Annotated in this window: 44 protein-coding genes and 4 pseudogenes; 23 read left to right on the top strand and 25 right to left on the bottom strand. The window is 73.1% G+C overall.

Annotation, left to right across the window (positions count from 1 at the left end; genetic code table 11):
* From BJF79_RS63910 to BJF79_RS39895, 6 genes and pseudogenes are all read right to left on the bottom strand, one after another.
* The coding region (locus BJF79_RS63910) for a CBS domain-containing protein (protein ID WP_262403267.1) at positions 1–715 on the bottom strand (715 nt) is incomplete at its 3' end.
* A gap of 59 nt (positions 716–774) precedes the next feature.
* Positions 775–1,683: a PAC2 family protein gene (locus BJF79_RS39910; protein WP_143220811.1), complete on the bottom strand. Its 909-nt coding sequence runs from the start codon at positions 1,681–1,683 to the stop codon at positions 775–777.
* A 177-nt stretch (positions 1,684–1,860) separates the two neighbouring features.
* Positions 1,861–1,980 (bottom strand): hypothetical protein, encoded by a 120-nt coding sequence (locus BJF79_RS63905; protein WP_262403271.1) that lies wholly within the window; start codon positions 1,978–1,980, stop codon positions 1,861–1,863.
* 215 nt (positions 1,981–2,195) lie between these two features.
* Positions 2,196–2,534 (bottom strand): annotated as a pseudogene (locus tag BJF79_RS63900) (AAA family ATPase); the annotation flags it as partial.
* A gap of 320 nt (positions 2,535–2,854) precedes the next feature.
* On the bottom strand, positions 2,855–3,283 hold the full coding sequence (locus BJF79_RS39900) for a ribulose bisphosphate carboxylase small subunit (protein WP_075905210.1): 429 nt from the start codon (positions 3,281–3,283) through the stop codon (positions 2,855–2,857).
* The gene (locus BJF79_RS39895) at positions 3,283–4,716 is read right to left on the bottom strand and encodes a form I ribulose bisphosphate carboxylase large subunit (protein ID WP_075905207.1); all 1,434 of its coding nucleotides are present in this window, start codon (positions 4,714–4,716) and stop codon (positions 3,283–3,285) included. The genes BJF79_RS39900 and BJF79_RS39895 overlap by 1 nt, the downstream gene beginning before the upstream one ends.
* A gap of 198 nt (positions 4,717–4,914) precedes the next feature.
* On the opposite strand from BJF79_RS39895, the gene BJF79_RS39890 reads away from it, so the two are divergent.
* Both BJF79_RS39890 and BJF79_RS39885 read left to right on the top strand, forming a co-directional pair.
* Positions 4,915–5,781, top strand: coding sequence for a LysR family transcriptional regulator (locus tag BJF79_RS39890; RefSeq protein WP_075905205.1), 867 nt, complete (start codon positions 4,915–4,917; stop codon positions 5,779–5,781).
* A 137-nt stretch (positions 5,782–5,918) separates the two neighbouring features.
* Positions 5,919–7,097, top strand: a complete 1,179-nt coding sequence (locus BJF79_RS39885) for a saccharopine dehydrogenase family protein (protein WP_075905203.1) — start codon at positions 5,919–5,921, stop codon at positions 7,095–7,097.
* Here the strand turns inward: BJF79_RS39885 and BJF79_RS39880 are convergent.
* On the bottom strand, positions 7,094–8,257 hold the full coding sequence (locus BJF79_RS39880; protein ID WP_075905201.1) for a sensor histidine kinase: 1,164 nt from the start codon (positions 8,255–8,257) through the stop codon (positions 7,094–7,096). The genes BJF79_RS39885 and BJF79_RS39880 overlap by 4 nt on opposite strands.
* Positions 8,254–8,910 carry a response regulator gene (locus BJF79_RS39875; protein WP_075905199.1) on the bottom strand — a complete coding sequence of 219 codons (657 nt, stop codon included), beginning with the start codon at positions 8,908–8,910 and terminating at the stop codon, positions 8,254–8,256. The genes BJF79_RS39880 and BJF79_RS39875 overlap by 4 nt, the downstream gene beginning before the upstream one ends.
* Before the next feature lie 148 nt (positions 8,911–9,058).
* Here BJF79_RS39875 and BJF79_RS39870 point away from each other — a divergent pair, with 148 nt between their 5' ends.
* The gene (locus BJF79_RS39870) at positions 9,059–10,027 is read left to right on the top strand and encodes a phosphoribulokinase (protein WP_075905197.1); all 969 of its coding nucleotides are present in this window, start codon (positions 9,059–9,061) and stop codon (positions 10,025–10,027) included.
* A 185-nt stretch (positions 10,028–10,212) separates the two neighbouring features.
* On the opposite strand, the gene BJF79_RS39865 is transcribed toward BJF79_RS39870, so the two are convergent.
* From BJF79_RS39865 to BJF79_RS39835, 6 genes are all read right to left on the bottom strand, one after another.
* On the bottom strand, positions 10,213–11,310 hold the full coding sequence (locus BJF79_RS39865; protein ID WP_083734586.1) for a potassium channel protein: 1,098 nt from the start codon (positions 11,308–11,310) through the stop codon (positions 10,213–10,215).
* 16 nt (positions 11,311–11,326) lie between these two features.
* Complete coding sequence (locus BJF79_RS39860; protein ID WP_262403266.1) at positions 11,327–11,587, bottom strand: hypothetical protein; 261 nt, start codon at positions 11,585–11,587, stop codon at positions 11,327–11,329.
* A 147-nt stretch (positions 11,588–11,734) separates the two neighbouring features.
* Positions 11,735–12,193, bottom strand: a complete 459-nt coding sequence (locus tag BJF79_RS39855; protein ID WP_075905191.1) for a peroxiredoxin — start codon at positions 12,191–12,193, stop codon at positions 11,735–11,737.
* 755 nt (positions 12,194–12,948) lie between these two features.
* Entirely contained in the window at positions 12,949–13,377 is a 429-nt protein-coding gene (locus tag BJF79_RS39845) for a DUF3052 domain-containing protein (protein WP_075905187.1), read from the bottom strand.
* A gap of 245 nt (positions 13,378–13,622) precedes the next feature.
* Complete coding sequence (locus BJF79_RS39840) at positions 13,623–14,030, bottom strand: secondary thiamine-phosphate synthase enzyme YjbQ (protein WP_075905185.1); 408 nt, start codon at positions 14,028–14,030, stop codon at positions 13,623–13,625.
* 66 nt (positions 14,031–14,096) lie between these two features.
* Positions 14,097–14,303 (bottom strand): DUF1918 domain-containing protein, encoded by a 207-nt coding sequence (locus tag BJF79_RS39835; RefSeq protein ID WP_075905183.1) that lies wholly within the window; start codon positions 14,301–14,303, stop codon positions 14,097–14,099.
* Positions 14,304–14,584: 281 nt separating this feature from the next.
* Between BJF79_RS39835 and aceE the strand changes: the two genes are divergently transcribed.
* Entirely contained in the window at positions 14,585–17,374 is a 2,790-nt protein-coding gene (gene aceE, locus BJF79_RS39830) for a pyruvate dehydrogenase (acetyl-transferring), homodimeric type (RefSeq protein ID WP_075905181.1), read from the top strand.
* Positions 17,375–17,414: 40 nt separating this feature from the next.
* Here aceE and BJF79_RS39825 read toward each other — a convergent pair whose 3' ends face one another.
* Both BJF79_RS39825 and BJF79_RS63895 read right to left on the bottom strand, forming a co-directional pair.
* Positions 17,415–17,807 carry a VOC family protein gene (locus BJF79_RS39825; protein WP_262403265.1) on the bottom strand — a complete coding sequence of 131 codons (393 nt, stop codon included), beginning with the start codon at positions 17,805–17,807 and terminating at the stop codon, positions 17,415–17,417.
* A 70-nt stretch (positions 17,808–17,877) separates the two neighbouring features.
* On the bottom strand, positions 17,878–18,261 hold the full coding sequence (locus tag BJF79_RS63895) for a helix-turn-helix transcriptional regulator (protein ID WP_262403264.1): 384 nt from the start codon (positions 18,259–18,261) through the stop codon (positions 17,878–17,880).
* A 4-nt stretch (positions 18,262–18,265) separates the two neighbouring features.
* On the opposite strand from BJF79_RS63895, the gene BJF79_RS63890 reads away from it, so the two are divergent.
* Entirely contained in the window at positions 18,266–18,433 is a 168-nt protein-coding gene (locus BJF79_RS63890) for a hypothetical protein (RefSeq protein WP_262403263.1), read from the top strand.
* A 29-nt stretch (positions 18,434–18,462) separates the two neighbouring features.
* Here the strand turns inward: BJF79_RS63890 and BJF79_RS67830 are convergent.
* Both BJF79_RS67830 and BJF79_RS39815 read right to left on the bottom strand, forming a co-directional pair.
* Positions 18,463–18,510 (bottom strand): annotated as a pseudogene (locus BJF79_RS67830) (hypothetical protein); the annotation flags it as partial.
* 155 nt (positions 18,511–18,665) lie between these two features.
* Positions 18,666–19,757, bottom strand: a complete 1,092-nt coding sequence (locus BJF79_RS39815) for an alpha/beta hydrolase (RefSeq protein ID WP_316043537.1) — start codon at positions 19,755–19,757, stop codon at positions 18,666–18,668.
* 100 nt (positions 19,758–19,857) lie between these two features.
* Between BJF79_RS39815 and BJF79_RS39810 the strand changes: the two genes are divergently transcribed.
* From BJF79_RS39810 to BJF79_RS63875, 3 genes are all read left to right on the top strand, one after another.
* On the top strand, positions 19,858–20,613 hold the full coding sequence (locus BJF79_RS39810; RefSeq protein ID WP_075905179.1) for a 3-hydroxybutyrate dehydrogenase: 756 nt from the start codon (positions 19,858–19,860) through the stop codon (positions 20,611–20,613).
* 11 nt (positions 20,614–20,624) lie between these two features.
* Positions 20,625–21,761, top strand: coding sequence for a GAF domain-containing protein (locus BJF79_RS63885; RefSeq protein WP_262403262.1), 1,137 nt, complete (start codon positions 20,625–20,627; stop codon positions 21,759–21,761).
* A 343-nt stretch (positions 21,762–22,104) separates the two neighbouring features.
* Positions 22,105–22,506, top strand: a complete 402-nt coding sequence (locus BJF79_RS63875; protein ID WP_410050203.1) for a PucR family transcriptional regulator — start codon at positions 22,105–22,107, stop codon at positions 22,504–22,506.
* Between the two features lie 195 nt (positions 22,507–22,701).
* Here the strand turns inward: BJF79_RS63875 and BJF79_RS39800 are convergent.
* The 5 genes and pseudogenes from BJF79_RS39800 to BJF79_RS39780 all read right to left on the bottom strand — a co-directional run.
* Positions 22,702–23,469 (bottom strand): annotated as a pseudogene (locus BJF79_RS39800) (branched-chain amino acid ABC transporter permease); the annotation flags it as partial.
* A gap of 92 nt (positions 23,470–23,561) precedes the next feature.
* The gene (locus BJF79_RS39795) at positions 23,562–24,425 is read right to left on the bottom strand and encodes a branched-chain amino acid ABC transporter permease (RefSeq protein WP_075905177.1); all 864 of its coding nucleotides are present in this window, start codon (positions 24,423–24,425) and stop codon (positions 23,562–23,564) included.
* A 10-nt stretch (positions 24,426–24,435) separates the two neighbouring features.
* Positions 24,436–25,677, bottom strand: a complete 1,242-nt coding sequence (locus BJF79_RS39790; RefSeq protein WP_075905175.1) for an ABC transporter substrate-binding protein — start codon at positions 25,675–25,677, stop codon at positions 24,436–24,438.
* A 10-nt stretch (positions 25,678–25,687) separates the two neighbouring features.
* Positions 25,688–26,389 carry an ABC transporter ATP-binding protein gene (locus tag BJF79_RS39785; RefSeq protein WP_075905173.1) on the bottom strand — a complete coding sequence of 234 codons (702 nt, stop codon included), beginning with the start codon at positions 26,387–26,389 and terminating at the stop codon, positions 25,688–25,690.
* Entirely contained in the window at positions 26,376–27,149 is a 774-nt protein-coding gene (locus BJF79_RS39780; protein ID WP_075905171.1) for an ABC transporter ATP-binding protein, read from the bottom strand. Before BJF79_RS39780 ends, BJF79_RS39785 begins: the two co-directional genes overlap by 14 nt.
* A 216-nt stretch (positions 27,150–27,365) precedes the next feature.
* Between BJF79_RS39780 and BJF79_RS39775 the strand changes: the two genes are divergently transcribed.
* The gene (locus BJF79_RS39775) at positions 27,366–28,715 is read left to right on the top strand and encodes a tannase/feruloyl esterase family alpha/beta hydrolase (RefSeq protein WP_262403261.1); all 1,350 of its coding nucleotides are present in this window, start codon (positions 27,366–27,368) and stop codon (positions 28,713–28,715) included.
* Here BJF79_RS39775 and BJF79_RS39770 read toward each other — a convergent pair whose 3' ends face one another.
* Positions 28,716–29,738 carry a PHP domain-containing protein gene (locus tag BJF79_RS39770; RefSeq protein ID WP_075905169.1) on the bottom strand — a complete coding sequence of 341 codons (1,023 nt, stop codon included), beginning with the start codon at positions 29,736–29,738 and terminating at the stop codon, positions 28,716–28,718.
* Positions 29,739–29,822: 84 nt separating this feature from the next.
* Between BJF79_RS39770 and BJF79_RS39765 the strand changes: the two genes are divergently transcribed.
* The 9 genes and pseudogenes from BJF79_RS39765 to BJF79_RS39725 all read left to right on the top strand — a co-directional run bounded on the left by BJF79_RS39765 (position 29,823) and on the right by BJF79_RS39725 (position 39,152).
* The gene (locus BJF79_RS39765; protein ID WP_075905167.1) at positions 29,823–31,115 is read left to right on the top strand and encodes a sensor histidine kinase; all 1,293 of its coding nucleotides are present in this window, start codon (positions 29,823–29,825) and stop codon (positions 31,113–31,115) included.
* A complete protein-coding gene (locus BJF79_RS39760) occupies positions 31,112–31,777 on the top strand; it encodes a response regulator (protein ID WP_075905165.1) in 666 nt (221 codons plus the stop codon). Before BJF79_RS39765 ends, BJF79_RS39760 begins: the two co-directional genes overlap by 4 nt.
* A 177-nt stretch (positions 31,778–31,954) precedes the next feature.
* Entirely contained in the window at positions 31,955–32,905 is a 951-nt protein-coding gene (locus BJF79_RS39755; protein ID WP_075905163.1) for an alpha/beta hydrolase, read from the top strand.
* A pseudogene (locus BJF79_RS63870) lies at positions 32,898–33,671 on the top strand (acyltransferase family protein); the annotation flags it as partial. The gene BJF79_RS39755 and the pseudogene BJF79_RS63870, both read left to right, overlap by 8 nt.
* Positions 33,672–34,340: 669 nt before the next feature.
* Complete coding sequence (locus BJF79_RS63865) at positions 34,341–35,462, top strand: PucR family transcriptional regulator (protein WP_262403268.1); 1,122 nt, start codon at positions 34,341–34,343, stop codon at positions 35,460–35,462.
* Positions 35,463–35,555: 93 nt separating this feature from the next.
* Entirely contained in the window at positions 35,556–36,488 is a 933-nt protein-coding gene (locus BJF79_RS39740; protein ID WP_075905161.1) for an ACP S-malonyltransferase, read from the top strand.
* Positions 36,482–37,453, top strand: coding sequence for a beta-ketoacyl-ACP synthase III (locus tag BJF79_RS39735; protein ID WP_143220812.1), 972 nt, complete (start codon positions 36,482–36,484; stop codon positions 37,451–37,453). The genes BJF79_RS39740 and BJF79_RS39735 overlap by 7 nt, the downstream gene beginning before the upstream one ends.
* A gap of 60 nt (positions 37,454–37,513) precedes the next feature.
* Complete coding sequence (locus BJF79_RS39730; protein WP_075905159.1) at positions 37,514–37,765, top strand: acyl carrier protein; 252 nt, start codon at positions 37,514–37,516, stop codon at positions 37,763–37,765.
* A 79-nt stretch (positions 37,766–37,844) separates the two neighbouring features.
* Positions 37,845–39,152 (top strand): beta-ketoacyl-[acyl-carrier-protein] synthase family protein, encoded by a 1,308-nt coding sequence (locus BJF79_RS39725; protein ID WP_075905157.1) that lies wholly within the window; start codon positions 37,845–37,847, stop codon positions 39,150–39,152.
* A 285-nt stretch (positions 39,153–39,437) separates the two neighbouring features.
* Here BJF79_RS39725 and BJF79_RS39720 read toward each other — a convergent pair whose 3' ends face one another.
* Positions 39,438–39,932: a DUF3145 domain-containing protein gene (locus BJF79_RS39720; protein WP_075905155.1), complete on the bottom strand. Its 495-nt coding sequence runs from the start codon at positions 39,930–39,932 to the stop codon at positions 39,438–39,440.
* A 609-nt stretch (positions 39,933–40,541) separates the two neighbouring features.
* On the opposite strand from BJF79_RS39720, the gene BJF79_RS39715 reads away from it, so the two are divergent.
* From BJF79_RS39715 to BJF79_RS39695, 5 genes are all read left to right on the top strand, one after another.
* Positions 40,542–41,357: a S8 family serine peptidase gene (locus tag BJF79_RS39715; protein WP_075905153.1), complete on the top strand. Its 816-nt coding sequence runs from the start codon at positions 40,542–40,544 to the stop codon at positions 41,355–41,357.
* A 93-nt stretch (positions 41,358–41,450) separates the two neighbouring features.
* Positions 41,451–42,026, top strand: coding sequence for an RNA polymerase sigma factor (locus BJF79_RS39710; RefSeq protein ID WP_075905151.1), 576 nt, complete (start codon positions 41,451–41,453; stop codon positions 42,024–42,026).
* Positions 42,023–42,469, top strand: a complete 447-nt coding sequence (locus tag BJF79_RS54585) for a hypothetical protein (protein WP_075905149.1) — start codon at positions 42,023–42,025, stop codon at positions 42,467–42,469. Before BJF79_RS39710 ends, BJF79_RS54585 begins: the two co-directional genes overlap by 4 nt.
* A 56-nt stretch (positions 42,470–42,525) precedes the next feature.
* Entirely contained in the window at positions 42,526–42,978 is a 453-nt protein-coding gene (locus tag BJF79_RS54580; protein WP_075905147.1) for a hypothetical protein, read from the top strand.
* The coding region (locus tag BJF79_RS39695; RefSeq protein ID WP_158079437.1) for a tetratricopeptide repeat protein at positions 42,882–43,697 on the top strand (816 nt) is incomplete at its 3' end. The genes BJF79_RS54580 and BJF79_RS39695, both read left to right, overlap by 97 nt.

Raw genomic sequence — 43,697 nt, 5'->3', positions numbered from 1 at the left:
TGTGCGGCGCTGCCTCCAGGCCCTCGGTGAGCCGGTCGATCGCGCCGAGCAGCAGGAGCGTCGGCGCTTCGATGCCGTCGCGCGCGTCCGCGGCCGCCCGCGCGTCCCCGGCCCGGAGGTCGAGCACGAGGGTGCCGAGACCGGCCGCGTGAGGCCGCGGGCGACCGTCCCGTCGTGGGGGCCGTCGCCGGTGCCCGCGAGGACCACGATGCCGGTCGGTTCGTCCGGGATGTCGAGGTCCGCGTCGAGGGGGGCGTCGGCGAGGTCGAGCCGGACGGTGCTCACGTGTTCGGCGGTTCGGCACTGATGTCGGCGAGGGCGGAACGCTCGTCGCGCTGGACCGCGAGATCGCCGATCGACACCATGCCGACGGGCCGGTCGCCGTCCACGACGGCAGCCGCCGGACGGCGTGCTCGCTCATCAGCCGGACGGCCGTGGCCGCGTCCTCCCCGACCGGCACGGTGATCACGTTCGTGCTGCAGATGTCGGCGACCGCGGTGGACGCCATGTCGCGCCCCAGGGCGACACCGCGGACGACGATGTCGCGGTCGGTCACCAACCCGCGGAGCCGTCCCTCGTGCACAACGAGGACGTCACCGATGCCGTGCTGGCGCATGAGCTCGCCCACCCGCGCCAGCGGCGTGTCCGGGGACACCGTCACCGGCACGGGCGTCATCACTTCGTTCACGTTCTGTGCCATGGCGTGCTGGGTCATGTCGCGCCTCCCCTCTCGGGGAATCGCCTACCCGTGGGCCCGGCGGGCATGCACGGACGTCACGAGGACGCGTCGGGCCCGTCCTGTTCGGCGAGGAACTGCTCGAACTGGGCGGCGAGCTCGTCGGCGGTCGGCATGTCCTGCGACTCGGCGAGCAGGCTGTCGCGCTCGGCGGCGCCGGCGAACGCGTCGTACTGCTGCTCCAGCGCCCGGACGACCTTCTCCACCTCGTCGTTGCCCTCGACCTGCTCGGCGATCTCGGCGTCGGTGGCGGCGGCGGCGCGGCGGACGGCGTCCACCGGCAGCGCCAGCCCGGTCGCGGCGATGATCGCCTCCAGCGCGGCCACGGCGGCCGCCGGGTACGCCGACTGCGACAGGTAGTGCGGGACGTGCACGGCCAGCCCGACCGCGTCGTGCCCGGCCTCGCCGAGCCGCAGCTCCAGCAGCCCGGCGGCGCTGCCGGGCACCTGCACCTTGTCGAACCAGGTGCCGCGGTCGATCAGCTCGGGCCGGGTGGCGTGCGAGGTGATCCCGACCGGACGGGTGTGCGGCACGCCCATCGGGATCCCGTGGAACCCGACGACCAGCCCCGCCCCGAGCCGCTCGACCAGGTGCAGCACCGACGAGGTGAAGCCCTCCCAGAGCCGGTCGGGTTCGGGGCCGGTGAGCAGCAGGAACGGCGTCCCGGCCTCGTCGTGGACGAGCCGGACGACCAGTTCGGGCGCCTCGTAGGCCGCCCAGTGGTCGCGGTCGAACGTCATCGGCGGCCGCCGCGCCCGGTAGTCGATCAGCGAGTCGACGTCGAAGCGGGCGATGACCCGGTGCTCCAGGGCGTCCAGAATGTGCTCGCGCACGAGCTGCCCGGTGGAACCGGCGTCCACGAAGCCGTCGAGGCTGTGCAGCAGCACCGGTCCGGACATCTCCGGCAGGTCGGTGTCCAGCTCGTACAGATCCTCAGGGTTCAGCAACTTCTCCCCCACATCATCATGTCGATGTTCCCAACACTAAGACATGGGGCGGTCATCCCTGCGGAGCGAGGTGATCACTTCTCGCCCCCGCCGCCCGGCTCCGGACGGGCGGGCGGGGACGTCCCCGGGCGGCCGGAGCGGGCTTTGCGGGCGGAGGCCGACCGTGGGCCTTCGCGGTCACCCGGACGTGCGGGGGACGGCGAAATCTTCGGGGCGCAGGGTGGTGAGGTCGGCGCGGCCGACCTCGCCCGGACGGTCGAGGAGGCGGCCGGCGTGCCGGAGGCGGGCGCGTTCGATGGCGTTGCGGACGGACCGGGCGTTCGCGAACCGGGGACGGGCGCGGCGCGGTCGAGATGGTCGCGGAAGACGGGTTCGGCTTCGGGGGCGAGGACGTAGCCTTCGCGCCGCATCATCAGGCGGCCGATGGCCTCCAGTTCGTCCGGTTCGTAGTCGGGGAAGCCGATGTGGTGGGCGATGCGGGAACTCATGCCGGGGTTGGACGCGAAGAAGGAGTCCATGCGGTCCTGGTAGCCGGCGAGGACGACGACGAGGTCGTCCCGCTGGTTCTCCATGACCTGCAGCAGGATCTCGATGGCCTCCTGGCCGTAGTCGCGCTCGTTCTCGGCCCGGTACAGGTAGTACGCCTCGTCGATGAACAGGACGCCGCCCATCGCCCGTTTGAGGACCTCCTTGGTCTTGGGCGCGGTGTGCCCGACGTACTGGCCGACGAGGTCGTCGCGGGTGACCGAGACCAGGTGGCCGCCGCGGACGTAGCCGAGGCGGTGCAGCAGCTCGGCGAGCCGCACGGCGACGGACGTCTTGCCGGTGCCGGGGCTGCCGGTGAAGCACATGTGCAGGTTCGGACGGCCGGAGTCGATGCCGAAGCGGGCGCGGACGCGGTCGACGAGCAGCAGTGCGGCGATCTCGCGGATGCGGGCCTTGACGGGCGCGAGGCCGACGAGTTCGGCGTCGAGGGCCGCCAGGACGTCGTCGACGCAGGAGTCGGCGCGTTCCTTCGCGAGGTCGACGCGGGCGTCCGGGGGGAGGAGCCCCCCGGCGGAGGGCGAGGGGTCCGCCGGGGAGCCGTCCGGTGCGCCCGGACCGCCCGGGCCGCCCGGGCCGTCCGGGCCGCTCCGGCCGTTCTGCCGCATGCCGAAGCCGGGCCGTCCGGTCAACGGTCCGCTCCGTACCGTTCGCCTTCGGGGCGGTCGGCCGCGTACGGGTGCAGCGTGTACCGGATCCGCCGGTCGGAGGTCTCCTGCCGGTCGAGGCGGAAGCCGGGTTCGGCGGGCGGGCGCTGCACGATGAACGACAGCGCGGTCGTCTGCCGTCCGTAGCGGGCGTCGTAGGCGTTCAGCCGGATGTAGTGGGACGGGTACGCCCTGCGGCACTCGTTGATCTCGTAGAGGACACCCGCGGGGTCGGCGAGGTCGAACATCGGGAGTCCCCACATGTCCCAGTACGCGTTGCGCGGGTGCGGGTCGTCGGTGAACTCGACGGAGCAGGGCCAGTTCTGCCCGAGGGCGTAGGCGATCTGGAGGGTGATCTCCTCGTCGGTGAGGTCGGGCAGGTACGAGAAGGTGCCTTGAGTGATCCGCATCAGATGCTCACCGGGGTTTCGACGACGTCGGGGGTGTCGGTGGACTCGTAGGTGAAGGTGATGTCGCCCCAGGTGGACAGGGCGATGTCGAGTTCGCGGCTGTTCTTGGCGGCGGCGCGCAGGACGTCGGGGCCCTCGGCCAGGTAGTCGCGGCCCTCGTTCCGCGCCTTGATCATCGCCTCCAGCGCGACGCGGTTGGCGGCGGCCCCGGCGGCGATGCCCATCGGGTGCCCGATCGTCCCGCCGCCGAACTGCAGGATCGAGTCCTCGCCGAGGTAGTGCAGGAGCTGGTGCATCTGGCCCGCGTGGATGCCGCCGGACGCGACGGGCATCGTGCCGGGCATCGACGCCCATTCCTGGTCGAAGTACAGGCCCTTGACCGGGTCGGCGGCGATCTTGTCGAGGCGGAGGGTGTCGTAGTAGCCGCGGACGCTGTTCGGGTCGCCCTCCAGCTTGCCGACGACGGTCCCGGCGTGGATGTGGTCGACGCCCGCGAGCCGCATCCACTTGGCGATCACCCGGAAGTTGACGCCGTGGGTCTTCTGCCGCGTGTAGGTGGAGTGCCCGGCGCGGTGCAGGTGCAGCAGGACGCCGTTCTTGCGCGCCCAGTTGGCCATCGACTGGATCGCCGTGTAGCCGATGGTCAGGTCGATCATGACGACGACGCTGCCGAGTTCCTTGGCGAACTCGGCGCGCTCGTACATGTCCTCCATGGTCGCGGCGGTGACGTTGAGGTAGTGACCTTTCACCTCACCGGTCGTGGCCTGCGCCCGGTTCACGCCCTCCATGCAGTAAAGGAACCGGTCGCGCCATCGCATGAACGGCTGCGAGTTGATGTTCTCGTCGTCCTTGGTGAAGTCCAGGCCGCCGCGGAGCGCTTCGTAAACGACACGGCCGTAGTTGCGGGCGGAGAGGCCGAGCTTGGGTTTCACGGTGGCGCCCAGGAGGGGACGGCCGAACTTGCCCAGGTACTCGCGCTCCATGATGATCCCGTGGGCCGGGCCCTGGAACGTCTTCACGTAGTGGGTCGGGATCCGCATGTCCTCCAGGCGCAGCGCCTTGAGGGCCTTGAACCCGAAGACGTTCCCGATGATGGACGACGTCAGGTTCGCGATCGAGCCCTCCTCGAACAGGTCGAGGTCGTAGGCGATGTGGGCGATGAACTGGTCGTCCTGCCCCGGTACCGCGTCCACCCGGTAGCACTTGGCCTGGTACTGCTCGTACGCGGTGAGCCGGTCGGTCCACACGACCGTCCAGGTCGCGGTGGACGACTCCCCCGCGACGGCCGCGCCCGCCTCCTCCGGCGGGACGCCCGGCTGCGGGGTGATCCGGAACGCGGCGAGGACGTCGCTGTCCTTCGGCTCGTAGTCCGGGCGCCAGTAGCCCATCTCCGCGTAGGGGATCACGCCCGCCGACCATCTGCCCGAGCTCATCGCCGCTCTCCTTCGCGCTGGGGGACGGGGCGCGGCGCTCCGCCCGCGGAAGGACGGCATGCCCAGGGGATGGGACGGGCGCCGCGCCCCCGGTCGAGTGACCGTGAACGAGTCCGAGCGTGCACGGCCGATACTTGCGATGTCCATCAAGTGTTCTACGGTAATCGTCAAGCATTCGCTTGAACCAGGAGGTCGGGCGTGACCGAGGCGCGGTTGCGGACGTTCGTGGCGCTCGCCGACACGGGTTCGGTGCGGGCCGCGGCGCGGCGCCTGTACGTGACGGAGTCGGCGGTGTCGGCGGCGGTGGCCGCGCTGACGCGGGAGCTCGGCGTCCCGCTCGTCCGGCGGGACGGGCGCGGGGTGCGGCTCACCCCCGCCGGAACCGTCTACGCGGGCTACGCCCGGCAGGTGCTGGGGCTGCTGGAGGAGGGGCGGGCGGCGGCGCGCGGGGCGGCCGACCCGGGTCGCGGGCCGCTGCGGCTCGCGGCGGTGACCACGGCCGCCGACCAGCTCCTCCCCGGGCTGCTCGCGTCGTTCCGGGCGCGGTGGCCGGAGGTGGACCTGGCGCTGGAGGTGGGGCCGCGCCGCCAGGTGTGGTGCAGCCTCGCCGCGCACGAGGCCGATCTGGTGCTGGCCGGGCGCCCGCCCGCCGACGTCGCCGCGACCGTCCTCGCGCGCCGCCCGAACGAGCTCGTCGTCGTGGCCGCGCCGGACGTCGCGGCGGGGTTCGCGCTCGACCGGACGCCGTGGGTGATGCGGGAGCCGGGGTCGGGGACCCGCGCCGCCGCCGACGCCGACCTGGCCGAACGGGACGCGGCGCCGCCCCGGCTGGTGCTCGGCTCGAACGGCGCGGTGATCGCGGGCGCGGCCGCCGGGCTGGGCGCCGCGCTGGTGTCGCGGGACGCGGTCGGGGCCGAGCTGGACGCGCGCCGGCTCGTCGTCGTGACCGCCCCGGACCTGCCGCTGGAGCGGCCGTGGCACGCGGTCGGCGGCGCGGTCCCGACGGCGACGACGCTGCTGTTCGTCCGGCACCTGCTGGACGCGCCCGGCTGGACGCCCGCGTAAGCCGCATCGTCGGCCGCATCGTTCTCCGGCGGGTGGCGCGGTGTGGCCGCTCACACACCGGGCATTGTGCGCGCACACCCCCGCGGGAACGACAGAATGGGGTTCGGGATCGCGAAAGGGCACCGAGAGGGGCACCCATGACCGCCGACCGCCCGTACGACATCGTCCTGTTCGGGGCCACCGGGTTCACCGGCGGGCTGACCGCCGAGTACCTGGCCGCGCACGCCGACCCCGGGACGCGCTGGGCCCTCGCCGGGCGCAGCACGGCCAAGCTCGCGGAGGTGCGCGACCGGCTCGCCGGGATCGACCCCGCGTGCGCCGGGTTGCCGCTGCTGCGGGCCGACTCGTCCGACCAGGACTCGATCGACGAGCTGGCCCGTTCGGCACGCGTCGTCATCACGACGGTGGGCCCGTACGTGAAGTACGGCGAGCCGCTCGTCGCGGCGTGCGCGCGCGCCGGTACCGACTACGTCGACCTCACCGGCGAACCGACGTTCGTCGACCGCATGTACGTGAAGTACCACGCGGAGGCCGTGCGCACCGGCGCCCGGATCGTCCACGCGTGCGGTTTCGACTCGATCCCGCACGACCTCGGCGTGTACTTCACGGTGAAGCACCTCCCCGAGGGCGTCCCCCTGCACGTCGAGGGCTTCCTGCGGGCGCGCGCGGACGCGTCCGGCGGCACGCTCCACTCGGCCCTCGGGATCTTCGCCGACCTGCCCGCGATGGTGCGCGCGGAGCGGGAGCGCCGCGAGGCCGAGGGCCGCCCGGACGGCCGGACGGTGCGGGTGTCGCGGCGCCCGTCCCCGAAGAACCGCGTCGGGGAACGCTGGACGCTGCCCGCGCCGACGATCGACCCGCAGATCGTCGCCCGTTCCGCCGCCGCGCTCGACCGGTACGGGCCCGACTTCAGCTACGGGCACTACGTCGCGGTGAAGCGGCTGCCGTCCGCCGCCGCGATGGCCGCGGGCGCGGGCGCGCTCACCGTGCTCGCGCAGATCCCGCCCGCGCGGTCGCTGCTGATGAAGGCCAGGCCCGCCGGGGCCGGTCCGTCGGCCGAGACCCGCGCCCGGAACTGGTTCAGCGTGAAGTTCGCCGGGGAGGGCGGCGGGCGGCGCGTCGTCACCGAGGTGGCGGGCGGCGATCCGGGCTACGGCGAGACGGCGAAGATGCTGGCCGAGTCGGCGCTGTGCCTCGCGCACGACGCACTGCCGGAGACGTCCGGGCAGGTCACGACGGCGACCGCGATGGGCGACGCGCTGCTGGAGCGGCTGACCCGGGCGGGCCTGGCGTTCCGGGTGCTGACCTCCCGCTAACCGCCCCCGCTTCCGGTGCCGGTTCCGGCCCGGCCGGGGATCGGGACGACGGCCTCGACCCTCGTGCCGACGCCGGGACGGCTCGTCACGGTGACGCGCCCGCCGAGCAGTTCGGCGCGCTCGGTCATGCCGCGCAGCCCGTAGGAGTCGGGCCGCCGCCCGCGCCCGCCGTGCGCCATGACGTCCCGGACCGAGAAGCCGGCGCCGTCGTCGGCGACGGTGAGCCGCACCCGGTCGCCGAAGTGCTCCAGCAGCAGGTCGACGCAGGACGCGGACGCGTGCCGGAGGCTGTTGCCGACGGCCTCCTGCGCGATCCGGTACAGCGCGGTCTGCACGTGGTCGGGCAGCGCGTCCTCCAGCTCGCCCTCGACGGTGACGGTGACGTCGAGGGGACGGCCGGACGGTCCCGGGCCGTCCCCCGCCTCGCGGGCGAGGGTCGCGAGCGCGGCCGACAGGCCCAGGTCGTCCAGGACGGGCGGGCGCAGGCCGCCGATCGCCGCGCGGGTCTCGGCCGCCGCCAGCTCGCACAGCGACCGGGCCATCATGATCTGCGCGAGCCCCTCGGGGTGGTGCTCGGGCAGCGCCCGCTCGGCCGCCGACAGATGGAACCCGAGGCCGGCGAGCCGCTGCGCGATGCCGTCGTGGATCTCCCGGCTCAGCCGCGACCGCTCGGCCTCCTGCGCCTCGACGGCCCGTTCGGCGAACCGCTCGGCGGCGTGCTCGCGTTCGCGGGCCGCGCGCAGGCGGCGGCACGAGCACAGGACGGGCGCGAACAGTTCGGCGAGCGCCGTGACCAGCGCGACGTCCTCCGGTGGGCACGGCCCCGCGGACCGGACGTCCAGGACCGCGATGACCGCGCCGCCGCTGTGCATCGGGACGGCCGCGCCCCTGCCGTCCGCGTGCGCGCGCGCCCGTCCGTGGGCCGCGGCCCGTCCGACGTCGCCCTCCCCCAGAGGGACGGGCGGGCCCGCCCACTCCAGGACGCGGCGGTCGTCGTCCAGGACGTAGACGTCGCAGAACGTCAGCGCGCGCGCCGAGCGGACGACGAGTCCGGCGAGTTCGTCCGCCAGTTGCGGAAGTTCGCGGTCGGAGCAGGCGACGCGGACGATCCGGACGAGCAGGTCGGTGCCGCGCCCGGCGAGCGCGCTCGGGACGGTCACCGGAACAGGCCCTCGCGGAGCGCGACCGCGATCGCCCGCGACCGGTCGGTCACCTCCAGCTTGCGGTACAGGGCGCGCAGGTGGCTCTTGACCGTCTCCTCGCTGAGCACCAGCCGGGCCGCGATCGCCTTGTTCGACAGCCCGCCCACCAGCAGCGACAGCACCTCGCTCTCGCGCTGGGTGAGGCCGCGGTTGGCGCCCGGCCAGAACTCGCCGCGGGTCAGCCGGGCCGCGGTGACCGCCATCCGCCCCGCGAGCGTCGGATCGACGACCGTCTCGCCCTGCGCGACCTCCTCCAGCCGCCGCACCAGTTCCGGCCCGTCCACCCGTTTCAGCAGATATCCCCCGGCTCCGGCGCGCAGCGCCTCGAAGACGTACTGCTCGTCGTCGTACACCGACAGGAACACGACGCGGACCTCGGGGACCCGCCCGGTGAGCTGCCTGCACAGGTCGAGGCCGCTCTCGGGGCCGAGCCGGACGTCCAGGAGCACCACGTCCGGACGGAGCGCGGTGACCAGCCGGGCGGCCTCCTCGCCCGTCCCCGCCTGCCCGACGACGCGCACGCGGCCGGAGAACCCGGCCAGCATCGCCTGCAGCCCGGCCAGGATCATCTCGTGGTCGTCGACCAGGACGACGCGTACGGGGACGCTCATCCCGGCACGATAACAACCAGAAGCTACTCACCAGTAGCCCATGTTCGGCCGTCTCACCCGTGCTCTCCCCTGATTGGGGGAAGCACCGCCGGAAGGCCCAGCATACTCTTCATAGCGAAAACAGAATTCCGCAGGACGGAGGAGCGAGGTGCCCCATCGGATCGTGCATATGCTCCGGGCGCGCGGCTCGGGCCGCCGCCCCGTCATGCTCGCCATCGCCGGGGACAGCGCGGCAGGCAAGACCACACTCACGCGGGGGCTTGTGCAGTGCCTGGGGGCCGACCGCATGACCGCGGTCTGCGTGGACGACTACCACCGCTACGACCGCGAGGAACGCGCCGGCAAACCGTTCACGGCGCTGCACCCCGACTGCAACCACGTCGACGTCATGGAGCAGCACCTCCAGCTCCTGTCGATGGGCGAGCCGATCCTCAAACCGGTGTACGACCACGCCACCGGACGGCTCGTCCGGCCGGAACTGGTCGAACCCCGCGACTTCGTGATCGTCGAAGGGCTCCTCCCGCTGCACACGCGTCTCGCCCGCGCCTGCTTCGACATCACCGTCTACCTCGACCCGCCCGAACCCCTGCGGCACTCGTGGAAGGTCGCGCGGGACTGCGACAAACGCGGCTACTCCCCCGACCAGGTCCGCGCGGAACTCGCCCGGCGCGAACCCGAGAGCGCCGCCTACATCCGGCCGCAGCGCAAACACGCCGACATCGTCGTCCGGTTCGCCCCCGTCGCGGGCCGCGGCGACCCGCCCGGCACGCCCCTGTCGGCCGAACTCCTGCTGCGTCCGACGATCGACCACCCCGAACTCGCGGGCGTCCTGGACGCCGAACCCGGCGGCGGGACGGCCATGCACCTGCGGCTGCACCGCGACACCGACGGCCGTCCCGTGGACGCCCTGCACGTGCACGGCTACGTCTCGCCGGAGGAGTCGCAGGTCGTCAAGAAGGCCATCTGGTCACGGCTCGGCCCCCGCGCGGGCGACGGCCTCGTCGCCCCGGACGCCCTCGGCCGGCTCGGCGACGCCGCCACCAGCGACCCGCTCGCCATCACCCAGCTGCTCTTGCTCTACCACCTGCTCGACGCGGATCATCGCCAAGCCGCCTGATCCGTCGCCGCGGCGGAGACGACGGATCGAGTTCGGGGGGCCGACCGCCTGACCGTAGGGTTCAGGTTGGGTTCCGCGGACGCGCGGGGAGGCCCCGGGGTTTCGGACCTGTGCCCCGGGCCGCGCGGCGCGGCGGCCGGGAGGGCGCCCAGCGGGCGCATGGCGCCCTCCCGGCCTTTCTCCGCTCAGGACAGTTCGTGCCACGGGATGTCGGGCCGCTCCGGGGCGACCAGCGCGAGCGACTGCCCGCCGCGGATCGTCTCGTCCGGCGCCGCCGACAGCCGGAAGCGGGCGTTCGGCCGGTGCGACTCCCCCACCGCCAGCAGCGTGCTGCCGCGCCGCAGCAGGAAGATCGCGACGTCCAGCCGCGGCCACTCGCCCGCGCCCTCCGGCACGTTCACCCGGTAGAGCGTCCCGTCGCTGTCGAGGGTGCTCGCCAGATTGTGGTAGATCGCCGAGACGCCCGGGTTGCGGATCGAGTCCGCCACCACGGCGGGATCGTCGATGTCGACCGGCTCCGCGTCCCGCCCGATCAGCGCGAGCGCATCGGCGATCTCCGCACGCCGGCCGCCGTCGCGCAGCCCCGCCAGCAGGTGGACCGCCGGATCCCCGTGCCGCCGCAGATACGCGGCCACCTGCAGCATCACCCGGACGGTCTCGTCGTCGGTGCGGCCCACGACCAGGACGGTCCGCGCGTCCTTCACGCACGCGCGGTCGAACGCCGTCGGATCGGACTCCACCACGTCGTACAGGTCCGGGTCGGGGTTCTCCCCCGAAAGCTCGCCGGACCGGAACACCGTCACCACGGCCGTCTTCGCGAACTCCCGGTCGGCCCGCAGCTGCCCGATGATCGAGCGCAGCCCGTCCCGGTCATAGCCGACGACCACGATGTGCCCGCGATGGTGCAGCTGCGCCCGTCCGTTGGCCTTCATGGTCCTGCCCTTCGACATCCAGAGCGTCAGCTCCGCGAACAGCACGAGCCCCGCCGTCACGCCCGAGCCGATGATCAGCACGCCGCCGATCCGGCCGCCCGCCGTCTCCGGGGACAGGTCGCCGTACCCGGTCGTGGTGCCGCTGACGATGAAGTACCAGACGTACCCGACCGGCGACTTGATCTCCGCGCCCGCCGGCTCGAACACCGCGATCAGCACCCAGCCCAGGACGAACGCCCCGGCCAGCACCAACGCGGGCACCCGCCACGAGCGCGCGGTGAACCGGTTGAGCAGCTGGAACAGCAGGATCGGCACCCGCGCAGCCTGGCAGGCGGCGGCCCCGCCGGTCAAGCGGCGAAACCGCAGGTCAGCCCGCCGGGCCCCGGCTGAGCACCCGGCTCAGCGCCGCCGCGACCTCCGCCGAGAGGTCCCGGTCGCCCGTTTCCTCCGGCGCGCTCCGCGCGGCCGCACGGACCAGATCGTCCCGGACGGCCTCGCGGGTGTGGCCGCAGTCGCGGCACTCCACCTCGCCGAGCCGGCACACGAGCGCGGCCGATTCACAGGCGCCGCAGCGGTCGAGTTCGTTCGCCCAGCCGCGGTCGGCCTGGCAGCCGGGACAGATCAGCACCTGGTGATCCGCCCGGACCCCGCGCCGCCACGGGCTCGCGCCCCGCACGGGATCGGTCTGCCGCGCCCCGCAGCGGAAGCAGGGCATCACACCTCCAGAAGGTGCGGGGGCCGGTTCCGGCCACCTGTCCGGAACCGGCCCGTTCGCTCAGAGACCGGCGAGCGCCTTGCGGTACTCGTCGATGTCGCGCGCGTCCGGGATGGCGTTCTCCACCTTCCACCGGACCACGCCCTCGGTGTCGATGATGAAGGTCCCGCGGGTGGCGAGGCCCTTCTCCTCGTCGAACACCCCGTAGCGCTGTGCGACCCCGCCGTGCGGCCAGAAGTCCGCGAGCAGCGGGAACTGGTACTTCTCCTGCTCAGCCCAGGCGCGCAGGGCGAACATCGAGTCCACCGAGACCGCCAGGACCTGCACGTCGTCCCCGCCCAGCGTGGGCAGCTCGTCCCTGATCTCGCACAGCTCGCCCGTGCAGACACCGCTGAACGCCAGCGGATAGAACACCAGGACGACGTTCTTCCGCCCCCGGAAGTCCGACAGCTTCACCGGGGTCCCGTGCTGGTCCTTCAGCTCGAAGTCCGGTGCGCTCTCGCCTACCTCAACCGCCAAAACCTCTCCCTGGCTAGGTCTCCGCCGGGGGACACGTCCGTTCCCCGACATGCCAACGGCCCAAGTGTGCCACCCGTTCCCGCGAACGGAAGCAGCCCCCGTCGCACAGACGCACCCGCGCCCGTCCCCAGAGCACCCGGCAAGCACACCACCCGCCGCCGGAGCGGCCCTGCGTAACAGGACCGCGGCCGGACACGGCCACCCAGGCGGCCCGAAAGGGCCCTGCGGGCCGGACGCCCGGCCGGAGTCGGGCCCGCCGAGCAAGGAGATGCGACCAGATGCGGCCGCGCGCGCCCGGAACACGGTCCGGTCAGCGAGCCCGTCCCCACAGGGGGGCCGAACCGTCCCCGCGAGCGCAGGCCGACCTCCGGAAACGGGCGCAAGCCCGTTCCCGCCCTCGGAGAGCAAGCTACGCAAGCACGGCCCGATACCCGCCCGTCCCCGCCTCCACAGAGGGCCGAAACCCCACGAGCGCCGAGTAACGGACCAGCCCCGTTCCCGCCTCACGAGCGAGCACGAGCCGGACACCGCGCATGAACTCGTCCCCGCCCCGCAGGGCGGCCGGAGCGAGCTCGCGAGCACGGGCCGGAACCCGCACGTGGGCCCGTCCCCGCCCTCCACAGGACGGCCTGAGTTAGACGCGAGCACGGGCCGGGAATGGGCGTGGGCCCGTCCCCGCCCCCGCAGGGCGGCCGGAGCGAGCTCTGCGAGCGCAGGCCGACCTCTACGGGCGTGGCCGCCCGTCCCCCGCGCGTCTACTTCTTGACCTTGGGTGCGGCGAGCCGTGTCCCCGACCACTCCTTGCCCGCGCTGAGGCTGCGCGACTGGGAGAGACCGGCCGTGCCGGCCGCCTCGCCGATGTCGCTGGGTTCCACGTGCCCGTCGCGTCCCGCCTTGGGCGTCAGCAGCCAGATGTCTCCGCCGCTGGTGAGCGGGACCATCGCGTCGGTCAGGCCCTCGAACAGGTCGCCGTCCTCCTCGCGCCACCACAGCAGCACGATGTCGACCACGTCCTCGTAGTCCTCGTCGACCAGCTCGTTCCCCGTGACGGCCTCGACGGATTCGCGGAGCTCCTCGTCCACGTCGTCGTCGTAGCCGATCTCCTGCACCACCTGGCCCGCCTTGAGGCCGAGCCGTTCGGCCAGGCTGCGCTCAGACTGCGCCTGACCCGCGGTCGCGCTCACGAAAGTCCTCCCATGTCGTTCGTCCGCACGGTGCTCCGTGCACCTGTGCAAATCTCCTGTACGGCCCCCCGGGACGGGCGGCCCGTCCGCACCTGTGCGGTGTTTGCGGGACAGTCCACACAAGTGTGGGCCCCTTGCGCAAGTGTCTTCCCGGCATTTGACGCCCGCATTGGCCCGATGCCGGAATCGTGTGTCACGATGCGGCCACCCGGGGTGAAGTTCGAGCCCGTGTCTTGATACAACCGTCAACCCCTGAGGAATGACAACCGGACCTGGCGGTCGGGGTTGTCGATGTTGAGGTCCACGAGGGCGACCGACTGCCACGTGCCGAGCGCGAGACGTCCGCCGGTGACGGGGACGGTCGCGTAGGGCGGGACGAGCGCGGGCAGCACGTGCGACCTGCCGTGCCCGCGCGATCCGTGGGCGTGGCGCCAGCGGGCGTCGGCGGGCAGCAGATCACCGAGCGCGGCGAGCAGGTCGTCGTCGCTGCCCGCCCCGAGTTCGATGAGCGCGACGCCCGCGGTGGCGTGCGGCACGAAGACGTGCAGCAGCCCGTCGCCGCCGGAGTCGGCGGCGAACCGCTCGCATTCCGCCGTGATGTCGTGCACGGCCTCCTTCGATCCGGTGGACACCCGGATCACGGTGCTCTCCATGGTCTCGGGTGTACCCCATCGGCGGCGCGGGACCCCTCCAGCCCCGCGCCGCCGGGCGTGTTCCCCTCAGCGGGACGTCGAGTGCAGTTGTTCGCGGGGTTCGATCACCGCGTCCGGCCCCGGGTAGACCAGGGTCTCGTGGCCGTCTTCGAAGCGCACGAGGAACGGCGGTCCGCCGTCGTCGCCGTGAACCTCGATGATCTCGCCCGCCCGGTCGGGCTGCCCCACGATCTTGCCGTGGATGTGCAGCCGGTCTCCGATGCGTCCGTTCATGATTCCCCCAAGCGCACGCTCGCCTTTTCCCTGCCTTGTACGTTCGTTCCCCGCCCGCGCGGGCAATCTCACGAGAACGCGCAAAAAACGGGTCGTCGATCCGGTCCGTCCCCCGGCTGAGCGGGGATGATGGTTACCGGACGGTAGAGATGCGTTAACCGTCGTGAACGGCGACGATGGACGCGATTGCAGGCGACGAACAGTCGTGCGGGGACCGTCGGCGCGCCGAGCGGCGGGCCGGGCGTCCCACCAGCATCGACGGTAAGCACAGAGGGGACCCCGTGGCTTCCGGACGTCAACGCTACTCGATCATCAGCGACGGCCTGCCGAGCCAGCTGCCCGACATCAACCCGGACGAGACCCGGGAGTGGCTGGAATCGCTGGACACGGTCATGAAGACCGAGGGCCGCAGCAGGGCGCGCTACGTGATGCTGAGGCTCCTGGAACGGGCCCGCGAGCTGCAGGTCGGCGTGCCCGGCCTGCGCAGCACCGACTTCATCAACACGATCCCGCCGGAGCTGGAGCCGTGGTTCCCCGGCGACGAGCACGTCGAGCGTCGTATCCGCGCCTATATCCGGTGGAACGCCGCGATCATGGTGTCGCGGGCGAACCGTCCCGAGATCGGCGTCGGCGGGCACATCGCCACGTACGCGTCGGCCGCGTCGCTGTACGAGGTGGGGTTCAACCACTTCTTCCGCGGCAAGGACCACGGCGAGTCCGGCGACCAGGTGTTCATCCAGGGGCACGCGTCCCCCGGCATCTACGCGCGCGCCTTCCTGGAGGGCCGTCTCCCAGAGGAGAAGCTGGACGGCTTCCGGCAGGAGCAGTCGCACCCCGGCGGCGGGCTGTCGTCCTACCCGCACCCGCGGCTCATGCCGGACTTCTGGGAGTTCCCCACGGTGTCCATGGGCCTCACCGCGATCGACGCGGTGTACCAGGCGCGCTTCAACCGTTACCTGTACAACCGCCGCATCAAGGACACGTCGCGCTCGCACGTCTGGGCGTTCCTCGGCGACGGCGAGATGGGCGAGCCGGAGTCGCTCGGCGCGATCGGCCTGGCCGCGCGCGAGGAGCTCGACAACCTCACGTTCGTCGTCAACTGCAACCTGCAGCAGCTCGACGGCCCGGTGCGCGGCAACGGCAAGATCATCCAGGAGCTGGAGTCGTACTTCCGCGGCGCCGGCTGGAACGTCATCAAGGTCATCTGGGGCCGCGACTGGGACCCGCTGATCGCCCAGGACGTCGACGGCGCGCTCGTCAACAAGATGAACACGACGCCCGACGGCCAGTTCCAGACGTTCAGCGTCGAGTCCGGCTCCTACATCCGGGAGAAGTTCTTCGGCGACGACCCCCGGCTGCGCAAGATCGTCCAGGACCTCACGGACGACGACCTGCGCAAACTGTCGCGCGGCGGGCACGACTACCGGAAGGTGTACGCGGCGTTCAAGTCGGCCCGCGAGCACGTCGGGCAGCCGACGGTGATCCTCGCGCACACGGTCAAGGGCTGGACGCTCGGCTCCGACTTCGAGGCGCGCAACGCCACGCACCAGATGAAGAAGCTGACCAAGGCGGAGCTGAAGGAGTTCCGCGACCGCCTCTACCTCGACATTCCGGACTCCGCGCTCGAACAGCCGCTGCCGCCCTACTACCACCCGGGCGAGGACTCCGACGAGATCCAGTACATGCGCGAGCGCCGCGCCGCCCTCGGCGGGTTCCTGCCGAAGCGCGTCGTGCGGGCCAAGCCGATGAAGCTGCCCGGCGACCCGGTGTACGCCGAGCTGAAGCGGGGGTCCGGCAAGCAGAACGTCGCGACGACCATGGCGTTCGTCCGGCTGCTCAAGGACCTCATCAAGGACGAGAACATCGGCGCCCGGTTCGTCCCGATCGCTCCGGACGAGTACCGCACCTTCGGCATGGACTCGCTGTTCCCCACGTCCAAGATCTACTCGCCGCACGGGCAGACCTACGACGCGGTGGACCGCAAGCTGCTGCTGTCGTACAAGGAGTCCGAGAGCGGGCAGATGCTGCACGAGGGCATCAGCGAGGCCGGCTCGATGGCGTCGACGATCGCCGCCGGAACGTCCTACGCGACGCACGGCGAGCACATGATCCCCGTCTACATCTTCTACTCGATGTTCGGGTTCCAGCGGACCGGCGACCAGATGTGGGCGCTCGGCGACCAGATGGGCCGCGGGTTCCTGCTCGGCGCCACCGCGGGCCGCACCACCCTCACCGGCGAGGGCCTGCAGCACGCCGACGGCCACTCCCCGCTCATCGCCGCGACGAACCCCGCGTGCGTCCACTACGACCCCACCTGGTCGTTCGAGCTGGCGTACATCACGCAGGACGCGCTGCGCCGCATGTACGGGACGTCCGAGGAGCACCCGAACGGCGAGGACGTCTTCTACTACCTCACCGTCTACAACGAGCCCTACCAGCAGCCCGCCGAACCCGCCGGCGTCGACGTCGACGGCCTGCTCAAGGGCCTGTACCGCTACCGGAGCGCACCGGAGATCGCCGCCGGCAACGGGCAGCCGCCGCGCGCGCAGATCCTCGCGTCCGGCGTCGGCGGCCGGTGGGCGCTGGAGGCGCAGCGCCTCCTCGCCGAGGACTGGGGCGTCGCCGCCGACGTCTGGTCGGCGACCTCGTGGAACGGGCTGGCCCGCGAGGCCCGCGAGTGCGACGAGCACAACCTGCTCCACCCGGAGGACGAGCAGCGCGTCCCGTACGTGTCCCGCACCCTCGACAACGTCGCCGGGCCGATCGTCGCGGTGTCGGACTTCGCCCGCGCCGTCCCCGACCAGATCGCCCCGTGGGTGAGCGGCGACTTCACCTCGCTCGGCACCGACGGCTTCGGCTTCTCCGACACCCGCGCCGCCGCCCGGCGGTTCTTCCACGTGGACGCGGCGTCGATCGTCCTGGCCGTCCTCACCCGGCTCGTCCGGCACGGCGAGGTCAAGCCGGAGACCCTCCCGCAGGCGATCGAGCGCTACCGGCTGAACGTGCGGGTCAGCGACGTCTTCGCGGGCGGCGTCGGCAGCGCCGAGAGCAACACCGGCGGCGAGAGCTGACCGCCCGGGCGGGGCGGGTGCACCGCCCCGCCCGGGGCCGTCAGGACGGCACCGGCGGCGTGAACACGCCGAAGCGGTTGCCGGACGGGTCCTCCAGGTAGGCGAACCGGAGCCCCTTGGCGGTAGCCATGGTGGACGCGGCGACCTTGCCTCCGCTCTTCTCCGCCTGGGCGCATGCGGCGTCGACGTCCTCGACCAGGACGAGGAACATCGCGTGCGCTCCGGACGCGTCGCGCTCGTGCGCGAGGCCGCCGCTCGGAACGTCCGCGCCCGGGTAGCCGACCAGGTCGTACCCCTCTGTGCCGGGCACGGTGGAACCGGCGTCGGCGTCGAACCGCCAGCCGAACAGGTCGCCGTAGAACCGGCGTGCCTCCTCCGGCGCGGTGGTGCCGATCTGGAACCACGCGACGGTGTTGAACGCGGGAATCGTCATGGGTCTCCCCCTTCTCTCGGTGCGAGACCCAGCCTCGGACGGACCGGCGACATCCCCCTGTCGGTGTTTCTCAAACGAATTCGAGGCGCCGGGTGACGTAGTCGAGGGGGACGTCCTTGACCATGACGTCCTCGTAGCGGCGTTCGGGCGCGGTCTCGTCGAGGAGGGCGGCGCGCCGGATCCGGTCGATGCGGAAGATGCGGGTGTCGTCGCGCAGGCGGCACCACCCGATGAGGTACCAGCGCAGCGAGGCGCAGGTGAACGCGACGGGTTCGACGTCGCGCTCGCTCTCGTCCCCGGCGCCGGTCACGTAGCCGAGACGGACGACGCGGCGCGCCGACACGGCCTCCTCCAGCACGGACGGGACGGACGGCGGCGCGTCGGCGTCGTCCGGCGTCAGGAACCGGACGCGCTCCGCCAGCTCGTGCGCGGACGCGCTGTCGGCCGCCGACATCGCCGTGACGATCTTGTGCAGTGCGGTGCGGGCCGCGCGCGAGTACGGGGAGCCGTCGGCGCGGGCGAGGGTGATCGCGACGGCGACGGCCTCGGCGGGCGTGAAGTTCAGCGGCGGCAGCGTCCGCGCGGGGTCGAGCGTGTACCCGCCGCCGCGTCCGACGTCGGCGTAGATCGGGACGCCCGCCTGCTGCAGCGCGCCGATGTCGCGTTCGATCGTCCGGGAGCTGACCTCGTACCGCGCCGCCAGCTCACGCCCGCTGCGCGGCGGGCGCGCGCGCTCGGAGTTCCTCGACGAGGGCGTAAAGGCGGTCCGTCCGGTTCACGCCGCGACCGTACGCCCCGCCTCCGACAATCTCCCCGGCCCCGGATCAACTAACGCACGGCCTCCGGTCGCAAGGCGACCTACGGCCGCGCGGGCCCCGCCGCCCTCCCGCACGGCGCCCGACCACGCACGGGTGTGCCAGGGTGCGCGGGTATCGAGGACTCTGCGGGGGTGTACAGGGAGGGCGAGGGTTCCGGGCGTGGCGGGTGGGTGGGTGCACCCACCGGGGGTGGCGTTAGAGGGAGTGGAGGAAGGTCAGGAGGGCTTCGTTCACTTCGGCGGGGCGCTCCTGCTGGATCCAGTGGCCGCTTCCGGTCAGCATGACGGTGTCGCGGAGGTCGGGGACGAAGTCGCGGAGGCGGGCGATGGCGGCGGGGTCGGCCACCGGGTCGCGGTCGCGCGATGAACAGGGCGGGCGGGGTGATCGGGGCGCGGTGCCAGGCGGTGGTGAGTTCCCAGTTGCGGTCGAGGTTGCGGTACCAGTTGACCGGGCCGGCGAAGCCGCTGTCGGCGTATTCGGCGACGTAGGCGGCGATGTCGTCTTCGGTGAGCCAGCCGGGGAGTTCGCCGGGTTCCGGGGAGCCGGCGAGGACGCCGCCGGTCTCGGGGGTGATCAGCGCGGTGCCGTCGCCGGTGTCGGCGGCCAGCAGCCGGCGGAACGTGGACGCGGGGTCGCGGGCGAGTTCGGCCTCCGGGGCGTCCGGCTCCTGGAAGCGCACCATGTAGTAGCCGTCGCCGAAGTGGCGGCGCATCTTCTCGATGGGCGGGCGGGAGCCCCGGGGGCGGTGCGGCACGGACATGCCGACGACGCCGCGGACCTTGTCGGGGCGCATCTGCGCGACGGCCCACGCGACGGGCGCGCCCCAGTCGTGGCCGACGACGACCGCGCGTTCGGCGCCGAGCGCGTCGATGAGACCGACGGCGTCACCGGCCGTGTGCAGGATCGTGTACTGCGCGGGATCGGCGGGACCGCCCGTCCGGGCGTAGCCGCGCTGGTCGGGGGCGACGGCGTGGAAGCCCGCGGCGGCGAGGGCGGTGAGCTGGCGGCGCCACGAGTACCAGCACTCGGGGAAGCCGTGCAGGAGCAGGACGAGCGGGCCCTCGCCCGCTTCGGCGACGTGCATCCGCAGGCCGCCGTTCCCCTCGACGAAACGGTGCGCGATCTCGGTCATCGCCCCAACGTAGACCGCGGGACACGGCCACACCACCGGGCCGGGGATTGTGTGTGCGGGCCACATGGGTCGGGCGCGGCGGCCTGCGTAGGTTCTGCGCATGACGAGCGTGACACCGGACCTGACGGGCCGCCGCGCCCTGGTCACCGGCGGGGCGAGCGGGATCGGGCTGGCGTGCGCCCGGCGGCTGGCGGCGGCGGGCGCGCGGGTGACCGTGGCGGACCTGGACGGGACGGCGGCGAGGCGGGCCGCGGACGAGTTCGGCGGGACGGCGCTGGCGGTGGATCTCGCGGGGCCGGATGTGGCCGGGGTGGCGGAGGGCTTCGACGTCCTGGTCAACAACGCGGGGGTGCAGCATGTGGCGCCGGTCCACGAATTCCCGCCGGAGATGTTCGCGAAGATCCTGCGGCTGATGGTGGAGGCGCCGTTCCGGCTGGTGCGGGACGCGCTGCCGGGGATGTACGAGCGCGGGTGGGGGCGGATCGTGAACGTGTCGTCGGTGCACGGGCTGCGCGCGTCGCCGTTCAAGGCCGCGTACGTGACGGCGAAGCACGGGCTCGAAGGGCTGTCGAAGGTCATCGCACTGGAGGGTGCGGCGCATGGCGTGACGTCCAACTGCGTCAATCCGTCTTATGTGCGGACCCCGCTGGTGGAGGGGCAGATCGTCGATCAGGCGCGCGCGCACGGGATGTCGGAGGACGATGTCGTCGAGCGGGTCATGCTGCAGAAGGCGGCGGTGAAGCGGCTGGCGGAGCCGGAGGAGGTGGCCGAACTGGTCGCCTACCTGTGTTCTCCGGCGGCGGCGATGGTCACGGGCGCGTCGATGCCCCTCGACGGCGGCTGGACGGCCCATTGACAATGTCCCGTATGTCCTGCGGCGTCTTCCTCGAACTGCTCGCCCGCGAGGCGTCCCCCGTCGAGTTCGAGGGGCCGCTGGTGCAGGCGCGGGCGGAGGGCGCGCCACCGGCCGTCCTGGCGGAGCTGGAGGCGGCGAAGGTCGCGGCGCTGCGGGTGCGGGCGGTGATGCGGCGGCACGCGCGGCGGGAGGCGGAGCTGGCGGCGCTGTTCGACACGGCGGGCGATCTGGCCGGGCTGCGGGATCTGGACGCGGTCCTGGAGGCGATCACCCGGCGGGCGCGGCGGCTGCTGAACGCCGACATCGCCTACCTGACGCTGAACGACGACGAGCGCGGCGACACCTACATGCGGGTGACGGACGGGTCGGTGTCGGCGGCGTTCCGGCGGCTGCGGCTGCCGATGGGCACGGGGCTGGTCGGGCTGGTCGCGCAGTCGGCGATGCCGTACAACAGCGACCACTATCTGGGCGACGCGCAGTTCCGGCATCGCGGGTTCATCGACGAGGCCGTCGCCGAGGAGGGCCTGGTCGCGATCCTCGGGGTGCCGATGAAGCTGGGCAGCCGGGTGATCGGGGTGCTGACGGCGGCGAACCGCGGCGAGCGTCCGTTCGACCAAGAGGAGGTCGCGCTGCTGGGGTCGCTGGCCGCGCACGCGGCGATCGCGATCGACAACGCGCGCCTTCTGGAGGAGACCCGTACCGCTCTGGAGGAGCTGAGCGCGGCCAATGTGGAGGTCAAGGCGCGTAGCGCGGCCGTAGAGGTGGCGGCGCGCGCGCACGACCGGATGACGGCTGTTGTGGTTCGTGGTGGTGGCGTAGAGGACGTCGCCGCGATCGTCACCGAGCTTCTGGGCGGAACCCTGCACGTACTGGACGCGGACGGGGCTCGGCTGGCGACGACCGATGCGGCGTCCGCGCCGTTGAGCGACGCGGAGCTGGCCGGTGTGTCGGCGTCCGCGCATTCCGCGCGCGCGCAGGGACGAACCGTCCGGCGGGGCGATCTGTGGATCGCGTCGGTGTCGAGCGGCGACGAGATGCTCGGGACGCTGGTGCTGCGCACGTCCGAGGAGGTGTCGGACGCGACCAGCGGATCCTGGAGCGGGCCGCGCTCGTCACGGCGCTGCTGCTGCTGTTCCAGCGCAGCGTGACCGAGGCGGAGGGGCGGGTGCGCGGCGAGCTGCTCGACGACCTGCTGTCGGAGCGGCGGGCGGACGCGGCGGCGCTGGCCGCCCGCGCGCGGCGCGTCGACGTGGACCTGACCGCGCCGCACGTCGTGCTGTCGGCCCGGTACGAGTCGCGCGAGCTGCGCAGGCGCGCCGAGTTCTGGGCGTCGTCGTTCGCGGCGGTGGAGCGGGGGCTGGCCGCGTCGCGGGGTCGAGGAGGTCCGGTGCTGCTGCTGCCGGGCGACGGCCGGGCGACGCCGCGCGGCGGGTCGCCAAGGAGCTGGGCGCGTCGCTGGGCGGTCCCGCGACGGTCGGCGCGGCCGGCCCGGTGCGGGGACCGGGCGAGGTGCCGGGGGCGCACCGGGAGGCACAGCGCTGCGCGGACGCGCTGGTGGCGCTGGGCCGCCGCGGCGACGGTGCGGGCGCGTCCGAGCTGGGGTTCATCGGGCTGCTGATCGGCGACGACCGGGACGTGCCGGGGTTCCTCGCCGGGTCGCTCGGGCCGGTCGCCGACTACGACGAGCGGCGCGGCACGGCGCTCGTCCGGACGCTGGAGGCGTACTTCGGGGCGGGCGGGAGCCTGGCCCGGACGGCGCAGGAGCTGCACATCCACGTGAACACGGTCAGCCAGCGGCTCGACCGGATCGGGCGGCTGCTCGGCGAGGACTGGCAGTCGCCGGACCGGGCCCTGGAGCTGCAGCTCGCGCTGCGCCTGCACCGGCTGCGCTGATCCGCCGGAACCCCCGCGAACACGCGTACGGGCGCGTCCCGGAGGACGGCGGCCCGTACGCGCGTGCGTCCTCGCGGGCGTCTCGGCCTTCTCCCCGGCGGGTTCCTCCGCCGGACGGCGGCGCGCGGTGCGGGCCGCGAGGAGGTCGCGGGCGGTGCCCCAGACGCCGCGCCGGAACAGCAGCACGACGAGGATGAAGATCCCGCCGGTGATGATCCCGGTCTCCTGGAACCCGGCGGTGGCCAGGTAGTCGTTCAGCTCGACGATCAGCGCGGCGCCGATGACGCCGCCCCACAGGGTGCCGATGCCGCCGAGGACGACCATCATCACGGCCTCGCCCGACGTCGTCCAGTACACGCCCTGCAGGGACGCGAAGCCGTGGCCGATGGCGAACATGCCGCCGGCCAGCCCGGACAGGGCCGCCGATAGGACGAACGCGAGCAGCTTGAAGCGGTCGACGCTGTAGCCGAGCGCGCGCGCCCGTGCGGGGTTGTCGCGGATGGACATCAGTACGCACCCGAACGGGGAACGGACGATGCGCCAGGCCGCGAACAGTCCGGCCAAGATGAACGGGAGACCGGCGTAGTAGAAGTAGAACGGGTCGGACAGGTCGAGCCCGAACAGTTCCCTGGGGATGCCCTGCAGCCCGTTCTCTCCCCCTGTGACGTCCCTCCACTGGTTGGCGACGAAGTACACCATCTGCGCGAAGGCCAGGGTGACCATCGCGAAGTAGATGCCGCGCAGGCGGACGGACAGGAACCCGATCGGGAGCGCGAGCAGCGCCGCGAACGCCGCGCCGCCCAGGATCGCGACGGGGAACGGCAGGCCGGAGTGCAGGGCGATCAGGCCGGTCGCGTACGCCGAGCCGCCCCAGAAGGCGGCGTGCCCGAACGACAGCAGCCCGGTGAAGCCGAGCAGCAGGTCGACGGCGACGGCGAACAGCGCCCAGCAGACGATGTCCATCGCGACCGGCGGGTAGACGAACCAGGGCAGCGCGAGCGCCGCGACGAGCCCGACGGCGAGCAGGACGGGCCGTCCGGCGAGCTTGGACAGGATCACAGCGTGACCTCCTCGCGGCCGAACAGTCCGGCCGGGCGCCACAGCAGCACGGCCGCCATCAGGATGAACACGAGCGTCTGCGACAGCGACGGCACGTAGTAGTTGCCGAGCGCCGACACCAGCCCGACCGCGAATCCGGCGGCGACCGACCCGAACACCGAGCCGAGGCCGCCGATCACCACGACGGCGAACACGGTGACGATCAGGTCGGCGCCCATCAGCGGGTTCACCGCGCGCATCGGCGCGGCGAGCACGCCCGCGAGCCCGGCGAGCGCGATGCCGAACCCGAACACGGGCGTCACCCAGCGGGCCACGTCGATGCCGAGGGCGCGGGTCAGCTCGGGGCGTTCGGTGGACGCCCGGACGATCATGCCCACGCGGGTGCGGGCCAGCACGAACCACACCGCGCCGCACACGACGAGCGACACGGCCAGCACGAACACCTGGTACGCGGGGTAGCTGAACAGGCCGAGGTCGATCGAGCCGTTCAGCGCGGACGGGCGCGGATACGGCTGCGACTGCACGCCGTACTGCCGTTTGACGAGGTCTTGCAGGATCAGGGCCAGCCCGAAGGTGAACAGGAAGTTGTAGAGGGGATCGAGGGGCGCGAGCCGTCGGATGAACAGCCGTTCCACCGCGACGCCGACCACGCCCAGGACGAGCGGGACGAGCGGCAGCGCGATCCAGAAGTTCACGCCGAAGGAGTCGAGGAGGACGTAGGAGCCGAACGCGCCGAGCATGTAGAACGCGCCGTGCGCGAAGTTGACGACGCCGAGCATCCCGAAGATGACCGCGAGCCCGAGGGCGAGCAGGGCGTAGAACGCCCCGCCCACCAGGCCGTTGAAGGCTTGTTCCAGCACCGGGGCCGCCTCAGAGCTTGCAGGCGGGGTCCGGGGCCTGGAACGCCTCGGCCGCCGGGATCGTCTCGACGATCTTCTCGTAGTCCCACGGCTCGGCGACGTCGCTCTCCGCCTTGACCTCGGCGAGGTAGGAGTCGTGGGTGAGCAGGTGGTCCTCGGCGCGGATCGTCCCGGTCGAGGTGAACATGTCGTTCACCTTGTGGCCTTCGAGTTCCTTCACGACCGTGTCGGACTTGTCGGTCCCGGCGCGCTGGACGGCCTCCAGGTACTGCAGGGCCGCGGAGTAGTCGCCCGCGTGGACGGCCGTGGGACGCGCGCCCGTCTCCTTCTGGAAGCGGTCGGCCCACGCGCGGTTGTCGTCGTCCTGGTTCCAGTACCAGAAGTCGGTGAACCGGGTGCCTTCCAGTGCCTTCGAGCCGAGCGAGTGGATGTCGGTGATGAACATCAGCCCGACCGCGAGGCCCACGCCCTTGTCGCGCAGCTTGTACTCGTTGTACTGCTTCACGAGGTTGACGAGGTCGCCGCCCGCCTGCATGGCGCCGATGACGTCCGGCTTGGGGTCGAGGTTCGGCGCCTTCAGCAGGAACGTGGAGAAGTTGTCGTTGGGGAACGGGGTCGGGTCGGACTGCACGACCTTCCCGCCCGCCGCCTTGATCGACGCGCTGAACGTCTTCTCCATGTCCTGCCCGAACGCGTAGTCCGGGTAGACGAGGTACCAGTTCTCGGAACCCGACTTGGTGAGCGCGGTGCCCGTCCCGTGGGCGAGCATGTAGCTGTTGTAGCCGTAGTGGAAGGTGTACTTGTTGCACTGCTCGCCGGTCAGCGCGGTGGTGGCCGCCCCCACGGAGATGAACACGCGCTTCTTGCCCTTCGCCACGTTGGCGACGGCGAGCGCGGCCGAGGACGTCGGCACGTCCACGATCATGTCGGCTTTCTGCCGGTCGTAGAGCTCCCGCGCCTTGGTGTTGGCGATGTCGGGCTTGTTCTGGTGGTCGGCGGAGACGACCTCGATCTCCGGCGCGACCGCCTTGTCGCCGTATTTCTTCTCGAAGTCGGCGACGGCCATCTCGACGGCCTTCACGGCGTTCTCGCCGGACAGGTCGGCGTAGACGCCGGACTGGTCGGTCAGCACCGCCAGCACGATCTTGTCGTCGCTGATCTTTCCCCCGCCCCCGCCGGGGCCGCCCGCGCCGCAGCCGGCCAGCAGGGCTCCGGCGGTCGCGAGCGCGGCCGAGCGTCCCAAGAGTTTCATCGGGCTCTCCCTAGATTCCGAGGTACTGCAGGAGTTCGCTCTCGCGGGCACGGACCTCGTCGTTGTCCATCGACTGGACGATCCGGCCCTCGGCGAGCAGGTGGTGGCGGTCGGCGACGGTGGCGGCGAAGTGCACGTTCTGCTCGATCAGCAGGACGGTGACGCCCGCGGCCTTGACCTCGCGCAGGATGTCGCCGATCTGCGCGACGATCAGCGGCGACAGTCCCTCGGTGGGCTCGTCGCACAGCAGCAGCCGGGCGCCGGTGCGCAGCACCCGGGCAAGCGCGAGCATCTGCTGCTCGCCGCCCGACAGCTTCGTCCCGGGGAACCGGCGGCGGTCCTTGAGCCGGGGGAACGTCTCGTAGACCCGCTCCAGCGGCCAGGGCTCGGGGCCCTTCCCGGCGGTCCTCGGCGGGAGCAGGAGGTTCTCCTCGACCGACAGCGTGGCGAAGATTCCGCGGTCGTCCGGGACGTAACCGAGGCCGCGCCGCGCGCGCTTGTGCGGCCCCAGGGCGGTGACGTCCTCATCGAGGAACCGGACGGTTCCGGACGCGCCCGCGTGCAGGCCCATCAGGCAGCGCAGCAGCGTGGTCTTCCCCGCGCCGTTGCGTCCGACGAGGGTGACGATCTCGCCCTCGTCCACGTGCAGCGACACGTCCCGGAGCGCCTGCGCCTCGCCGTACCAGGCGGACAGGCCGTCAACTCGCAGCATGGGCGTCTCCGAGGTAGGCGGTGATGACCTGCGGGTCATGGCGGATCTCGGCGTACGGGCCCTCCACCAGCACCCGGCCGTGCTGCAGCACGGTGACCCGGTCGGCGAGGCTGGAGACGACGCTCATGTTGTGCTCGACCAGCACGACCGTCCGGCCGTCCCGGACCCGCCGGACGAGCTCGACGGTGCGGTCGACGTCCTCGACGCCCATCCCGGCGGTCGGCTCGTCCAGCAGCAGCACCTTCGGGTCGAGGGCCAGCGCGAGGGCGAGTTCGAGCGCGCGCTTGCGCCCGTAGGCGAGCGCGCCCGCCGGGACCTCGGCGTGCTCCTCTAGCCCGACCTGGGCGAGGAGCTCGGCGGCGCGGCCGGCGAACCGCCCGAGCGAGCGGTCCGACTTCCAGAACCGCCAGCCGAGGCCGGTGCGCCCGGCGAGCGCCAGCTCCACGTGCCGGCGCGGGGTCAGCTCCGCGAACAGGCTGGTGATCTGGAACGACCGCGCCAGGCCGAGCCGCGCGATCCGTTCCGGGCTGCTGCCCGCCAGCTCCCGCCCGGCCAGCTGCACGCTCCCGGACGTCGGCTTGAGGAAGCCGGTGAGCAGGTTGAACAGCGTCGTCTTGCCCGCGCCGTTCGGCCCGACGAGCGCGTGCACCGCGCCCTCCGCGACGTCCAGGTCCACGCCGTCGACGGCGCGGAACCCGCGGAACTCCCTGACCAGGCCGCGCGCCGTCAGTACCGGCCCCGGCCGGACGGTAGCGCCCATGCGCCCTCCTCCCATGGTGACCCGGACCACACCGGGCCGCCGTGCTCGGGAACGCTAGGCCGCCGCCACGAAAGGGACTATGTGACCAATCGACACATTCCGCCCGGGTGATACGGATGTGATCCACATCACTCGCAGGTGGCGGGCACTTTCACATGGGACGGCGCACGCCTATGTGGGACGGGCACGTGGCCGGCCCGGCGCGCGCGTCCGAGGATGTCGGCACTCGCCTCCGTCCAGAGGAGCCGTAATGCCGACCGTCCGAACCCTGCTGACCGCGGGCCTCCTGACCCTGCTGCCCCTCGCCCTGGCGAGCCCGGCGCGCGCGCAGGAGAACCACCGCTGCGAACCCGCGCCGTCCGTACCGGGCGCGCAGAAGCAGGTGGCCGCCTGCCTCGACGATCTCACCACCGCCGGGACCGTCGCGTCCGGTCACACCGTCCCGGCGGACTACGCCGGGCTGCACGCGTCCGGGACGCGCAACCCGAGCGGCGTCCCGGGCACGCAGATCGACGGGTACTTCCGCGACGACTCCGCCTTCAACACCCACCACGCTGGAACCACGACGCCCAGTTCGTCATCCGGCTCCCGGAGCGGTGGAACGGCGGCCTCGTCGTCGCCGGGTCGCCCGGGAACCGGCGGCAGTACGCCAACGACGTCACGATCTCCGACTGGGTGCTGGCGCAGGGATACGCGTACGCGGCGACCGACAAGGGCAACAGCGGCCTCGACTTCCACAAGGACGGACGCCGCCCCGGCGACGCCGTCGCCGAGTGGAACCGCCGCCTGACCGAACTCACCCGCGCCGCGCAGCAGACCGCCGCCCGCCACTACGGCCACCGCCCGTCCCGCACCTACGCGGCGGGGATCTCCAACGGCGGCTACCTCGTGCGCTGGCAACTGGAGAACCGCCCCCGCCTCTACGACGGCGGCATCGACGCCGAAGGCACCCTGTGGCGGGCGGACGGCCCCAACCTGTTCACCTACCTGCCGCAGATCCTGCGCGCCTACCCGGCCTACGCCTCCGGCGACGCGTCGGCGCACGGCGACCTCGTCGACGCCGGTCTCGCGCCGGGCTCGGAGTTCCTCTGGCCGTACCACGACCAGGTCTACTGGGAGCTGACCCAGCGCATCTACCGCGAAGAGTTCGACCCGGGCTACGAGGGCGCGGAGGCCGAATACGACTTCGCGTCCCGCCCCCGCGAGGTGCGCCGCGCGGTCGACCGCGTCTCCCTCACCGGCCGCATCCGCAAACCCCTGATCAGCCTCCAGGGCACCTACGACTCCCTGCTGCCGATCGGGAGCAACGGCGACGCCTACGCCGCGCTCGTCCGCGACCGGGGCAAGGCGCCGTTCCGGTACTACCGCGTCGAGGGCGCGAACCACACCGACGGCCTCGTCGACGCCCACCCCGACCGCCTGCGCCCGCTGCTGCCCTGCATGCGCTCGGCGTTCACCGCGCTGGAGGCGTGGACGGCCGAAGGCACGGCGCCGCCCCCGAGCGCGACGCTGCCGAAGCCGTCCGGCGGCACCGACACGCTGAACACCTGCTCGCTGGGCTCGTGATCACGCGTTCGTCCAGGCCAGGAGGTCGGCGACCGGGAGCGTGTTGACGATCCGGTCCGCCGGGACGGCGCAGCGGGCGGCGCGCTCGCAACCGTGCGGCTGCCAGTCGAGCTGGCCCGGGGCGTGCGCGTCGGAGTCGATCGCGAACCGGCAGCCCGCCTCGACGGCGAGGCGCAGCAGCCGCTTGGGCGGGTCGAGCCGCTCGGGCCGGGAGTTGATCTCGACGGCGACGTCGTGCACGGCGCACGCGTCGAAGACCAGCTCCGCGTCGAACTCCGACTCCGGGCGCAGGCCGCCGCGCCGTCCGCCCGCCTTGACGATCCGTCCCGTGCAGTGGCCGAGGACGTCCACCGCCGGGTTCATGACCGCGTTCACCATGCGCGCGGTCATCGCGACGCGGTCCATCCGCAGCTTCGAGTGGACGCTCGCGACGACGACGTCGAGACGGTCGAGGAGATCGGGCTCCTGGTCGAGTGCGCCGTCGTCGAGAATGTCCACCTCGATGCCGGTGAGGATCCGGAACGGCGCGAACTCGGCGTTCAGCTCGGCGACGGCGTCGAGCTGGCGGTACAGGCGGTCGGCGGACAGCCCGTTCGCGACGGTCAGGCGCGGCGAATGGTCGGTGAGCGCGATGTAGTCGTGGCCCAGCGCGCGGGCGGCCTCCGCCATCTCCCGGACGGGCGAGCCGCCGTCGGACCAGTCGCTGTGGGTGTGCAGGTCGCCCTTCAGCGCGGCACGGAGCGCGGCGGCGGACGCGTCGAGCGGCTCGCCCTCCGTCGCCTCCAGGCGCCGCAGGTAGACGGGCGTCTCGCCGCGCAGGGCCTCCTCGACGACGAGCGCGGTGACCTTGCCGACGCCCGGCAGGTCGGTCAGCGCGCCCGCACGGGCGCGGGCGTCCAGATCGTTCCGGGACATGCCCTCGACCCGGGCGGCAGCCGTGCGGAACGCCCGCACGCGGTAGGTGGGCTCGCCGGCGCGTTCGAGGAGGAACGCGATCCGGCGCAGCGCTTCGACGGGCTCCACGACCCGGGGAGTACCCAGGTATGACGGTGGTGTCCCACCACGGGGTCATCCGGGTGCGGCCGCCGGATCTCTAGCCTGGTCGGCATGGCCGAGGAGAAGAGGTCGGGCGAACCGAGCCTGCTGCGCACGGTACTGCTGGACGGGGTGCTGGCCGCGGCGGTGACCGGACGGGCCGAATCCGCGCCGCTCGACCGTCCCTGGCCCGCCCCCCTGCGCTGGACCCGGCGCCTCGGCGTGGGCCGGATCCCGTACGGGGTGGTGGAGAACCTCTTCTGGTTCGCCGTCACGATCGGGATGATCGCCGCGTCGAAGTCGCTGCTGGAGACCGAGAGCGTGGAGCGGGGGCGGTACCCGGGCGAGGAGACCCTCCTGCTGATCTCGATCGCGTCGTGCGCGCCGCTCGCGCTGCGCGACCGGCATCCGCTGGCCGCGTGGCGGCTGAGCTTCGTGGCGATGGCGCTCATCGGCGTCAGCGACTGGCTGAGCGTCCCGTACGTCCCGGCCGGGGCGTTCGCCGCGATCATGTGCCTCTACACGGTCGCCGTGCGGTGCACGGGGAACATCACGCTGGGCGCCGGGATCATGGCCTTCGCCGGGGTGTGGATCAAGGACCCGGAGACCGCGCCCGGCTCGTCCGTCCTGATCCTGCTGCCGCTGGCCGTCGGCTACGCCATGCGCGTCCGGCGGACGTCGCGGCGGGAGCTGGCCGAACAGGAGCGGCGGCACGCCGACGCCGAGGCCGTCCTCACCGAGCGGCAGCGGATCGCGCGCGAACTGCACGACGTCGTCGCGCACCACATGTCGATGATCGCGATCCAGGCGGAGGCCGCGCCCTACAAGAGCGACGCCGTCCCGGACGTGACCCGGCAGGACCTCGCCGAGATCCGCTCGACCGCGCTCGACGCGCTCACCGAACTGCGGCGCATCCTCGGTGTCCTGCGGTCCGAAAGCGGCTCCGACACCGCGCCGCAGCCCAGCCTGGAACGGGTGGACGAGCTGGTCGCGGGGGCCCGCGGCGCCGGGCTGGACGTGACGGCACGGCTCACCGGCGACCTCGCCGACCTCCCGTCCGGCGTGGGGCTGACCGCGTACCGGATCCTGCAGGAGGCGCTGAGCAACGCGATGCGGCACGCCCCCGGATCACGGGTCGACGTCGAAGCCGCCCGCGCCGACGGCGTACTCTCGATCAGCGTCGTCAACGGCCCGCCGGGCGACGGCCGCGGCCAGCAGCGGTTCGCGACCGGCGGCGGCCACGGGCTGGTCGGGATGCGCGAGCGCGCCGCCATGCTCGGCGGCTGGCTGACCGCCGAGCCCACGTCCGAGGGAGGATTCGCCGTGACCGCCACGCTGCCCGAGAAGAACAGGGACGCGACGTGACGATCCGGGTCGTGATCGTCGACGACCAGGGCATGGTGCGATCCGGGTTCGGCGTCCTGCTGAACGCCCAGCCCGACATCGAGGTCGTCGGCGAGGCCGTCAACGGCGAGGAGGGACTGCGCCGCGTCGCCGAACTGCGCCCGGACGTGGTGCTGATGGACGTCCGCATGCCGGTGATGGACGGGCTGGAAGCCACCCGCAGGCTGCTCGCGGACGGCGCCGGGGACGCCCCCAAGGTCCTCATGCTGACGACGTTCGACCTCGACGACTACGTGTACGAGGCGCTGCGCGCCGGCGCCGGGGGGTTCCTGCTCAAGGACGCCTCCGCGACCGAACTGTCCGACGCGGTGCGGATCCTCGCGGCGGGCGACGCGCTGCTGTCGCCGTCGATCACCCGCCGGCTGATCGCGGAGTTCTCCCGGCTCGGCGGGCCGCGCGCGCCGTCCCGCAAGCGGCTGGACGAGCTGACCGAGCGGGAGACCGAGGTGCTCGGGCTGGTCGCGCGCGGGCTGTCGAACGGCGAGATCGCCGAACGGCTGGTGCTGGCCGAGCAGACCGTGAAGACGCACTTCGGGCGGATCCTGATGAAGCTGGAGCTGCGCGACCGGCCGCAGGCGATCGTCTACGCGTACGAGGTCGGGCTCGTCCGTCCGGGCGACTGAGCCCGCCGCCCGATACCGGAGGCTCGCCCGATCCGCGCCCGCCCGATACCGGGGGCTCGTCCGTCATACCCGGGTGTGAGGCGTAAAGACCGCACCGTCGGTTGATCTCCGTTACGGGCGCCGATTTCTACCTTCCTAGTCAGTGCTTCACCTCGCTGACCAGGAAGGACGCCCCCCATGCGCAGGCTTCGCAGAACCGCGGCCGCCCTCTCGGTGCTCATGGCGGCGGGTTCGAGCGTCGCCGCGACGGCCGCGACCGACCCGTACGCCGCGCCCGCTCCGGCCCCGGCGCTGTCGGCCGCGACGCTGGACGCCCGGTTCGCCGCCGCCGGACGCGACATCGCCCGCGCCCGCGCGACCGCCGCGCGCACCGGCGACGACGACCGGGCCCGCGCGCTGTCGGCCTTCCTGACCCCCGGACGGCGCTTCCTGGCGTTCGACCCGCGCGGCGACGGGCGCGCCGTCGAGGTCATCGGCAACCTCCGCCGCGCCGACCGGATCGCCGTCGTCGTGCCGGGCGCGGACAACACCCTCGCCGTCTACGACTCCGTCAAGTTCGCGGGCGGCGGGGCCCGCGCCCTGCACCGACGCATGGCGGCCGAGGCGCCGTCCGCCCGCATCGCGGTGATCGCCTGGCTCGGCTACCGCTCCCCCTCGACGCTCGGCCTCGACGTGCTGACCGGCGACCGCGCCGAGTCGGGCGCCCGGCGGCTCGGCCGGTTCCTCACCGGCGTCGCGCGGGTGAACGGGACGGCCCGGTTCGCCCTGCTCTGCCACAGCTACGGGTCGGTGGTGTGCGGCAAGGCCGCCCCCGGTCTCGGCGCCCTCCGCGTGGACGACATCGCCCTGTTCGGCAGCCCCGGCACGACCGCCGACGACGTCTCCGGGCTGCGCACGTCCGCGACCGTCTGGGCGGGCCGCTCGACCGGCGACTGGACCCGGTTCGTCCCGCACGTCCGCTTCGCGGGGCTCGGTTTCGGCCCCGACCCGGTCTCCCCCGCCTTCGGCGCCGTCCGGTTCGACGCCGGAACCGGCCCCCACAGCGCCTACCTGAAGCCCGGCTCCGCCGCGCTCCGCAACCTCGCCCTCATCGCGCTCGGCCACGACTCGGAGGTCACCCATGCTTGACGTCCCGCTCCCCCCGTCCCGCCGGCACGATCCGAACGCGGAACGCGACGACACGACCGGGCCCGGGCGGCCGACGACCCGCGACCGACACGATTCGGGCAGCGAAGGCGACGCCGCGCACGACCGGACCGCCGACCGCTACACGCCGACCGACCGCGACCGGCCCGGCCGCGACCGGCCCGTCCGGGACCGTCCGGTGGAGCGGGATCGGGCGGTGGACGCGTTGCGGGCGTTCGCGATCCTCGGGGTCGTCCTCGGCCACTGGTTCGTCACCGCGTTCGTGGCCGCCGGAACGGACGCCACGGACCTGCACGTCACGAGCCCCCTGAAGGCCATGCCGGAGCTCGCGCCGGTCTCCTGGGTGCTGCAGACGCTCGCGCTGTTCTTCCTGGTCGGCGGGTACGCGGCGGCGAAGGGCCTGCGCCCGGACGAACCGTGGGGCCGCCGGTTCGCGGGACGGCTCGGGCGGCTCGCGCGGCCGCTGCCGGTCCTGGCCGTCGTGTGGGTGCCGGTCGTCGCGGCGCTGTCGTGGGCCGGGTTCGGCGGCGACACGCTGCACGCCCTGGTCAAGCTGGTGCTCAGCCCGCTGTGGTTCCTCGCCGTCTTCGTGGTGCTGACCGCGCTGACCCCGGCGGTCGCCGCGCTGTGGGACCGGTTCGGCGCGTGGGGCGCGGCCGGGCTCGTCGCCGCGACCGCGCTCGTCGACGCCGGACGGTTCGCGTTCGGCGCGCCCGCGTGGATCGGCTGGTGCACCGTCCTGACCGGCTGGCTCCTGCCGTTCTACCTCGGCGTCGGGTGGGCGCGCGGGGCGCTGCGGTCACGCCGGACGCCGCCGGGCTGCTGGCCGGCGGGGCCGCCGCGGCGCCGCACTGGTCGCGTTCGCCGGGTACCCGGCGAGCATGGTGGGGGTGCCGGGCGCCGAGATCTCCAACCTCAGCCCGCCCACGCTCGCCGCCGTCGCGTTCGGCCTCGCGCAGACTCTGGCGCTGCTGCTGCACGGGCCGCTGACCCGCTGGACGCGGCGGCCCCGCGTGTGGTCGGTCGTGTCGGCCGCGAACCGTCCCGCCATGACCATCTACCTGTGGCACCAGACCGCGATGATGGCGGTGACGGTCGGGGCGGCCCTCGCGTTCGGGGCCGTCGGGGGCCTGCACGGCCGTCCGGACGGGGCGGCGTGGATCGTCCAGCGGGTCGGGTGGCTGCCGGTCTTCGCGCTCGTCCTCGCCGGGCTCGTGCTCGCCGTGCGCGGGTTCGAAAAGCCCCGGCGCAGGTGAGGGCCTTCCGCGTGGCCGCGGACGGGTCATCGGCGGCGGAGTGGCACCCTGGGAAGGTGACCACCGTGAACGATCCCGACGCCGAGACCGATCCCGCCGCCGATCCCGCCGCCGACCCCGCCGCGATCCGCGAGCAGACGACCCTGCGCCTGGAGAAGGCCATGGGCACGTTCGGGACCGCGGCGCTGGCCGGGATGGAGCACAAGCTCCCCTGGTTCCGGCGGATGCCGCCCGACCAGCGCTCCTGGATCGGGCTCGTCGCCCAGGCGGGCATCGCCGCGTTCGTGGAGTGGTTCAAGAACGACGAGCGGTCCCGCCCGGCCATCGCCGGGGAGGTGTTCGGCACCGCGCCCCGCGAGCTGATGCGCTCCATCAAGCTGCACCACACGATCGACATGATCCGCGTGATCATCGACGTGGTGGAGACGCGGCTGGACGAGCTGGCCGCGCCCGGCGGGGAGGCGCAGCTCCGCGAGGCGATCCTGCGCTACACGCGCGACGTCGCGTTCGGCGCGGCGCAGGTGTACGCGCGGGCCGCCGAGACCCGCGCCGCCTGGGACGCCCGGCTGGAGGCGCTCGTGGTGAACGCGGTGATGCGCGGCGAGGTCGACGACGGCATGCACTCGTGGGCGGCCGCGCTCGGCTGGACGTCCAAGCCCGTCACCGTCATCGCGGGGTTCACCCCGGAGGACGAGGAGCCCGAGGTCACGATCGACCAGATGCAGATCGCCGCGCGGCGCGCGCGCGCCGACGTCCTCGCGGGCGTCCAGGGGCACCGGGTCATCGTCATCGTCGGCGGCGACATCGACCCGCTGGAGGCGGCGCGCCCGATCGCGGCCAAGTGCGGTCCCGGGCCGGTCGTCGTGGGGCCGCAGGTCGACGACCTGTACGACTCGACGATGTCCGCGCAGGCCGCCGTCGCCGGGCTGCGCGCCGCCGCGGGCTGGCCGGACGCGCCGCGCCCCGTGGCGGCCGTCGAGCTGCTGCCCGAGCGGGCGCTGGACGGCGACGACGACGCCCGCCGCTACCTGGTGGACCGCGTCTACAACCCGATGCTCGCCGCCGGGGCCCCGCTGCTCGACACGCTCACCACCTACCTGGAGCAGGGGTCGTCGCTGGAGGCGACGGCGCGGATGCTGTTCGTCCACCCCAACACGGTCCGGTACCGGCTGCGGCGCGTCAGCGAGCTGACCGGGCTGGCGCCGACGGACGGGCGCAACGCCTTCACGCTGCGGATCGCGCTCGTCCTCGGAAGGTTCGCGAATCGGGCACTTCGCACCTGATCCACGCTTGTAGGTGTCTTACAAAGCCTCACGGCGAAACTTCGTGCTCATCCGCATCGGCACCGGGGACCCCTTACCGGCAGGCTTGTCGCTGTGATTCTCGTCGCCTCGCCCGGCCAGGGCGCTCAGACCCCCGGCTTTCTAGAGCCATGGCTAGAGATCCCAGGCGTCGCCGACCGGCTGGCGTGGTGGTCGGCCGTCACCGGGCTCGACCTGGTCCGGTACGGGACGACCGCCGACGCCGAGGAGATCCGCGACACCGCCGTGGCGCAGCCGCTGCTGGTCGCCGCCGCCCTCGCCGCGCACGAGGTCCTGTACGCCGACACCGACGCGGCGCCGGACGCGGTCGCCGGGCACAGCGTGGGGGAACTGGCCGCCGCCGCGATCGCCGGAGTACTGAGCCCCGAGGCCGCGCTGGTGCTCGTCCGGGAGCGGGGCCGCGCGATGGCCGAGGCCGCCGCCGTCACCGAGACCGGCATGACGGCCGTGCTCGGCGGCGACGCCGACGAGGTCCTCGCCGCGATCGACAAGCACGGGCTCACCCCCGCGAACGTCAACGGCGCCGGGCAGATCGTGGCCGCCGGGACCGCCGCGGAGCTCGCCGAGTTCACCGCGGAACCGCCCGCCAAGGCGCGGCTCCGGTCGCTGTCGGTCGCCGGTGCCTTCCACACCGGGCACATGGCGCCCGCCGTCGACACGCTCCGCCGGCTCGCGCCCGGCGCGCCCGTCGCCGACCCGCGCACGACACTGCTGCAGAACCGCGACGGCGCCGCCGTCGACTCCGGCCGCGAGTTCGTCGGACGGCTCGTCGAGCAGGTCAGCGCGCCCGTCCGCTGGGACGCCTGCATGGCGACGATGCGGGAACTCGGCGTCACCGGGATCATCGAGCTGCCGCCCGCCGGTACGCTCACCGGGCTCGCCAAGCGCGAACTCAAGGGCGTCGAGCTGGTCGCCCTGAAGACCCCCGCGGACCTCGACAAGGCCCGCGAGCTGATCAAGGCGCACACGACGGGAGGCGCATCGTGAGCGCGGGACTCCGCATCCCCGAGGTCGCCGCCGGCGCGAGGATCCTCGCGTTCGGCGACTACCGGCCCGCCAAGGTCGTCACCAACGACGACCTGGCGAAGAGCATCGACACCGACGACGCCTGGATCCGCAGCCGCGTCGGCATCGCCGAGCGGCGCATCGCCGCCGACGACGAGGGCATCGTCGAACTCGGCGTGCACGCGGGCGGCAAGGCCCTCGCCAACAGCGGCCTCGCCCCGTCCGACATCGACCTGGTGATCCTCGCGACCTGCTCGGCGGAGTCGCCGATGCCGAGCCACGCGGCGGCCGTCGCGCACCGCCTCGGCATCGACGCGCCCGGCGCGTTCGACCTGAACGCCGCGTGCGCCGGGTTCTGCTACGCGCTCGGCACCGCCAGCGCCGCCGTCCGGGCCGGGAGCGCGCGCAACGTGCTCGTCATCGGCTCCGAGAAGATGTCGCAGTGGCTCGACTGGACCGACCGGACGACCTGCATCATCTTCGCCGACGGCGCGGGCGCGGCGGTCGTCACCGGCAGCGACGAGCCCGGCATCGGCCCGGTCGTGTGGGGCAGCGACGGCGAAGGCTTCGACAAGATCATCATTCCGGACCGGCACTCGTTCATCCGGCAGGAGGGCCAGGCCGTCTTCCGCTGGGCGACGACCGCGATCGCGCCCGTCGCGCTGGAGGCGTGCGAGCGCGCCGGAGTCGCCCCGCAGGACCTCGCGGCGATCGTCCCGCACCAGGCCAACCTGCGGATCATCGAGGCGATCGCCCGCAAGGTGAAGGCCGTCAACGCGGTCGTGGCCGACGACATCGTCCACTCCGGCAACACCTCGGGAGCGTCCATCCCGCTGGCCATGTCCCGGATGATCGAACGCGGCGACGTGCCGTCCGGCGCCCCGGCCCTCCTGGTCGGGTTCGGCGCCGGGCTGTCCTACGCTGCCCAGGTCATCCAGATCCCGTAGGTCGCCGCTCGTCCGCGCCGCGACCCCGGACCAACCCACTGAAGGAAAGAGAGAAGAACCATGGCAGTCGCCGAAGCCGAGATCCTCGAGGGCCTGGCCAAGATCATCGACGACATCGTCGGGATCGACAAGGACGAGGTCACCCCGGAGAAGAACTTCATCGACGACCTCGACATCGACTCGCTGTCGATGGTGGAGATCGCCGTGGCCGCGCAGGACGAGTTCGGCGTCGAGATCCCCGACGACGAGCTGCGCAACCTCAAGACCGTCCAGGACGTCATCAACTTCGTCCAGAAGCTCAAGAAGGACTGACGACGCGGGGACGGCGCGCCGCCGCCCCGGACGGCGCGCCCGATCCGAACCCCCCTCCACGCCGGCAAGGAGAACCATCATGAGCAAGAGCCAGACCAGGGTCGTGGTGACAGGTCTCGGTGCAACGACCCCTCTCGGCGGCGACATGCCGTCGACCTGGTCCGCCCTGCTCGCCGGAGAATCCGGGGTCCGCAAGCTGGACTGGGACAACATCGACGACGTGCCGGTGAAGTTCGCGGCGACGTTGAAGGTCGACCCGTCCGAGATCATTCCCCGGCAGACGATGCGCCGCCTCGACCGCAACCAGGCGATCGCGCTGATCGCCGCGCGCGAGGCGTGGGTGGACGCCGGGTTCGCACCGCCGACCGGCGGCAAGCCGCAGAAGGGCATGGAGCGGGTCGGCGTCGACGGCGGTTTCACCGTGGACGGCGAGCGGCTCGGCGTCGTGCTGTCCAGCGGCATCGGCGGCCTGCACACCGCCCTCAACAGCTACGACGTGTTCCGGGAGAAGGGCTGGTCGCGGGTCTCGCCCTTCACCGTCCCGATGCTGATGCCGAACGGCGCCTCCGGGCACGTCGGCATCGAGTTCGGCGCGATGGCCGGCTCGCACGCGCTGGTCAGCGCCTGCGCGTCCAGCGGCGAGGCCGTCGGCTACGCCATCGACATGATCCGCGCGGGCCGCGCCGACGTGGTGATCTGCGGCGGCACCGAGTCCTGCATCCACCCGCTGCAGATGGCCTCGTTCGGCGCCATGCGGGCGATGTCGACGCGCAACGACGAGCCCGCGCGCGCGTCCCGTCCGTACGACAAGAACCGCGACGGGTTCGTGCTCGGCGAGGGCTCCGCCGTGATGATCTTCGAGTCGGAGGAGCACGCCCGCGCCCGCGGCGCCGACGTCATCGGCTACGCGTCCGGCTGCGGCTACTCCGGCGACGCCTACGACATCGTGCTGCCCGACCCGAGCGGCGCCGGGCAGGCCAAGGCCATGCAGCGGGCGCTCGCCGACGCGGGCCTGCGGCCCGAGGAGATCGTGCACATCAACGCGCACGCCACCTCCACCCCGGCCGGGGACGTCGCCGAACTCGCCTCGATCAAGGCGGGCCTCGGCGAGGACGCCGCCCGCGGCGCCGTCATCACCGCGACCAAGTCGATGACCGGGCACCTGCTCGGCGGCGCCGGTGCGCTGGAGTCGGCCTTCACCCTCCTCGCGCTGAAGGAGGGGCTCGTCCCCGCCGTCGCGAACCTGGAGGACATGGACGACGAGGTCGACCTGGACATCGCGCGCGACGAGCCGCGCAAGCTCCCGGACGGCCCGGCCGCCGCGCTCAACAACTCGTTCGGCTTCGGCGGCCACAACGTGTCGGTCGCGTTCGAACGCGCCGTCTGAGCGGCGGGTCGCCCCCCGCAATGACCCGTCTGAGCTGAGCGTTCTCGGCTTCACGGCCCGGGCCCCGATGGGGTCCGGGCCGTTCGCGTGCCGGGGCGGCGTGCCGGTGCGGCGGGGGCATGCTCGTTGCGGGACGGGCACGCTCCAGCCGGCACCGGACGCCTGCGCCCGGCCGCCGGTCGACGGTCAGACTCGTCATTGTGGGGGGCGACCCCCCACACCCCCCGGCAAAGGCGGCCGTCTGACCGTGACCTCCGCTCCGCAGGGCTACGCTCCGGTCGACGGTCAGACCGGCGGCGTGCAGCAGCGCACCGGCGCGCCGTCGCCGGCGCGGCGGAACGGTTCGAGCTCGTTGTCCCACGGGGTGCCGAGGAGACGGTCGAGCTCGTTCTCGAGGTTGGCCTTGCCGACGGCGGCGTTGGCCATGACCGTGCGGAGCCGGTCCTCGGGGACCATGACGTCGCCGCTGGCGCCGATCACGCCGGTGAAGACCCCGAGCGTCGGGGTGAAGCTGTAGCGGACCCCGTCGGTGCCCGGAGTGGAATCCTCGGTGACCTCGAAGCGCACCAGTTTCCAGCTCCGCAACGCCGACGTGATGCCCGCGGCCGTCCCAGGCTTGCCCTCCCAATGCAGTTCGGCGCGCAGCGTCCCCGGCGCGGCCGCCTGATCGGCCCATTCAAGGGAAACGGGCACGCCGAGGACACCTGCGGCGGCCCACTCGATGTGCGGGCTCAGCGCAGGTGGCGCGGAGTGGACGTAGAAAACGCCACGTGCGGTCACCGGACCTCCTGGATCTGTACCGAGGCTCGTCTTCCCCTACGGCCTCATACGTCCCGGGTCGGCGTCCGCGTCCCTCATTGTGCATCATCGGCACGGGTCGCACCACCGCGAGTTCGCTGTTTGTCGAACACTTGACCACGCCATGCACACCGTTGATCGTCCCCGATGGGCGCCGTGCACGGTTTCGCGCTACGCATCGTCACGGTTGCGGCACCATGTGTGCACGGACGATCGACGGGAGGCGAGGACGGATGTTCGATCAGCAGGCGGTTCTGGAGCGGGTGCTGGCGCGGCACCGGGACGCGATCGTGGTGGAGCCGGTGCCGGGACGTCCCGCGCTGATCCGCCGCGACCAGCTCCTGGTCGCCGGGCCCGACGCCGCCGCCGCGGAGGACCTGGTGCGGCGCTGGTGCGACGCGCGGGAGGACGGGGCCGGGGTGGCGCGGCTGCGGCTGCGGGCCCTCGCGAAACCCGACGTGTGCGAGCTGGCGGCGGAACTGGGCGGGGACGGCCCGCACCGGCGGCTCGCGGCGGCGCCGAACCACCTGGTGCACGGGCAGCCGATGTGGTGGAGCGGGCCCGCGGACCGGCCGCGTTCGGGCGAGCCCGGTGCCGGCGCCGCGCCCGGCGGCGGACGCGTGCCGGGACGTGACCGTCGCGATCCTCGACACGGGCCTGGCGCCGCACCCCTGGTACGAGGACGCGGACTGGTTCCGGGAGCAGCGCGAGGAGGACGCGGAGGTGCTCGACGCCGACCTCGACCGGGAGCTGGACGCGCAGGCGGGGCACGGGACGTTCGTGGCGGGCGTCGTGCTGCGGCACGCGCCGACGGCGCGGCTGCGGGCGCGCCGGGTGCTCGGCGGCGACGGCGTCGGAGACGAACTGGGCGTCATCCGGGCGCTGGCGCGGCTCGCCGACCGCGACCACGCCGACGTGGTGAATCTCTCGCTCGGCTGCCACACCTACGACGACCGTCCGTCGCCGGTGCTGTCGCGGGCGATCGCCGGGCTGGGCCGCCGGACGGTCGTGGTGGCGTGCGCGGGGAACGCGGCGGACGACCGTCCGTTCTGGCCCGCCGCGCTCAAGCCGGTGATCGGGGTCGCCGCGCTCGACGGGGACGGGCACGACCGCGCCTGGTTCTCCAACTACGGCTGGTGGGTGGACGCCGCCGCGCCGGGGGTGGACGTGGAGAGCAGCTTCGTCCGGTTCGACGGGCCGCGGCCGCCGGTGGACGGCGCGGACCCCGACCGGTTCGACGGGTTCGCGACGTGGAGCGGGACGTCGTTCGCGACGCCGATGGTGGCGGGGCTGATCGCGGGGCTCGCGGCGTCCGAGGGGCTCGCCCCGGCGACCGCCGCGGAAAGGATTCTCGACCAGCCGAACCGGCCTACCCACCCGGACCTCGGCGTAATCATCAGGTCTTGACTACGGCACGATGGCGAAAAGGTAACTCTGGGTACATGCACTTGTTCGAATCGTAAAGTTGTCGGTCCGCGGGGGGCTCGGAGGGAGTTCTCATTGGCCCGATACAACGAATCCGCGGGCGTCGGTACGGACGACGCCTGCGCACTGGTGGCCCGGGCCCGCGACGGCGACGGCGCCGCGTGGGCCCGGCTGGTGACGGAGCACAGCCCGCTGCTGTGGGCGGTGGCCCGCTCGCACGGTCTGCACGACGACGACTCCCGCGACGTCGTGCAGACCACGTGGCTGCGGCTCGTCGAGCGGATCGACACGGTGCGGGAGGCCGGGGCGGTCCGGGTCTGGCTGGTGACGACCGCGCGCCGCGAAAGCCTGCGGACGGTCCGGGGGCAGGGCGCGCGCTTGCCGATGGCGCGGCCCGCCGAACCGTCCGCGGGCGGGTTCGTGGGGCCGTCCGCGCAACCGGCCCCGGACAGGGTCGTGCTGGAACGCGACCGGGTGGGGCGCGTCGGCGCGGCGCTGCGGAGACTGCCGCAGCGCTGCCGCACGCTCCTGCGCCTGTACGCGCTGTCCCCCGGCCACGCGGAACTGGCGGCGGCGCTCGGCATCCCGCTCGGCAGCGTCGGCCCCACCCGGGCGCGCTGCCTGGACGCGCTGCGGAGGCTGCTGCGGTGAACGACGACGAACTGCTGGCGGGCGTCCGGGACGCCTTCACCGTCCTCGATCCGGTCCCGGGGGACGTCCTGGCGGCCGGGCGCGCGGCGCTCGGGTGGCGGCTGCCCGCGGCGACGCTGGCGGAGCTGTCGCTGGAGCAGGGCGGGGGCGCCGCGCGCGGGACGCGCGGGGAGGAGGCGCGCACGCTGACGTTCACCTGCCCGGACGCGACGGTCGAGGTTCGGGTCACCGGAACCGGGCGGTTCCGGGAAATGTCCGGACGGGTCGTCCCGGCGCCCGCGTCGGTCGTGGTGCGGCACCGCGACCTGCCCGCCGACCCGCCGGGCGTCCGGGTGGAACCGGGCGGGCTGTTCTGCCTGCCGGAGGTCCCGGCGGGCCTGGTCAGCCTGGTGTTCCGCCTGGACGACGGCGCGACCGTCGTGACGAGCTGGGTCCGAGTGTGACCGGACGGAACCGGCCGAGGCCGGATGTATACGGACGGGGCGCCCCGGACCCGGATGTGGCCGGACGGGACGATCTGCTGTCGCTCGTCGCGACCGACCCGGCGGCCGCGCACGCCCGGGCGCTGGCGCTGCTCGGCGACGAGACGGGCGAGGCGGCGGTCCCCGCGCTCCGCGCGGCGGGGCTCGCCGCCAAGGAACTGGGTCGGCTGGCAGAGGGGCTGGAGCTCCTGCGCCGGGCGCTGGAGATCGCGGAGGCGTCGCCGGACGGCGCGTACGCGGCGGCGCGGGTGCGGATGAGCCTCGTCGGCCTGCTGTCCGCGGACGGTGACGTCGCCGGGGCGCTCGCGCACGCCGCACAGGCGGAGGGCGTCCTGCGCGGGACGGACGCGGCGCGGCTCGCGGCGAACACGGCCTGCGCCCTCGCGCGGGCGGGACGCTTGACCGAGGCGCAGGACGCGGCGGCGCGCGCGCTGCCCGTCCTCGTCGTGGCCACGATCCGGCGGTTCTGAACGGGCTGCTGAACAATCTGGGTCTCGCACGGGCGTTCCAGAGCGAATTCGCCGCGGCGGAGGCGGCCCTCAGCGAAGCCGTCGACGTGGCCAAGGCGGCAGGGCTGGAGCATCAGACGGCGATGTCCACGGGCAATCTGGCGTTCGTGGTGTCCCGGCGTGGGGACGTCCCGCGCGCGCTTCGGCTCTATGCAGAGGCCGAGCCGTCTCTGTCCGGGGAACGCCTGGCGCAGTGCCGGTTCGACCAGGCGGAGACGCTGATCTCGGCGGGCCTGCCGGGCGAGGCGCGTCCCGTCCTGGAGAAGGCCCTCGCGTCCGCCGCCGAACACGGCTACCGCTGCGACACCGCCGACGGCCTCCTGCTGCTCGCCCACGCCGAACTGGACGACGACGATCCCGAACAGGCCGTCCGCACGGCGGAGCGCGCGCTCGCCGCGTTCGCCGAGCAGGAGCGCACCGGCTGGACGCTGCTCGCCGAGCACGTGCTGCTGCGGGCGCGCTGGGCGGCCGGGGAGCGCTCGCCGGTCCTGGTGCGCAGCGCCGCCGCGACCGCCGACCGGCTCGGCCGCGGCGGCTGGGCGGACGCCGCCGCGGGTGCGCGCGTCATCGCGGCCGCACCGCCCTCGCCCTCGGACGTCCCGCCGGGCACCTCCTCGCGCGGGTCGGGCCGCCGCGCGGGTCGGCGACGTGGCCGCCCGGCTCGGCTACCGCGCGAACAC

This window comes from Actinomadura sp. CNU-125 (assembly GCF_001942465.1).
In the GTDB taxonomy this organism is placed as follows: domain Bacteria; phylum Actinomycetota; class Actinomycetes; order Streptosporangiales; family Streptosporangiaceae; genus Spirillospora.
The sequence above is the reverse complement of the archived record's forward strand: the minus strand, read 5'-3'. Positions and strand labels throughout refer to the sequence as shown.

What these genes read in the sequence shown, in the direction of transcription:
- BJF79_RS39725 (WP_075905157.1), top strand. Translation starts at nt 37,845, where the DNA reads ATGAGCAAGAGCCAGACCAGGGTCGTGGTGACAGGTCTCGGTGCAACG.
- BJF79_RS39895 (WP_075905207.1), bottom strand. Translation starts at nt 4,716, where the DNA reads ATGAGCTCGGGCAGATGGTCGGCGGGCGTGATCCCCTACGCGGAGATG.
- BJF79_RS63885 (WP_262403262.1), top strand. Translation starts at nt 20,625, where the DNA reads ATGTCCTGCGGCGTCTTCCTCGAACTGCTCGCCCGCGAGGCGTCCCCC.
- BJF79_RS39810 (WP_075905179.1), top strand. Translation starts at nt 19,858, where the DNA reads ATGACGAGCGTGACACCGGACCTGACGGGCCGCCGCGCCCTGGTCACC.
- BJF79_RS39775 (WP_262403261.1), top strand. Translation starts at nt 27,366, where the DNA reads ATGTCGGCACTCGCCTCCGTCCAGAGGAGCCGTAATGCCGACCGTCCG.
- BJF79_RS39840 (WP_075905185.1), bottom strand. Translation starts at nt 14,030, where the DNA reads ATGGAGAGCACCGTGATCCGGGTGTCCACCGGATCGAAGGAGGCCGTG.
- BJF79_RS39730 (WP_075905159.1), top strand. Translation starts at nt 37,514, where the DNA reads ATGGCAGTCGCCGAAGCCGAGATCCTCGAGGGCCTGGCCAAGATCATC.
- BJF79_RS39780 (WP_075905171.1), bottom strand. Translation starts at nt 27,149, where the DNA reads ATGGGCGCTACCGTCCGGCCGGGGCCGGTACTGACGGCGCGCGGCCTG.
- BJF79_RS39825 (WP_262403265.1), bottom strand. Translation starts at nt 17,807, where the DNA reads ATGACGATTCCCGCGTTCAACACCGTCGCGTGGTTCCAGATCGGCACC.
- BJF79_RS63895 (WP_262403264.1), bottom strand. Translation starts at nt 18,261, where the DNA reads ATGTCGGCGGCCGACAGCGCGTCCGCGCACGAGCTGGCGGAGCGCGTC.
- BJF79_RS39765 (WP_075905167.1), top strand. Translation starts at nt 29,823, where the DNA reads ATGGCCGAGGAGAAGAGGTCGGGCGAACCGAGCCTGCTGCGCACGGTA.
- BJF79_RS39790 (WP_075905175.1), bottom strand. Translation starts at nt 25,677, where the DNA reads ATGAAACTCTTGGGACGCTCGGCCGCGCTCGCGACCGCCGGAGCCCTG.
- BJF79_RS39900 (WP_075905210.1), bottom strand. Translation starts at nt 3,283, where the DNA reads ATGCGGATCACTCAAGGCACCTTCTCGTACCTGCCCGACCTCACCGAC.
- BJF79_RS63865 (WP_262403268.1), top strand. Translation starts at nt 34,341, where the DNA reads ATGGGCACGTTCGGGACCGCGGCGCTGGCCGGGATGGAGCACAAGCTC.
- BJF79_RS39755 (WP_075905163.1), top strand. Translation starts at nt 31,955, where the DNA reads ATGCGCAGGCTTCGCAGAACCGCGGCCGCCCTCTCGGTGCTCATGGCG.
- BJF79_RS39785 (WP_075905173.1), bottom strand. Translation starts at nt 26,389, where the DNA reads ATGCTGCGAGTTGACGGCCTGTCCGCCTGGTACGGCGAGGCGCAGGCG.
- BJF79_RS39815 (WP_316043537.1), bottom strand. Translation starts at nt 19,757, where the DNA reads ATGACCGAGATCGCGCACCGTTTCGTCGAGGGGAACGGCGGCCTGCGG.
- BJF79_RS39835 (WP_075905183.1), bottom strand. Translation starts at nt 14,303, where the DNA reads ATGAACGGACGCATCGGAGACCGGCTGCACATCCACGGCAAGATCGTG.
- BJF79_RS39885 (WP_075905203.1), top strand. Translation starts at nt 5,919, where the DNA reads ATGACCGCCGACCGCCCGTACGACATCGTCCTGTTCGGGGCCACCGGG.
- BJF79_RS39875 (WP_075905199.1), bottom strand. Translation starts at nt 8,910, where the DNA reads ATGAGCGTCCCCGTACGCGTCGTCCTGGTCGACGACCACGAGATGATC.